General features: G+C 58.1%; 42 protein-coding genes and 12 pseudogenes (2 of these 54 running past the window's edge). 22 read left to right on the top strand and 32 right to left on the bottom strand.

What is annotated here, in order from left to right:
- A protein-coding gene (locus tag X742_RS145230) for a hypothetical protein (protein ID WP_023774354.1) crosses the window boundary here: on the top strand, positions 1-541 show its 3' portion. The gene continues 83 nt to the left of window position 1, outside the view; only the last 541 of its 624 coding nucleotides appear in the window; its start codon lies beyond the left edge, outside the window; its stop codon occupies positions 539-541.
- A gap of 97 nt (positions 542-638) precedes the next feature.
- On the opposite strand, the gene X742_RS145235 is transcribed toward X742_RS145230, so the two are convergent.
- A complete protein-coding gene (locus tag X742_RS145235) occupies positions 639-3,950 on the bottom strand; it encodes a UvrD-helicase domain-containing protein (RefSeq protein WP_023774353.1) in 3,312 nt (1,103 codons plus the stop codon).
- Entirely contained in the window at positions 3,947-5,920 is a 1,974-nt protein-coding gene (locus X742_RS145240; RefSeq protein WP_198019243.1) for a PD-(D/E)XK nuclease family protein, read from the bottom strand. The genes X742_RS145235 and X742_RS145240 overlap by 4 nt, the downstream gene beginning before the upstream one ends.
- Positions 5,921-6,103: 183 nt before the next feature.
- Here X742_RS145240 and X742_RS1000000174940 point away from each other — a divergent pair, with 183 nt between their 5' ends.
- Entirely contained in the window at positions 6,104-6,427 is a 324-nt protein-coding gene (locus X742_RS1000000174940; RefSeq protein WP_198019242.1) for a hypothetical protein, read from the top strand.
- A 522-nt stretch (positions 6,428-6,949) separates the two neighbouring features.
- Here the strand turns inward: X742_RS1000000174940 and X742_RS145250 are convergent.
- From X742_RS145250 to X742_RS1000000174215, 4 genes are all read right to left on the bottom strand, one after another.
- On the bottom strand, positions 6,950-8,341 hold the full coding sequence (locus X742_RS145250; protein WP_023774350.1) for a hypothetical protein: 1,392 nt from the start codon (positions 8,339-8,341) through the stop codon (positions 6,950-6,952).
- Positions 8,334-8,678 (bottom strand): hypothetical protein, encoded by a 345-nt coding sequence (locus X742_RS0138080; RefSeq protein WP_128243880.1) that lies wholly within the window; start codon positions 8,676-8,678, stop codon positions 8,334-8,336. Before X742_RS0138080 ends, X742_RS145250 begins: the two co-directional genes overlap by 8 nt.
- A gap of 127 nt (positions 8,679-8,805) precedes the next feature.
- Positions 8,806-9,282, bottom strand: coding sequence for a hypothetical protein (locus tag X742_RS145255; RefSeq protein WP_023774348.1), 477 nt, complete (start codon positions 9,280-9,282; stop codon positions 8,806-8,808).
- Positions 9,282-9,557 (bottom strand): hypothetical protein, encoded by a 276-nt coding sequence (locus X742_RS1000000174215; protein ID WP_156939432.1) that lies wholly within the window; start codon positions 9,555-9,557, stop codon positions 9,282-9,284. The genes X742_RS145255 and X742_RS1000000174215 overlap by 1 nt, the downstream gene beginning before the upstream one ends.
- On the opposite strand from X742_RS1000000174215, the gene X742_RS1000000174210 reads away from it, so the two are divergent.
- Positions 9,549-9,812, top strand: a complete 264-nt coding sequence (locus X742_RS1000000174210) for a hypothetical protein (RefSeq protein WP_198019241.1) — start codon at positions 9,549-9,551, stop codon at positions 9,810-9,812. The two genes, X742_RS1000000174215 and X742_RS1000000174210, sit on opposite strands and share 9 nt — an antisense overlap.
- 100 nt (positions 9,813-9,912) lie before the next feature.
- On the opposite strand, the gene X742_RS145260 is transcribed toward X742_RS1000000174210, so the two are convergent.
- The 4 genes from X742_RS145260 to X742_RS1000000174205 form a co-directional block, all read right to left on the bottom strand.
- Positions 9,913-13,254 carry a UvrD-helicase domain-containing protein gene (locus X742_RS145260; RefSeq protein ID WP_156939430.1) on the bottom strand — a complete coding sequence of 1,114 codons (3,342 nt, stop codon included), beginning with the start codon at positions 13,252-13,254 and terminating at the stop codon, positions 9,913-9,915.
- The gene (locus X742_RS145265; RefSeq protein WP_024504251.1) at positions 13,255-13,854 is read right to left on the bottom strand and encodes a hypothetical protein; all 600 of its coding nucleotides are present in this window, start codon (positions 13,852-13,854) and stop codon (positions 13,255-13,257) included.
- 4 nt (positions 13,855-13,858) lie between these two features.
- Positions 13,859-14,596, bottom strand: a complete 738-nt coding sequence (locus X742_RS145270; RefSeq protein ID WP_023774344.1) for a hypothetical protein — start codon at positions 14,594-14,596, stop codon at positions 13,859-13,861.
- 238 nt (positions 14,597-14,834) lie between these two features.
- Positions 14,835-15,146 carry a hypothetical protein gene (locus X742_RS1000000174205; RefSeq protein WP_156939429.1) on the bottom strand — a complete coding sequence of 104 codons (312 nt, stop codon included), beginning with the start codon at positions 15,144-15,146 and terminating at the stop codon, positions 14,835-14,837.
- Positions 15,147-15,736: 590 nt separating this feature from the next.
- Between X742_RS1000000174205 and X742_RS145275 the strand changes: the two genes are divergently transcribed.
- On the top strand, positions 15,737-16,123 hold the full coding sequence (locus X742_RS145275) for a type II toxin-antitoxin system RelE/ParE family toxin (protein WP_023774343.1): 387 nt from the start codon (positions 15,737-15,739) through the stop codon (positions 16,121-16,123).
- A gap of 22 nt (positions 16,124-16,145) precedes the next feature.
- On the opposite strand, the gene X742_RS0138070 is transcribed toward X742_RS145275, so the two are convergent.
- Both X742_RS0138070 and pmtA read right to left on the bottom strand, forming a co-directional pair.
- A complete protein-coding gene (locus tag X742_RS0138070; protein WP_031248317.1) occupies positions 16,146-16,469 on the bottom strand; it encodes an XRE family transcriptional regulator in 324 nt (107 codons plus the stop codon).
- Between the two features lie 363 nt (positions 16,470-16,832).
- Positions 16,833-17,427 (bottom strand): annotated as a pseudogene (pmtA, locus tag X742_RS1000000172985) (phospholipid N-methyltransferase PmtA).
- A 158-nt stretch (positions 17,428-17,585) separates the two neighbouring features.
- On the opposite strand from pmtA, the gene X742_RS1000000171590 reads away from it, so the two are divergent.
- Positions 17,586-18,125, top strand: coding sequence for a DUF309 domain-containing protein (locus X742_RS1000000171590; protein WP_084569638.1), 540 nt, complete (start codon positions 17,586-17,588; stop codon positions 18,123-18,125).
- A 209-nt stretch (positions 18,126-18,334) separates the two neighbouring features.
- Here X742_RS1000000171590 and X742_RS01000000170565 read toward each other — a convergent pair.
- The 19 genes and pseudogenes from X742_RS01000000170565 to X742_RS1000000172960 form a co-directional block, all read right to left on the bottom strand.
- A pseudogene (locus X742_RS01000000170565) lies at positions 18,335-20,280 on the bottom strand (MFS transporter).
- Between the two features lie 27 nt (positions 20,281-20,307).
- Positions 20,308-20,711, bottom strand: a pseudogene (locus tag X742_RS145280) (MFS transporter); the annotation flags it as partial.
- A 675-nt stretch (positions 20,712-21,386) separates the two neighbouring features.
- A pseudogene (locus X742_RS1000000172980) lies at positions 21,387-21,629 on the bottom strand (aldehyde dehydrogenase family protein); the annotation flags it as partial.
- A 5-nt stretch (positions 21,630-21,634) separates the two neighbouring features.
- Positions 21,635-23,074: pseudogene (locus X742_RS01000000170560) on the bottom strand (NAD-dependent succinate-semialdehyde dehydrogenase); the annotation flags it as partial.
- A gap of 448 nt (positions 23,075-23,522) precedes the next feature.
- A complete protein-coding gene (locus X742_RS145285; RefSeq protein WP_023693535.1) occupies positions 23,523-23,723 on the bottom strand; it encodes a hypothetical protein in 201 nt (66 codons plus the stop codon).
- Positions 23,724-23,771: 48 nt separating this feature from the next.
- A pseudogene (locus X742_RS1000000175950) lies at positions 23,772-24,023 on the bottom strand (nicotinate-nucleotide diphosphorylase (carboxylating)); the annotation flags it as partial.
- Between the two features lie 28 nt (positions 24,024-24,051).
- A pseudogene (locus X742_RS0138050) lies at positions 24,052-24,750 on the bottom strand (nicotinate-nucleotide diphosphorylase (carboxylating)); the annotation flags it as partial.
- Positions 24,750-26,373: pseudogene (locus X742_RS01000000170555) on the bottom strand (L-aspartate oxidase). The pseudogenes X742_RS0138050 and X742_RS01000000170555, both read right to left, overlap by 1 nt.
- A gap of 138 nt (positions 26,374-26,511) precedes the next feature.
- Positions 26,512-27,090: pseudogene (gene nadA / locus X742_RS1000000176615) on the bottom strand (quinolinate synthase NadA); the annotation flags it as partial.
- Between the two features lie 23 nt (positions 27,091-27,113).
- Positions 27,114-27,752, bottom strand: a pseudogene (locus tag X742_RS0138035) (quinolinate synthase); the annotation flags it as partial.
- 65 nt (positions 27,753-27,817) lie between these two features.
- Positions 27,818-28,783: a membrane protein gene (locus X742_RS145290; RefSeq protein WP_023693539.1), complete on the bottom strand. Its 966-nt coding sequence runs from the start codon at positions 28,781-28,783 to the stop codon at positions 27,818-27,820.
- Positions 28,784-28,900: 117 nt separating this feature from the next.
- On the bottom strand, positions 28,901-29,497 hold the full coding sequence (locus tag X742_RS1000000172965; RefSeq protein WP_084569622.1) for a helix-turn-helix domain-containing protein: 597 nt from the start codon (positions 29,495-29,497) through the stop codon (positions 28,901-28,903).
- 1,064 nt (positions 29,498-30,561) lie between these two features.
- Positions 30,562-32,185 (bottom strand): annotated as a pseudogene (locus tag X742_RS01000000170550) (Na/Pi cotransporter family protein).
- A 427-nt stretch (positions 32,186-32,612) separates the two neighbouring features.
- Positions 32,613-34,490: an HAD-IA family hydrolase gene (locus X742_RS145305; RefSeq protein WP_245275608.1), complete on the bottom strand. Its 1,878-nt coding sequence runs from the start codon at positions 34,488-34,490 to the stop codon at positions 32,613-32,615.
- 258 nt (positions 34,491-34,748) lie between these two features.
- Positions 34,749-35,993 (bottom strand): ABC transporter substrate-binding protein, encoded by a 1,245-nt coding sequence (locus X742_RS145310; RefSeq protein ID WP_023774318.1) that lies wholly within the window; start codon positions 35,991-35,993, stop codon positions 34,749-34,751.
- Positions 35,994-36,017: 24 nt separating this feature from the next.
- Positions 36,018-36,821: a carbohydrate ABC transporter permease gene (locus tag X742_RS145315; protein WP_348524186.1), complete on the bottom strand. Its 804-nt coding sequence runs from the start codon at positions 36,819-36,821 to the stop codon at positions 36,018-36,020.
- A 32-nt stretch (positions 36,822-36,853) separates the two neighbouring features.
- A complete protein-coding gene (locus X742_RS145320; protein WP_023774316.1) occupies positions 36,854-37,759 on the bottom strand; it encodes a sugar ABC transporter permease in 906 nt (301 codons plus the stop codon).
- Positions 37,756-38,916 carry an ABC transporter ATP-binding protein gene (locus tag X742_RS145325; RefSeq protein WP_023774315.1) on the bottom strand — a complete coding sequence of 387 codons (1,161 nt, stop codon included), beginning with the start codon at positions 38,914-38,916 and terminating at the stop codon, positions 37,756-37,758. The genes X742_RS145320 and X742_RS145325 overlap by 4 nt, the downstream gene beginning before the upstream one ends.
- 50 nt (positions 38,917-38,966) lie before the next feature.
- Entirely contained in the window at positions 38,967-39,257 is a 291-nt protein-coding gene (locus X742_RS1000000172960; RefSeq protein ID WP_348524187.1) for a GNAT family N-acetyltransferase, read from the bottom strand.
- Between the two features lie 808 nt (positions 39,258-40,065).
- Between X742_RS1000000172960 and X742_RS145335 the strand changes: the two genes are divergently transcribed.
- The 11 genes from X742_RS145335 to X742_RS145375 all read left to right on the top strand — a co-directional run bounded on the left by X742_RS145335 (position 40,066) and on the right by X742_RS145375 (position 50,080).
- Positions 40,066-41,094 carry a Gfo/Idh/MocA family oxidoreductase gene (locus tag X742_RS145335; RefSeq protein WP_023774313.1) on the top strand — a complete coding sequence of 343 codons (1,029 nt, stop codon included), beginning with the start codon at positions 40,066-40,068 and terminating at the stop codon, positions 41,092-41,094.
- A gap of 31 nt (positions 41,095-41,125) precedes the next feature.
- Positions 41,126-41,908, top strand: coding sequence for an SDR family NAD(P)-dependent oxidoreductase (locus tag X742_RS145340; protein WP_031248306.1), 783 nt, complete (start codon positions 41,126-41,128; stop codon positions 41,906-41,908).
- A gap of 211 nt (positions 41,909-42,119) precedes the next feature.
- Positions 42,120-43,004: an N-acetylglucosamine kinase gene (locus X742_RS145345; protein WP_023774311.1), complete on the top strand. Its 885-nt coding sequence runs from the start codon at positions 42,120-42,122 to the stop codon at positions 43,002-43,004.
- Positions 43,001-43,765: a GntR family transcriptional regulator gene (locus tag X742_RS0138025; protein WP_031248305.1), complete on the top strand. Its 765-nt coding sequence runs from the start codon at positions 43,001-43,003 to the stop codon at positions 43,763-43,765. The genes X742_RS145345 and X742_RS0138025 overlap by 4 nt, the downstream gene beginning before the upstream one ends.
- Positions 43,766-43,790: 25 nt before the next feature.
- Entirely contained in the window at positions 43,791-44,825 is a 1,035-nt protein-coding gene (locus tag X742_RS145350; protein WP_031248303.1) for an SIS domain-containing protein, read from the top strand.
- Between the two features lie 85 nt (positions 44,826-44,910).
- Positions 44,911-45,114, top strand: coding sequence for a hypothetical protein (locus X742_RS1000000174935; RefSeq protein WP_198019237.1), 204 nt, complete (start codon positions 44,911-44,913; stop codon positions 45,112-45,114).
- The gene (locus X742_RS1000000176765) at positions 45,111-45,221 is read left to right on the top strand and encodes a hypothetical protein (RefSeq protein ID WP_348524185.1); all 111 of its coding nucleotides are present in this window, start codon (positions 45,111-45,113) and stop codon (positions 45,219-45,221) included. The genes X742_RS1000000174935 and X742_RS1000000176765 overlap by 4 nt, the downstream gene beginning before the upstream one ends.
- Before the next feature lie 292 nt (positions 45,222-45,513).
- Positions 45,514-46,683: an N-acetylglucosamine-6-phosphate deacetylase gene (gene nagA / locus X742_RS145360; protein WP_031248301.1), complete on the top strand. Its 1,170-nt coding sequence runs from the start codon at positions 45,514-45,516 to the stop codon at positions 46,681-46,683.
- A 287-nt stretch (positions 46,684-46,970) separates the two neighbouring features.
- Positions 46,971-47,732, top strand: a complete 762-nt coding sequence (locus X742_RS145365) for a MurR/RpiR family transcriptional regulator (protein WP_245275606.1) — start codon at positions 46,971-46,973, stop codon at positions 47,730-47,732.
- 422 nt (positions 47,733-48,154) lie between these two features.
- Positions 48,155-49,201: an NAD(P)-dependent alcohol dehydrogenase gene (locus X742_RS145370; RefSeq protein ID WP_023774306.1), complete on the top strand. Its 1,047-nt coding sequence runs from the start codon at positions 48,155-48,157 to the stop codon at positions 49,199-49,201.
- Positions 49,202-49,291: 90 nt separating this feature from the next.
- Positions 49,292-50,080, top strand: a complete 789-nt coding sequence (locus tag X742_RS145375) for a phosphodiesterase (protein ID WP_023774305.1) — start codon at positions 49,292-49,294, stop codon at positions 50,078-50,080.
- Positions 50,081-50,273: 193 nt separating this feature from the next.
- Here the strand turns inward: X742_RS145375 and X742_RS1000000175940 are convergent.
- A pseudogene (locus X742_RS1000000175940) lies at positions 50,274-50,615 on the bottom strand (transposase); the annotation flags it as partial.
- Between the two features lie 193 nt (positions 50,616-50,808).
- On the opposite strand from X742_RS1000000175940, the gene X742_RS145380 reads away from it, so the two are divergent.
- The 6 genes from X742_RS145380 to ugpC form a co-directional block, all read left to right on the top strand.
- Positions 50,809-52,032 carry an ROK family transcriptional regulator gene (locus X742_RS145380; protein ID WP_031248300.1) on the top strand — a complete coding sequence of 408 codons (1,224 nt, stop codon included), beginning with the start codon at positions 50,809-50,811 and terminating at the stop codon, positions 52,030-52,032.
- A gap of 325 nt (positions 52,033-52,357) precedes the next feature.
- Positions 52,358-53,734, top strand: a complete 1,377-nt coding sequence (locus X742_RS145385; protein ID WP_023774302.1) for an aminotransferase — start codon at positions 52,358-52,360, stop codon at positions 53,732-53,734.
- 190 nt (positions 53,735-53,924) lie between these two features.
- The gene (locus X742_RS145390) at positions 53,925-55,214 is read left to right on the top strand and encodes a sugar ABC transporter substrate-binding protein (protein ID WP_023774301.1); all 1,290 of its coding nucleotides are present in this window, start codon (positions 53,925-53,927) and stop codon (positions 55,212-55,214) included.
- A gap of 20 nt (positions 55,215-55,234) precedes the next feature.
- On the top strand, positions 55,235-56,137 hold the full coding sequence (locus X742_RS145395; RefSeq protein ID WP_023774300.1) for a sugar ABC transporter permease: 903 nt from the start codon (positions 55,235-55,237) through the stop codon (positions 56,135-56,137).
- Positions 56,134-56,982, top strand: a complete 849-nt coding sequence (locus X742_RS145400) for a carbohydrate ABC transporter permease (protein ID WP_023774299.1) — start codon at positions 56,134-56,136, stop codon at positions 56,980-56,982. The genes X742_RS145395 and X742_RS145400 overlap by 4 nt, the downstream gene beginning before the upstream one ends.
- 3 nt (positions 56,983-56,985) lie before the next feature.
- Positions 56,986-57,671 carry the 5' portion of a sn-glycerol-3-phosphate ABC transporter ATP-binding protein UgpC gene (ugpC, locus tag X742_RS145405; protein WP_031248299.1) on the top strand. It continues 379 nt past the right edge of the window, so 686 of the gene's 1,065 nt are visible here — the first part of the coding sequence; it begins with the start codon at positions 56,986-56,988; the stop codon falls past the right edge of the window.

Genomic DNA, 57,671 nt, shown 5'->3' with positions numbered 1-57,671 from the left:
TGATCCCGCGACGATTTTCAAGTTTGCGACCTATGACATCGACTACATCGCGAGCGGGCTGGAAAGCCCGATCCGGGCGTTGAACAGAATGCTCTTTGTTCAATATTTCTCCGCAATGGAGGCTTATCTCAGCGATCGGTTGATCAAAGTCGTCATGGATGAAACGGCGGCAATGTCGGCATTGGTGAAGAACAACAAGGAATGGAGCGGCGAAAAGATCCCGGTCACCGAACTGGCGGCCAATCCTGCCGCATACCGCGACTGGGTGCTCACACGCCTGCGTGAGCTGCCCTACCATAACTTTGTGAAAATAGATAATTACTACCGGGGCGCTTTGGGCTTCACTATCTTCCCCAACAAACTAGTCAAGGCGACGCTGATGGCCTTTTTGCCGGTTCGTCATGACTGCGTCCATCGCTACGGCTACGACCATGAAGGCCAGGAGCGTTCGATAAGCAAGGATGACCTGGCCGAACTCGAGAAGGCCGCTGAAGCCATGGTCGAGCATATCGAAGCCGCCTTCGCTCAACGCCCGATTTGAGAAAAGACAGGGCGCCATCAAGTACGCAGCGCCGTGCATCTCCTGGCGAAGTGCCGGCGTCCTTAGGGGAGGCGCCTCTGGCCGCGATGCCAGTTGCCTATTCGCTGCCGCTGGTTGTGCGTTTGCGGTTGACCCACTGGATTTCACCTGAAGTCATGAAGACAATTGCACCCCGATCAAGCGCCAGAAGCTCGAGATATTCCAGCAACTGGCCCGCATAGGCCTGGCGGTCGGCCGGCGATGGCGCAATGTCGCTCTTCCAGTCGAATGCAGCGACAGCGACGCCAGCGTCGAAGGCTATCGCATCGGCACGGGCAGATACGAGCAATGTTTCAGATCGGACGCCGTATAGGGGGATTTCGGGCACCATGTTGGCTATATAGGGCTTCAAGCCAGGGAGCGTGAAAGTGCGCATCGCGGTCGCGGCCATTTCGGCCGGAGCTGGTCTTCCTGCATCTGCGGTAATCAGCTGGCCCGCGAGGACTTGGGCACGGCCTTCCAAATGGTTGGGATCTGGCTCAACGACTTGCGTGAGGAGCTCTTCTATCAATTTGTGTAAGATAATGCCGCGGAGCGCCCCTGCACCTTCAACAAGGGCGTCTGGTGTGGATTGAATGCCACTTTCTGACGTGTCGATTCCTGCCCGATCGATAAGCTCGCGGTCGACATCGTCGATACTCGGTCGGTGCCATCTGATGCGCGGATTGGAGACCTCGATATGCTCGCTTTCCTCGGCAAACAGCTGCGAGGTCTGACTGTTGGTGGTCAGTGGTGACCGCATGTTGCGGGGCTTTGAGGTAGGATGTCTTATCTCGGCAAGCGATGCCTGGCCCAGATCGAGGAATTTTGCCCAGCCGCCAAGAGGTGACCAGCCGGGCGCGGGAAGAACGAGCAGGTCGAGGGCGCGGGTGCATGCGACATACAACAGCCTCTCATGTTCCTGCGCCGCCTCCGCTCGATCGGCCGCAACTGTCTCATCAAGCGTGCTCGAAATGATATCGCCCAGCGTCCAGTGTACGCTGTTGTCGGCTGAGCGGTGAAAGAAGTCGTTTGCATCGTCCGGCATGGTGACGAAATTGATCGGGATGACGACGGGCCATTCCAGTCCTTTCGCCTTGTGCACCGTGACGATATCAATGCTGTTGCGCTGGGCGTCGGATGGGGCCTCATCCGTCGGCGCGCCGGCGTCCCAGTCGCCGGCCAGATCGATCGCCAGCTGTTTGAAGCCGCGCACATGATAGCTGCGTGTTTGCTCCAGCAAGGCGCCGATATTGCCAAGGGAGCGTGCCCGCTCCTCATCGCTTCGGCTTGCAATGCTGGGCATTGCGCGCAGCCGCTCGATCGCTTCTGAAAGGATTGCGTGGGGCGTCGTTGAGCGGCGCTTTCGCCACAGATCCTGCAGGATCGTAAGAACCTCTCTGGCCACCGGGTGATGGACAAGCGACAGATCGGTGTTGAGGTCAAGGAAGGCCTTTTCGTCGTGCTGTTTGAGAGCGGTGGCGATATCGAGAAGGTCCTTTTCTGTCAGTCCAACAAGAGGGCCTCGCAAAACCGCTCCCAGCGCCAACGTGTCTCGGCTGTCGGCCAGCGCCCTGACCAGGGCAACGAAGTCCTGCGTCTCCTGACGCCGGTAAAGGTTCTTGCCCGCTTGGGAAGCGACCGGGATCGCCAGTTCCTCCAAGGCGCGCTCATATCGCCAGAGCCCCGTGCGGCGAGGTGCCAGAAGCGCAATGTCGCCGGGCTCGGCCAAGGCAATTTTGCCGCTCGATCGTCGCACCATCACATTTCCAATCAGCCTGCCGCAAAGCTCGGCGACGGCTTTTGCCTCGACATCGCGGATGGTGTCGGCATAGGCGTTGGGGGCAACGTCGTAGCTCAATCGCGCGACACTCTGGATTCGGTCCAGGTCTTCCGCGACTGTCGCCGCCAGCGTGACGTAGCCGCCCTGTTGTATGGTCAAGCGTTCCGCAAAAACCTGGTCGACATGCTCGAGGATGCTCTTTCCCGATCGGAAGTTTGCCTTGATCTGAAGGACATTGCCTTGAAACTGGGTCTCTACCGCCGCGCGTGCGCGCAGATAAGTCTTGAGGTCCGCACCACGGAAGCGATAGATCGCCTGTTTCGGATCGCCCACCATGAACAATGCGCCCGGCCGCATGATGCGCTCTTCCCATGCGACCGCGCTGCCTGTCTCGCTCGTGATCAGGAACAAGATTTCTGTCTGGACCGGGTCTGTGTCCTGGTATTCATCGACCAGGATGTGCCGGTAACGCTTGGCGACATCTTCACGCACTTTTTCGTTCGAACGCAAAAGATCGCGCGTGCGCATCAAGATGTCGTCAAAATCCAAAACCGCCGCATCGCGCTTGAACGTCTCGAAGGCCTTGAGAAGCCCGTCTGTCTCACCGAAGAAACCTGCAAGCAGCGTATCGGCAATCGTTGCCATGCAATCGCCGAACAATCGCGCGCAACGCTCGTAGTGCTGCCTTCCTTCTTCCGCCAGCAAGGGGCCCTCGCTCTTGCCGGCTGAACGGTCCCAATGGTTTTGCCGAAGCTTGTAGCGCGCGAGCTTGTGGCCATCGCGTCGCGAAAGGGTCGGACTCTTGACCTGAACCAGTGACCACAGTTGCGAGAACGGCAGCCCATCCGAGCGCGCATCCGAGATTGCGTTGGCAAGCGCCTCGAAAGCCGTGACATCCTCAAATGCCTCATCCGGGGCCGGCACCCGGCTGATCCAGCGCCGGAATTCAGCGATGGCGTCGAACAGCTCATGCACCAAGCCGCCATAGGCAGCGGGCGTGAGTGGCCTTGCTTCAGGATAAGAGCGGCGAAACCTAGCAAGCGCCGTCAGTGTCTTGACCGCCAGCTTCGGATCGTCCGCGGCCATCACGACGATTGGGTCGTCAGGCCGTGATGCCAGCCCGAGCCTTGTGCCAAGCCAGTTGTCGAAAATGCTTTTGAAGGCAAGATCGGTCTGCTCGGCATCCATGACGACGGCGCCCGGGTCGACGCGTGCCTCCACGGCGTAGCTCTGCAATATCTCGAGGCAAAAGCTATGGATCGTTGAGGCTGTCAGATCGCCAAGCTGTGGTCTTGCATTGCGCAGGGCTTCGATTGGATCGTCACGTAGCGGCTGCTCGCTAAATGCCGGTGCAAGGTCCTTCGGCACCATGCCGTTGATCAGCATGCTGGCGAATTTATCCACTCGCGCCCGCAATTCGCCCGCAGCTCGCTCGGTAAAGGTAATGGCTGCGATGCTTGAAGGCAGGCGCCCGGCTGCCAGCAACATCACGACGCGCCCTGCCAATAACGACGTCTTGCCCGTTCCGGCAGATGCCTCGACAAGGAGCGTGGCGTCCAAGTCTGTCAGCGCGCGCCAGCGCTCCCGGTCGTCCGGCCTGCTTGTCATTTCGACCCCCAGAATGCGGCAAGGTCGCGACCGGCAGCCTCTCTTATGGCGCTCGACTTCCGGTCGACGTAACTGGCCGACGCCGGCAAAGCGATCTTGCCGAAGCGTTCGGGCATCACCGCAACGCCTGGATAGATAACGCCATTTTCAAGGACGATGCGCGCCTGCCTTACCCAGTTCGCGACAAGATCCCCAAGCTGCTGTCCGTTCTCAAGCGCATAAGCTTTTACCGGTGGCCGCAAATAGATCAGCCGGGCAGCAACCCTGGTGATGTCTGGAAGCAATTGCCGGCAGGCAAGCGAATAGAGCACCCGCTGCAGTTCGGCGCCGCCGCCAATATTTATTTTGTCCGGCGCCTTGGGCCTCTGGCCCGTCTTGTAGTCGGTAACCCGAACAGCCTGGGCGACGGTACGAAGATCAAGGCGGTCGATCGCACCCTGAATGCGGATGTCGGTACCCGGCAGGACGACCGGCTGCTCGGGATCCCAGGGCAGAGGTGTGCTTAATGCAGCCTCGCGGGCGCCGCCTCCGAAGGGGACTTCCGTCCAGGAGCGGGTGTCGGCCTCCGTCAACGTTTCAAAGGTAAGGCCGGTGAGGCTGAGTTTGACCGCTTGCCGGACTGTGCTTTCCCACAAAACCGGCGGCGGAACATTGGTCTCAAGCGGCCAGGTCGCAAGCACATGAGCGGCCGCGGTTGCCAATGCGTCCTCGACTTCGTGGCGCGCGGCCGCCTTGAAGCCAGGCTCCGGCTCAAGGTGGTCGACTGTCCTTCGCAACAGCTCGTGGACGAGCCGCCCCATGTCGTCGGCTGGAAGGATAAGCCCACGTTCCTTGTGAACCAGGTCGCGCCAGCCAAGCGCGTAGTACCAGACATAAGCCAGCGGGTCGCGCAACAGCCGCGACAGGGATGTCGGGGACTGGGGCTTTTCAAGCAGCGACGACAGAGCAGGGTGTGAGCCGCCGACTATACCATCATGGGGCGTCAGCCTTGCGGACCGCCAGTCGTTCCAGGCCGCTATTGCGGAGCTCACCATGGGATTGTCGGCGCGATCTTGCGGCCGGGCTAGCAGCCGATCGGCCTCAGTAAGCGCGTGAAGCGCCGGCTGCTCGCGCGGCACGATTTCCAAAGTCTCGGTCGATGCTTGCAGCGTGCTTTGCCCGATACGCTTGCCGTCCCCGGAAAGCCTGGCGCTAGACAGCACCGCCAGCTGCGCAGTCGCCACGACGTTTTCAAAGCAGCGCCGGTCAGAAGTTTCCAGCGGATCCGGATCGATCAGCGCCCGCAGCACGATGTAACCTGGAAGCATCGGGTCACGGCCGCTGTCGCGCGGCCATGACTTGGTATTGAGCCCCATCAGCCAGGCAAAGCGGCGTGGCGCGGCGGCCAGCTGGTCAACCGAGCACCACGCTATTGAATCGGCTGGATCGCGGTCGTCGGCCACACGCAGCGCCTGAAGTGAAAACATCAGCGCTGACGCCGGCGCGGCGCGTAGCGCATCGTCCCAAAGATTGCGGGCCCGTCCCCGAAGCAGCAGCTTGCCGGCTGCTTCGGCCTGGCTTGTCCCCATTTCCAGCAGCCTGATGACAGGCATCAGAATCGATGAAACTGACGCGTTGGCGGTCAGCGCCCGCTCCCACTCTGCGGCGCTCGACAGCGACGCTTCGCTTGAGACCGGCAAACGGCCATCGGGCAGGCCATCGAGGACGGTTCCCTGGTTGACGGCGAGCGCCAGCATCCTGCGAATGCGCGCCTGGCCAAGGCCACCTTGCAGAGCGTCGGCAAGTGCCGCGCATCGCTGCCCGTCCTTGGTTGCAAGCGCGGGCCGGCCATGCACGAAACAGAGCGGTAGGCTGGAGCCGCTCGCCAGCGCCAGCAAATAGTCATCACATGCGAAGGGAGCCGTCGTTGCGATCGCGATTTCGCCTGCTTTGGCCTTGCCGGAGGAAAGCAGCGCGCGAGCCCAGCGCATGGCTTGCAAGGCCTCGTGATAGGGATCGGCGCAACTGATGTCGCGTCGAGTTCCCTGGCCCCTAGAAGCCTGCCGGAGCCTGCCTTTAAACCAAGCCGCATCGCAACAGGGCGGCGCCATCCACTCGACATCGATCGTGTCGCACAAATCGTTGATCAGCGGGCGCCAGATTGGATCGACAGCATGGACCCCTTCAAGACGAAGCGATCCGATCACGCGCGGGCCAAACCGCACGGCTTCGCGCGCCAACCGGCAAAGATCGGGCAAGAGCAACTCTCCCGGCTGCAGATGAAGACGCATTTCATCTTCGATCCGCGCCAAATCCCGCAGACGTGGTTTAGACGCTGCGTCTGCGCTTCGGAGGTCATAACCGGCGCGCCAGACATCCCCAAGTGTGCGCAGGATAGCTCTTGCCGCGCCTGGAAGATCGCGTATTGGAAAAATCTCGTCGAGCAGATCCGCACGAGCCAGTGCCGTGCGCACGCCGACCTCGATACTTTCGCGTGAAGCAGGCCGCAGCAGGCCACCTGCAAGGCGCGCCGCCAGAGACGCGGCCGTCATGATCTGCAACCCATGCTCGCTATCGCGTGCTGCCGAAGCGCGGCGCATCGCATAGGCCAGCCATCCTTGCACGAGCACGCTCTTAAGAGACGGGCTTTCGGTCATGTCTTCTCCGGATCCTCAGCTTTAGTCTTCGCTTGACCCTGCCGCCGGGTCCTAATCAAGATGCAGAAAGACGATGGGTTCAGTTTGCAAACAATGCCCTTGCCATGATCACCAGACTCTGACGCCGTGCCAAGCTCCAAAATCATTCCAACGAGGCGCGTCATGAGCATCCCCGAGAAATCTACAATCGCGTACGCCAATGGATGATTTCGGTCAGGGATTTCGAGATCGCCAGGAGCGCGGCAACGTTCTTGCTCGAGGAGATCGACGAGACAGCCAGATATCGCCTGGCTGATCTTCGAAAATTCAAAGGTTTTCAGAAAAGGCGGGGGAACTCGTATCTCGACTGGGCGGACATCCTGTTCAGGCCGATCCGGCGGTGCCAAACAGAACGATGTCATGAGCTTCGCGCAGCACGAGGCTGCGATGCTTTAGTGCCCTGAGATCCAAATTGGCAACGGTGGGGCGAACACCATCGGCGACCATACGGATCGTTTGCGAAATCAGGACGGCAGCAGCAATCATGCCGACAAAGGGAGCGCCTACCGCCACTTGTCCCAACCGCGTCAGGCCGCATTCGTCGAGGCCGCCGCGATCATGGAGATCCTTATAAGCAGGCGGGCGCCCAGCTAGGGCAACAGGCGCATTTCCTTGAGGCCCCGCCTCTTCCACTTCCGGGCCGTCGGCCCAGATGCCGAGCGCCTTGTTTGGCGCTGGGAAACTATGAGTCCTGATCAGGCGGAAATCTTCCACGCCGCTACCGAGGCCGGCCTCGAAAACCGTTGCAAAGCCCGCGCCTTCGAGGATGGCTCGCGCCTGGGGGTTGTCCACGCCGCAAAGCGCCAGCAGGGGTTCGTCGTGGCCAACACGCAGATCGGAAGCGAACCTCCGCTCGACCATCCTGGACTGGAAACCGCGGGCCTCAGCCCAGCCAGCGCAGATGCGGGTCTTCAGCCGCCCGACGTCTGTAGCGAAAGTGAGAACGGATGTGCTCTCGGTCGACGGCCCGACCCGGTCGACGTCCTGAAGGAACAGGCGGACATTTGACGGATCGGCAAAAGGCAGGAGCCCGATCGTCCATAGGAATGCCTGGCCGAGATGGCCAAGCCCAATCACCCAGAAATCCGATGGGAACTGTACCGCGACAGGCCCATCAGACGCCGGCGATCTCCAATCGGCGGACCCCTTGAGATCCCATAGCGACATTCCGATCGATCTGTAGCCTGCCATCGGCTCGCCATCGAAATGGGCGAAGACTTCCGACACGGCCAGCGCTCCGGCAAGCACGCCAGCGGGAGCAAACTCGGCAGAGTCGGGAAGGGCGGGGGCGTCGAACGGCACCAGGCCGGCTCGCCAGCCTTCGAAGGTCGTTCTGATAGCAAAACCCGCGCGATCGATCGCCGGCGGAGTTCCGATGCTGACAAGCGGAACGCCTTGCGGAATGTCCTCGACGACGATGCCCTGAAGGTGTCCTACCGCGTCAGCCAGGGTCGCACCGGCAACGACCGGCAACGTCAAAGGCGCGCCCAGGACGCCCGACACCGTAACGCCGCCTAGGAAGGTGCGGCGAGCGCAATTGAGAGCGGTGAGCAGCGCCGCCTGATGGGTCGGACTCGAGGCTGCGCTCTCGCCGATGAAAAGATGCATCCGGAAAGAATGCAACCGCTGCTCGGCTTCCTCCGCGGTAGCGGCCGTGCCGCGGTCCATGAACAGCTTGGCGGACCTGTTCAGGGTGTCAATGATATCTTCAGCCATGGATTGTTCCTTCAATGCGCAGTGTGGGCCGCAGAAGCGACCGTTTGAGTGCGGTCCAGCGAAAACGGCCCAGGTAGCGATAGAGCCCGATCTCCTCGAACCTGATCGGCTCGGCGGCAAAGCGAGGCAGGATCATCGCGATGTGACCCGGCTCGGCGATCATTGGGTGCAGCCGATCAGATTCGCTTTGCCCAGCACTGCCGGGGTGGGTGTGAACGTCGGCCGCGACAACCTCGCCACGTTCACGGCAGATGTTCCACAAATCCGCCATCGAGCCGCCGTCGATCTCGATGATGCCGGTATCGAACGCGTGAGGATCGATCTCGTCGTAGAACACGATAGAGGTGATCCTGCGGTGCGCAGTATTCGGTCCCAGAAGGAAAGCGCCGCTTTCCCGGTGGTTGCCGCCACGCGCTCGCAGTCCGTGAAGAAGTTCGAGCCACAACTCGACCGGGATCGAGAGATCAGGCGGCTGGCCGAACAGGCGCGAAATAAGCGAACGAAGCCAAAATGTCATGAATGATCTCCACATAATGAACAATTCCGCGGGCGGGCTTCCAGATCAGTTCTGGATGCTCCACGATCCATTGCTCGTGCCCGGGCAACGCCATTCGGTCACACGGCAAATAAAGGGCCGCAGCGTTCCAGTTTGGATTGAACGCCGCCGCCACCCGGCCCGAACCCTTCGGCCAATATTCTGCGGCAAGCGGCACGCCGGTCTCCATGTCGCAAGGCCTGGCGTTCGGCAGTTGCGCTGGATAGCCGTCCAGAAGAAAACGGAACCCCCACTCAGTGCCGTCGCGCGCTCTTATCGCGAAGTCGGCAGTCGGCCACGCCACGCGCAGCAAGCGCCATTGTTGTTTGATCGTGCCGAGCTGGAAATCAGGGCGCTCCAGGTGTTCCTGGAACGCCCTTTCCTCGGCTGTCGGCAAGGCCGCCATCAGCCCTGCACCAGCTTCTTGCGGACCAGGTCGAACACAACGGCGCAGGTTTCGCCGGTGAAGCTGCCCAGATGTGCATTCTGCGGCGGCTGGACACGGCTACCATGGATCTGGAGGACGTGCTCCTCGGCCTCCTCCTTGCCAAGGCCAGCCTTTTCCACGGCCCAGCGCGTCACCTTGGCGATCGTCGCCGAGGGCGCAAACTTGTGCTTGAAGGCTTCCATCTTATAGTGGACCGTGACGTCGACCTTGCGGCAGCGGTGGGCATGGAACACCGGGTGGTCATGGCCATGGAGCGGGTGGTGGTGCTCCAGGGGTTCGTCGTCGTCCTCTTTGAAAATCAGGAGCTCGGCGACATCGATACCGCGCTCTTTCGCCAAGGCAAGGAGATCCCCGACGACGGCAGCCCCTTCCAGTTCGAGGCGATCGGGAGGCTCGGCTCCGGCCGTGAAAAAGATTACAGTCTTCATCTATCAGTTTCCTCTGTTCCGGCACGGCAACAGGCCGCCCTTGAACATTGGATCGGCTGAGCTCAATGAAAGCGGAAAGGCCGCTGCCAAGATTTTTTGAGGATTGATTTCGCCGCCGGTGCTTCGGCCGCCAAACGGTGCTGGCGAGGAAAGGTCCCGGTCAGGCTTCGGCGTTCGGCGCGGCGCAAATGAAGAGGTAAGGACAGCGCGGGCAGCGGAAATCGTCCTTCCTTGGCTCGTAGAGCCCGTCCCGAATATCTGCGATCGCCGCCTCGCAGTCGTCCAGACGCTTGTCGAACTTCGCCTTTGTCTGGCCAATCTCAACGACGGAGCCCAGGAGCAGGTAATGGTTCTCGACACGCGTCTGTGGGCCGAGCGTCTCTTCGACGGCTTTGAGAAGAAGGGTCGCTGACAGCCGATCCGCATCACCGGTCGATTGCCGCCCCGAACGGATTGTCTTGACAACGTGGTTGTCGCCGTCGCGAACGACGCGGTCCACCTCCAGGCCGACGATCTCGCCACCAATGGCCGTGGAGAGGCGGCCATTGGTGGCGGCCGCTCCAGCCGCCGAAGCGTGCAACCGATCAAGCATCGACATGGTCAGCTTGCGATATGCAGCGCCAAACATATGCTCTTCGAGCTCGCTTTCACGCCACGCCTGGTCAAAAATCGCAGCGGCTTCGGCGCGATCATATTCGACGCCTTCGCCGAGTTGGCGAACGAAGGCGATCACCTTTTGCACGCAGCCATGCGCGGCAAGATATGCGCCCGCCTTGGATCGCTGTGACAAGCCCAGGACGCGGGCGTAGAAGAAGCGGCGCGGACATTGGGCGTAGCGCTCCACATCATCTGCTGTCAGCTCATCAGGGGCAGCCGGAAGACGAATAGGGTGGTAGCTCGGCGGGGGCAATTTGCGGATCACACCGGCGAGAGAATGACCCGGGCCGACGGGAACCCGCTCGAGAAATTTTGATGGATTGGCCTTCCGCCCGTTTCGCATGGTCGGCCGATAGAGTCTGAGGTGCCTCTTTGCCCTCGACATGGCAACAAAGAGGACGCATTCCTCCTCCGCCTCGTGAGCGTCCTCCTCCTCGGGGCCTAGCATTCCGACCGGCGCGGGGCAGGCCGGCGGTCGGTTTGGTGCGGGAACCGCTCCAGCGTAAAGCCCCGGCAGGTGGACGGCCTCGAACTCCAGGCCCTTGGATGCGTGAACGGTCATAAGGCGCACCCCGTCCAGCCCGCTCAGTTCAAGTGGAAGCTGTCTGAGGTCGCGCTCGTCGGCAAGCATGATCATGTGGCGGATGCGATCAAGGGCGCGGCGGATCGGTGTTCCCTTACCGTGAAGGGGCATGGCGCGCAGCGCATCGAGGAGTTGGCGCACAGCGACCCGACGCAGGTCATCGGACGGCGACTGACCCGACAGAACCGTCCTTACATAGTCGCTTGTGTCAAAAAGAAACCGGCTAAGCGCTAGCCAGGGTGTCGTGCCTTGGGTGGTCCCTTGCAGATGGCGGGCCAACATCATCAGTCCGGCAAGCGCGGCCGGTGAAATTTCCTTCAAGCTCTCTATTTTTCTGAGAAGATCGAGAACCCGCTGCTCGGTAGTGCGTGCGGTCCCGATGACCTTCAGCACGTCCTCCAGCGGGATGCGATATTCGGGAAGACCAGCGATACGCACCAGGCCGGTGCCCGCGCTGTCGGAAATGATCGAAAGCAGGGAAAGCAGATCGCGAACCTCTGCGCGCTCAAAAAGCGGCCCGAGATAAAGAACGGGTATTCCCCGTGCCTGGAGCTCCTCCGCAACAGTGGCAAGCAAGCCGTTGCTTCTGGCAAGTACGGTCTGGGAGCGAAGCGAAACGCCTCTTGCCTCGAGCTCGCGGATTGACCCGGCAAGGACGTCCATCTCGGCCTGGGTGTCGGCGCATGGAAAAATGGATGGGCTCTCACCGATCGAACCGATCGCGGCGTGCAGCGTGCTGGTGCCTGCGAAGGCGCTGACTTTCATGGTCGCGCCAAAGGCCGTGTAGGCCTCGACGATCTCTTCGCTTGAGCGGTAGTTCTCTTCCAGGCCGTCCCGTGTTCCCACGGAGTAGTCAGCTTCAAACCTTGCTATGTTTGCCGCGGATGCGCCACGGAACCGGTAGATGGACTGACGGGCGTCGCCTACGACCCACAGATTGCTGCCTTCTGCAACGATTTCCTTGACAAGCATCGCGCTGGCGCGGTTCACGTCCTGGTATTCGTCTATATGGACGTGGGTGAAGCGCTTGCGCATTCCCTCCCGAAAATCCTGGTCCGAGCGCATCAACAGTGTCGGTCGCATGATCAGATCACCGTAGTCGACCGCCCGGTCCTTGATGAGCTGGTTTTGATAGTGCTCGTAGACCAGCGCTACTTCGCGCGCCTTCTCGGCAGCCACCATCGCGTCATCCGTTTGTGCCCTCACGCGCATCTGTTCGGCAGCCCGAGCATAGTCTTTCCAGGTCCACAATTCGTCCTTGGCGCGCGCGATCGCTCGCAATATGTCGCTAAGCACCAGCGCTGGCTCGAAGAGATTGAGGTAGTGCTTCAGATCAAGCGCGGGCAGGACCTCCTCAAGCATTGCCACGCCTTCACTGGCGTCGACGATCTTTGGATCGTCCGAGATACCGAAAAGCGCGTGGTGCTTGCGGATCGTGTCCAATCCGAAAGCATGAAATGTTCCGGCCCAGACATTGACGGCGCTTGAGCCTGCCACGCGCTGGACGCGTTCCGCCAGTTCCAGTGCTGCCCTGTTTGAGAACGTAAGAGCCAGGATCTTCTCGGGTGGGACCTTGTCCGCGATCAGAGAGACGATCCTCGCGGTGAGGGTCTTGGTCTTCCCGGTTCCAGGTCCGGCCCCAAGCAGGAACGGCGACCCGCGATGATCGACCGCACGGGCCTGCGATTCATTGCAATTGTCGTTTGCGGGACTGAACGTCTCGGCAGTGGGCTGTACGTCAGGCAGGAGCAGGCCGTCGGCAAGCTGCTGCAACGTAGTGTCATAGCGCACCTTGAGGTCTTCAGAGATGCGGCTTGCATTCATTCCTTGCAGAAATAGTCGTTTGGCGAGCGGCCGCGGCAAAATCAGCTCTCGTCCAAAACTGTTGGCCTGGGCCTCTCGGCGCTCCTTGATGCCATAAGTCTCAATGCGCTGGCTGGGATCCCCACCATTCGCTTCTGAGCGGGGATAATAGCCCTTCTCAACACCATCATGGACTTTGAAGTGACCAATCTCATGGGCAATCACCTCGGCCAGCTCGTCATCGGCCAAGTCATTGCGCACGAATATGAATTTGAACTGACGATCGAGCGCGCCATGCGCACCGTCCAGCTCGTGGTAGTCCGGTTCATGTGGTCGGATGGTGAGCCCGAGGTGTTTTGCCGCCCCGCGAGCAACTTCCATCGTTGTCAGAGAATCCGACAGTGAGGCGTCTTTCCTGAGCGCCCGAGCAAGTGCGCGAATTGCTGCAAACTGGTCCAATCAAGCTTCCAGGTGCGCGAGCCAAAACTGTTTGTCATCTGGACTGAGGTCCGAACGTAGGATCGCTTCGGCGAAGCTTACCTTCGCACCCGTGCGCCTGCCGGAAGGCGCGAAATAATCGGCCGCGGCGTTGATCTGACCCGATGCCAGATGTGACCAGACGTCCGCCATACTCGCGCCGGTGGCGTCTGCGAGCCAGGCAATCAACTTTCCCGGAATGGTGGTCTCGTCAATGCGGCCCCTGACAAGCTGACGCAGGATAATCAGGTCGACGCGGCATCGTTCAGCCAATGCTAGTAGGTCATCAGTTGACAGTTTCTCGAACGGGTCGATGGCAGCAGGCATCGTCAGCTGCCAAAACCGCTCCAACAATATTGTATGCTCCGAAACTGTCTGCTGAACGGTAAGGATGTCGTCCGACAAATCACTTCCATCCGAAGCGAACCATTCGGCGGCAAAGGCCAAAATCTCGGCGCGCAGTTGCGGGTTCTCGTTTGCGATCTGATTGATGCGGTCAGCGGTGGCGCCGTCCTCGAGCTCGAGGTGCACGCCGGCCAGTATGTCGTCAAGCTGATCCATAGGGATTGGGTTGCTGTTCATGGCCTCACTCTTTCCCGCGCCTTTGGCGTGGCGCGCTCTCCTCGCTCGCCCGGGCCTTCCGGCTCGCGCTCTTGATCAAGTGTCGGACATTGCGGTCCGTGCAGCCCATCTGCTCGCCTGCTTCCTTCTCGGTCAGGCCAGCCTGATGAACGTAGAATATGGCCAGGCGCTCCTTTTCGGTGAGCAACTCGTAGATCTGGTTCAACATAGCCTTGGCTTCAGCCAAAGGCATCGACCCACCTTTGGCCAGGCTCAGCGAATCCGCAGCCTCCTCGCCGGTCAGGTCGGAGCCCGGTTCGATCAGATCCTCGCGCGAGACCTCGGTATTCGTGCGAAGCCGAACGGCGGCCTTTGCAGTCAGATAAAGCCGCTCCGCACCGAGCTTGAAACTCATCTCGAAGATGTCGAGGCGATCGGTTTCTATCAACTGCAATGCCTTGTCCTTGACCAGATCGTCCACGCGCTCCCTGTCCAGGTTCGACATATCCCTTGTCATTGGAGCGCCGGCCCGCTGCAGCCTTGAGAAGAACGCAACGATCAGGGCATCATATTGCGCAGTTGGTCGGTTCGGCGTGCAGTTTCGCATCAGGTAGACAAGCGTCTGAGGCCGCAGCTTGCCCGCCGCAGCCAGAGCAAACGCCTTTGGCAGCGGCCATTCAAGGACCGCCTCTATCTCAGCCGCTACCGCGTCCGGCCGGACGTAGCGCTCGCCTTGTTTGTTCGATCCCGCCAGTGGCTTCACCGGGCTCTCCCTTGGCAATCCAGTTATCTGGTACTCTTTGATCTGACGAAGAATGAAAAAGCGGAAAGAGGAATTTTCACTTTTTTCAAACCCACGTTTCCGCCCCGGCCAACTTGAGTTCCGCCAAGGCCTGCCATCTTCGGTGATGCAGGCCCAGAAACAGGCTGTCTGAAACGATTCGACCTTGCAGCCAATTTTCACGAAATGAAGTTATTGAAAATGCACTCGTTTCGCCGGATCAATATTTTCCACGGAATATTTCAAAACCATAGCGCCGAATAACGGGCGGAGATTGTTTTTGAATCAAAAATAGGATCACGGTCCGGTCAGCTGCTTGCTTTGGGTCAAGATGAGCACCACGAATTCTGATGGCGGCAGACCGGACCTGCGCTCTGTGAGGATATACGCCGACGAGGCTGCCAGGAGATGCGTCGATGTCGACGGGCGTCCTCACACTGGCCGGTGAAATCTTGGCGCTATTTTTCGACTGGCGCGGCCCGCTGAACGACACGGCTACCCCGCGATCCGCTGCCAGTGTATCAAGGCCCAATTTTGGCGCCCCAAGAGTCTGTATGCCCCCCCCCGCTTGTCGTCTTCGATACTTGCACAAGATCGCAATATTATGCGGACATGCATCAACTCCTAGCGATGCCGTCGGCCACTATCCTGTTACGACTATCAGGAGAAGTGTTCTATCCCCGAGGCATTCGCATGATGGTTACTTCGGCCTGGTGGCCTCGGCGGAGGTAACTCGCACGCTGCTCAGCAGCTGGCGCATGTCGGCATCCAAAATTTCGTTCTGTTTGGACGAGGACGGGTTCGCTGACCAATCTCAACCGACCGACCGATGGGCGGCACTTGGTGGTACGTGCCGAAGCCGACAGTCACCGGAGTCTGCAAACAAGCCTTAAGCGGATTTTCGGCGAGCCGAATTATTTTTAAATTTTTGCTTGACACCTTTTTTCGTGGCGTGTATCGTCCAATAATAGGAAATCCCTCTATTTTTGTATTGACTCTCAGCGAGCAATAATATACATTATTGCTCGTAGCTCTGTTTGCGTTTTGCGACAGGCTGTGACCCAGCCCCACCGGTGAGTGGGAGAAAGAGAGAGATACAAGCAATGAGGAATCCGAAATTAGATGTCCAAGAAATTTAGGTTTGTAAACGAAGGCGCCAAGCGCGCTTTCATGGACCTTCCAAAAGATATTAGAATCAATTTTTCAGGCGAAATCCGGAGAGTTCAAGAGGGCGACGACCCACTCGACGACTTCAAGGTTCTCAAGGGTGAATGGAAGGGCGTTATCGAACTACGAGAAAACGGCTCGCCGGCGTACCGAGCCCTCTACTGCGCAAAGCACCTCGACACGGTTTACATCCTCCATTCCTTTACGAAGACCAGCGAAAAGGCTGATCGAAAGGAAATGGATACCGCACTCTTCCGCTATAAGGAGATGATGGCCCAGGTTCGGGATATAATCCAAGCCGAAGCCAAGGCGGCGAAAGACAAAACGTCTACCAAGAAATAGGAGACGAGAGCAAGAGAGGCCGTTACGCGGCCTCTCTTTGTCTTTCTTCGACGCGGCAGACCACATGATGGCTACCGTCCAGCGCCGGCCTGAAGCGATACCCGAGCACTGCCAGATATCCAAAAAGCTTCTGGACCGAGAGCACGGCGATCTTACCACGCACAAGTTCGCTAACTCGTGACTGGGGGACGTTAAGCGCTGCGCCGATATGGGAGTTCTTCCATCCGCGCTCCTTGAAGATAGCGACGAGCGTGTTGACGAGATCCGACCGCAACGTCAAATCCGCAGCTTCCATCGGATCGTCCGCGATAGCGTCGAAAATGTTGTCGTATTCGAGCTGTGTCATAGCGATGGTTCCAAATTTTAAAATTACAGAATTCTGTAAATAGGTCAAAATGGGGAAGCCGTCAAGTTCCACCCCCAGGCCGCCGGGCCTGGTGAAGGATGCGGGAAGCTCCCCGTCTACCATCAACTGGCGTGACGCCGGCGTCTCCGCCCTGTCAGGGCCAAGTCGTCGCCCGATCTGATGGTTCGAATCTGGGCACTACCTTTGGCTGCATAATCATAAATATCAAAGGCGAGCGGCGCATTGCGCTTGGTATGAGATAGAAACGGTTCATCTTCAGACGCGACTCGGGGGGAAGTGCAGACGAAAAGTCGAGCGGTTCTATCCTCGTTACGGCTTCGATCTTTGCGCCTTCCAAGCTACCTAGACTGCTCGACGATAAGTCCAGAGCTGTGCCGGCGGTATGTTGCGGACGACGAAGTCATAGTGGGAAACCCCGTAACGGTCTGGCATCTTGATCACCGGCGACAGAGGTCCATACGTGATCTGAATTAGGGGCCGGCCCGCAGGAATACGGGCAAGCAGATCCTCAACCAGCGCGACACGCTGTTGCATTGGAAAGCTCAACAGCGGGACTGCACTTATAACACAATCGAACTGTTCACCTTTGCGCTCACCCAGAGCTTCTCCAGCGCAAATGCGTCGCCCAATCTGAAGTCCACATTCGGGAAGCGTTGCACCAAGCCGTCGTAGAAAATCCTAGAATATTCAATTGAAACCAGCTGGCGCGGCTTGATTCCCTTAGCCAGGATCGCCTTTGTGATGACACGGTTCCCGCGCCAAGCTCCAGAATCGGCAATCCTGACCGTGGGTTCACCACGCTTGCCATCCGGCGTGCCGCATAAACCGAAGTGGGAATAAGGGCTCCCACGCCCTTCTTGTCCTTCTGCCAGCCTTTGAAGAATTGGACTTCTTCCTCAAACCTTTTGCCGAGCCGCTCCTTCAGTCGCAAAATCATATCTTCTCCTTGCGTCAGCCGCTTACCCAACGTCATCATTTGGCAAAGCGCGTTTTGGCCAATCTCGGCACCTTTTACAAGCCGGTTACGACTGCTTCCCTGTCACGACGCGGTCAGCATGAATTGCCCATTAACGCACTTTCATGTTTGCTGGGCCTATGTTTCGCCCTCGCCTGCTGCCCGAAAAAAGTTTCCCGAGCTATGCGTATCTGCCCGGCAAATATCCGCATCCGGTGCGTGATCCCTTGGGCCACAGTTACCGATCAGATCCGGTGACCGTCGCCGTTGGCGAAGCGCTCGGCTCAGATGTGTTTCTATGGGGAATAGACCTTTTCAATCACGGCTACTACTGGGAAGCCCATGAAGCCTGGGAGCCTCTCTGGCAGGCTGCGAAACAAAGTGCTCAGCACCGCCTGTTCTTCAAGGGACTAATCCTGTTGGCGGCGGCCGGCGTGAAGATCCGTGAGGGAAAGCGGGTGGCTGCGGCGCGCCATGCGACAAGAGCTGCAGGGCTTTTTCGTCAGGTGGTGAGAGTGCCGGGCGGCCTGTGGGAGAAAGCGCTGGGAATGACACCTGCCGCGCTCGCTGAACATGCCCAAGCGATCGTAGCTTACCCGGTTGTTCTGCGGGAGCCAAAGCCTGCCCAGCCTGAACCTGTCTTTGATTTCATACTCGCACCAGTATCCGAGAGCGTTTGATCGGCAATTCAGTGATCCAAGCTAAATTTGTCAGCAGGAAACGGGACCTTTGAAAACCGCTCACCACCCGCATGCGCCACAAACAATAAGAGTGCAGTAATGCTTTATAGGCAACTCGCGGCCGCTTCGATGTCGATGGTCTTGAAGGTCGGGGGCTGACCGGTCGCGCTCGTAGCCGATCGATTGATGGCAGAGCTGCCGGCCAGGCTTCAATGACGGGGATGGCGAAAAGCTGAGTGCTCAAGCTTGCGGGCCGAGCTTGTCGGCCGCTCGATGGAAAGTGTCATTTGAGGTGGGGTCTCAGCCGCGTGCAGCTGAAAGACACGCTCGTCCAGTTCCTTGTCCACTTCCGTCAGACGATGATTGAGGCGAAGGTAGTCCGTCCAGGTCGGCGTGCGAAACGTTTCTATCCAATGCATAGGCTTCTGCAGGTTCCGCTGGAGCGTCCAGTTCCGAGCACCGACGCGGCTGTGTACATGGCGCCGCTGCCGCATGAGGTCGAGGAAGGCCTCGAGATTTCTCTCGGCTATCAGNCGACGCGGCTGTGTACATGGCGCCGCTGCCGCATGAGGTCGAGGAAGGCCTCGAGATTTCTCTCGGCTATCAGATATTCGACCTTGACCACGATCGGGCCGCTCCTCGGCTTCAGATTGAGAGAGACAGCTGGGGCATCGAATTCCTCCAGAGGATCGGGCTCGGAGTCGCGGCGCTCGCGAAGCGGAAAGAGAACGCCGGCTGCAGCGACGAACAGCAGGGAGGCAGCGGAACCCTCCAGCGCCCAGGTCAGCGAATGGTTTTCGGCCACCGTGCCCCACACCCAGCTGCCGAGCGCGATGCCGCCGTCTATCAAAGCATAGTAGATCGAGATGGTNGTGCCCCACACCCAGCTACCGAGCGCGATGCCGCCGTCTATCAAAGCATAGTAGATCGAGATGGTGCGCCCCACGACCCAGCGCGGGCTCGCCAGCTGCACGCTCACACCAACCCCGGACCAGGCGGTCACCCAGCCCGCGCCGCCCAAGGCGAGTGCAATTGCCGCCANTGCACGCTCACACCAACCCCGGACCAGGCGGTCACCCAGCCCGCGCCGCCCAAGGCGAGTGCAATTGCCGCCACGGCAATCGAAGATGTCAGTGCCAGGGAGAGAGAACACGCCGCACAGGCGACGCAGGAGAGCCTCATCAGCCGCTCTTGCGACAAGCTCCGTCTGAACAGGCTGTTGGAGAGGCCAGCCAAGACGGCACCGGTCCCGAAGCCGGCCATGAGCGCGCCATAGGCAAGCGGGCCTCCTCCCAGCTGGTCGCGGACAACCACCGGCAGCAGCGCGAGTATGGCGATGCTCGCCAGGCCAAAGAGGGTTCCTCGCGCGATCGCTGCCTTGATTTCCGATGACATCGCGGTGAAGCGCAGCCCGTCATAAATTGCCGTCCTCATCGACTCGCGGGGAAGAGGGGAAGAACGAACCTTCCACTTGCAGCGCCAAATAGTAGCCAAGGGTACGAAATAGGTGAGCGTGGTTACGGCGAATGCCGCCATAAGGCCAAATGAGGCAACCACAATGCCGCCGAGCGCCGGGCCAACAGTCCGGACGGTGTTGAAGCCAACAGAAAGCAGGGTGACGGCAGCGGGAACATCGCGTCGATCCACGATATCGCCAACCGACGCTTGCCAGGCGGGATCATTGAGAGCACCGCCGCTTGCGATCAAGAAGCTGAAGCCGAGGATCATCCACGGACTGACAAAGCCCAGCGCCACGNTTGAGAGCACCGCCGCTTGCGATCAAGAAGCTGAAGCCGAGGATCATCCACGGACTGACAAAGCCCAGCGCCACGGACGCGGTCAGCATCGCAGAGGCTATCACCATAAGGCAGCGGCCGGCGAACATGACCCGGCGCCGACTGAAATTGTCAGCGAGAGCTCCGGCGAAGACAGATAGAATGAATGCTGGCAGGTTCGCTGAAGCCTGGACCAGCGCAACCATCAGATCGGAAGTCGAGATCGTTGCCATTAGCCAGCTTATGGCGACAGTCTGCATCAACCAGCCGAGGCTTGAAACCTGCGTCGCAAGCCAGATCGAACGAAAGGTGGGCTGCAAAAGTGGCCCAAATGTCGTTGGTGCAGCCAAATCTTCGTTTGATCCAGCCACCCTACTCATTTTGCGAACCTTTGCTTTCCGTTATTNGGATCATTGAGAGCACCGCCGCTTGCGATCAAGAAGCTGAAGCCGAGGATCATCCACGGACTGACAAAGCCCAGCGCCACCGATGCGGTCAGCATCGCGGAGGCAGTCACCATAAGGCACCGACCGGCGAACATGACCCTGCGCCGGCTGAAATTGTCGGCGAGAGCTCCGGCGAAAACGGACAAGACGAAAGCGGGCAGGTTCGATGAAGCCTGAACCAACGCAACCATCAGATCGGAAGTCGAGATCGTTGCCATCAGCCAGCTGATGGCGACAGTCTGCATCAACCAGCCGAGGCTCGAAACCTGGGTGGCGAGCCAGATCGAACGAAAGGTGGGCTGCAGAAGTGGCCCAAAGGTCGTTGGTGCAGCCAAATCTTCGTTTGATCCAGCCACCCTACTCATTTTGCGAACCTTTGCTTTCCGTTATTGTCGCTTCCCATGTAATCTAGGCTGAACCGTGGCGGCTAGAAGAATAGATGGAACCCATTTGCCCGACAAATGTGGCCACAGTTCCTCCTGACCAATGGTTAGGCGGCCGAGACGCAGACCGGGGGCCGGCTCACTTGCCTTCGACCACATCTTGGTGAGCCGGGATTCACATGTCATTTGAGGCACCATGCTTGATCGACGCGCTGCCGAGCGNCCTGACTAGTGGTTTGGCGGCCGAGACGCAGAAATGGGCCGGCTCACTCGCCTTCGACCACATCTTGGTGAGCCGGGATTCACATGTCATTTGAGGCACCATGCTTGATCGACGCGCTGCCGAGCGGTTTTTTCGCGAAAGGCGACCCTTTCTTTTGTTGAAAACTCACTCATCAGCGGCGTTCGATGCTGAGTGTGGCTTTCGAAAAGTGAGGACGCTTGCCAGATCTTTGACAGGATCGATTCCCTGGTAGACGCAGACGATTGCCGGGCCGCGATCGAAGAGGCGCGCGCCTTGCTATTTCGATTCGTACAAAGGTCGGATGCGCTCACGCATGCGATCGACGACTTTCTGCTCGACCTGATAACGCTGGCTTTCATTGTTGAATGTTACGGACGCGGCTTTGAACTTTTGGCGCAAACGCTGGCTCGNTATTCCAGCGCCTCGGCCACACGCCAGACACGCTTCAGGTTCGAAGCATAGAAGTAGGCGGCGAGGCCGTATATCGTATCGTTGGCCTCACGCACGGCCTGATCAGCATCCTCAAAGCGAATGATCGGCGCCAAGGGTCCAAAGGTCTCTTCTTGCGCCACGATCATTTCCCTTGAGACGTTGCTGAGGATCGTCGGCTGGAAAAAGTTGCCATCGCTGCCGATCCGGCCGCCGCCACATCGGATCGNGAAGCATAGAAGTAGGCGGCGAGGCCGTATATCGTATCGTTGGCCTCACGCACGGCCTGATCAGCATCCTCGAAGCGGATAATCGGCGCCAAGGGTCCAAAGGTCTCTTCTTGCGCCACGATCATTTCCCTTGCGACGTTGCTGAGGATCGTCGGCTGGAAAAAGTTGCCATCGCTGCCGATCCGGCCGCCGCCACATCGGATCGCGCCACCTTTGGCCAAGGCATCGGCAATGTGAAGTTCGATCTTGGCCAGTGCATGCCCGTCGATCAGCGGACCGATAGCGGCACCTGGATCGAAGCCGTCGCCGACCTGAAGCTCACGGACACGCTCCACGAATTTGGCGACGAATTCGTCATGAACGCCCGACTGGACGTAAAGCCGGTTGGCGGAAACGCAGGTCTGGCCGGCATTGCGGAACTTGGCCTGGATCGCNCCGTCGACGGCAGCATCGACGTCGGCATCATCAAAGACGATGAAAGGCGCATTGCCACCCAACTCTAGACCGACTTTCTTTATCTGGTCCGAGCACTGGCGCATGAGCAATCGGCCGANATGAAAGGCGCATTGCCACCCAACTCTAGACCGACTTTCTTTATCTGGTCCGAGCACTGGCGCATGAGCAATCGGCCGACCTCGGTCGAACCGGTGAAACTGATCTTGCGGACCTTGGGGTTGGAGCAGAGTTCGCGGCCGACCGTATTGCCTTCGGAGGCGTAGATGAGGTTGACGACGCCTTCGGGAAAGCCGGCAAGATGGGCCAGAGCAAACATTGCACCTGCCACGAGGGGCGTCTGTTCAGCAGGTTTGAGCACGATGGTGCAGCCGGCGGCGAGAGCCGGCGAGATCTTGCGCGCAACCATTGAGGCGGGGAAGTTCCAGGGCGTGATCGTTCCAACGACGCCGATCGGCTGTTTGATCACCAGCATGCGATGGTCTGTAGAGGGCGGCGAGATCGTCTCACCATAGATGCGATTAGCCTCTTCGGCGTACCATTGCAGATATGCGGCCGCATGCGCCACCTCAGACTTCGCTTCGGCCAGCGGCTTGCCCATCTCCGCAGTGAGGATCGCTGCAAGATCGTCGGTGTGGTCGACGATCAGTTGGTGCCAACGCCAGAGGATGTCGCTGCGCTCGCGCGCGGTCAGTGCGGCCCATNTCGGTGTGGTCGACGATCAGTTGGTGCCAACGCCAGAGGATGTCGCTGCGCTCGCGCGCGGTCAGTGCGGCCCATTCAGGTTGCGCCACATGAGCTTTGTCGATCGCCGCGCGCGTCTCCTCAACACCCATGTCGGGCAGTTCCCCGAGCACCTCGCCGGTCGAAGGGTTTGATACCTCGAAGGTCCGCTCGCTTACTGGCATGCCAAGAGCCGGCACCCGGTCAATGGCTCCGAACAGCTCGCGCGATTTCAGGTGGCGAAGCATTGGCTCGTACAAGGGCAACGCGAATCCTCCTCGATGCAATTGGCGTGTCACACGACTTTTTGGTTTTTCCGCTGGCCTAGGATTTCGCATAGGGCCTCAGTGAGGGGCCACTAGACCCACTCGAATCCACTCAACCGAAACTGATGTCAGTTGTGCGAAACAGTCCGACCATTTCTCGAAACAAGGAGATCGAATCCATGTCGTTGCTCGCGCACTGGAGGGCAAATCGTGTCCTGCCGCGCTGTCAAATATTCCAACTGGTTTGCAGTCCAACCGCCCGTGAACGCGCTGGAGCACTGCGCGTCTTTTTTGCGGAAATAGAAGTGCCGAGGTCAGATTTGAAGCTGCCGCAGCGCTCAGTTCAGCAGGGCTATCCCTGATCTATGGCCTTGCTTTGATGGTGGGAGCGCTCTTTGCGGACCATGTCGTACGACTCGATATACGCCATCTCCAGNGTTCAGCAGGGCTATCCCTGATCTATGGCCTTGCTTTGATGGTGGGAGCGCTCTTTGCGGACCATGTCGTACGACTCGATATACGCCATCTCCAGGAGGTATCCTAGGAACTGCAGCCTGTGAGACCCCGCGATCTGATTCAGTTCGCTGAGCATTGCGCTGATGAAGGCAAGCGCCTTGGCCCGGTCGGATCTCAATCCCTTGTCGATCATCGTACGTCCCCACTTCCGCAGATTGCTCCTATATGGAGCGCGCTCTATTCAGTTCAGATGCTTCTGGATGCATGCTTCGATAGGCACGTCCATGCCGATGTCGAGGATTGGCGCGCTGTGCGTAAGCCACCCAATAGAAATGAGGTCGACCCCGGTTGCCGCTACGGCTGGGGCCGTTGCCGGCGTTATGCGACCCGAGGCCTCGGTGGTCGCGCGGCCGTCGACCATTGCCACCGCTCGGGTCAGTTGCTTGACCGACATATTGTCCAGCAGGATGGCGTCGACCCCGGCGCCTAGCGCGNAGATGCTTCTGGATGCATGCTTCGATAGGCACGTCCATGCCGATGTCGAGGATTGGCGCGCTGTGCGTAAGCCACCCAATAGAAATGAGGTCGACCCCGGTTGCCGCTACGGCTGGTGCCGTTGCCGGCGTTATGCGACCCGAGGCCTCGGTGGTCGCGCGGCCGTCGACCATTGCCACCGCTCGGGTCAGTTGCTTGACGGACATATTGTCCAGCAGGATGGCGTCGACCCCGGCGCCTAGCGCGATNTTGGCGCCGCCGCCGGCGCGCACGGCGTATTTTTCCAGCGCGCGTAGGCCGGGCGTCGTCTTTCGCGTGCAGACGATCCGTGCTTTCTGACCGCGCACCGCCTCGACGATCTCGGCCGTTGCCGTCGCAATGCCGCTGAGATGGCTGAGAAAATTGAGCGCTGTACGCTCGGCCGCAAGCATTCCCCGCGCCGGTCCACTCACCCTTGCAATGGTTTCACCCGCCGCGATCCTGCTGCCGTCCAGACGTCCAAAACGTATGTCGATCGACGGATCAACAAGCATGAAAGCGTAGGCTACCAGATCAAGACCGGCAACAACGCCAGACTGCCTGGCTCTGAACGCAAAGGCGGCCTTGCAGTCAAAGGGTATAATCGCATCGCTGGTAAGGTCACCGGCTTTGCCCAGATCCTCAAGTAGAGCGCTACGCACGATCAGCTCGATCACGATCCCGGGAAGGGGTGGAGGTGACGTCATCAGGCACTCCGTTCCGCGGGCCGCAGAATAAGTTCGGCCGCAACCGTCATTGCTGAGGCGAAGGTCAAGCGCGAAGACCGGGCCTGCGCCCTGCGTGTGGGGAAGTCCGACCTACAATGCGAGCCGCGGCTTTCCTCGCGCCGAAGCGCTGCAATGGCGATCATCAGCGCGATCAAAGCAGGGTCGGAAGCGCCAGTGTTGCGAACCGCGATCGGCAGCAGCGTTTCCACGGTGTCGGATAGTGCTTGCCCGTCCCGTATAACACCGAGCCCATTGGAGACCGCGTGGCGGACGGAGGAGGGGTCGGGCTGCGGGGGTGACGTTTCGACAAGCCTTGGCCACTGCCAGCCTGCAGGAGCGGCAGCTACGCTTTGCGCGACCCACAACGAGGTCGTCACGGCCTCGGTCAGCGAGTTGCTGGCAAGCCGGTTCGCCCCGTGCAGACCGGTGCAGGCAACCTCACCGCAAGCCCACAAGCCCGACACCGTGCTGCGGCCCGCGGCATCCACGGCCACGCCGCCCATGTGATAATGTGCCGCCGGGCGAACCGGAATCGGCTCAACGGCAGGATCGATTCCGGCGTCCCGGCAATGCCGGGTCACAACTGGGAAGCGCTTGGCGAACTTCTGGCCGAGGGACTGCCGGGCATCAAGGTAAACACGATGTCCGGTGCCAAGCTGCTGCCATACGGCCCGTGCCACGACGTCGCGCGATGCCAGCTCGCCGCCAGGCGTGTCGCACAGAAAGCGGTGCCCGCACTCGTCGATCAGCACTGCGCCTTCGCCGCGAACCGCTTCGCTCACCAACGGCATCGGCCGCTGCGAAACGTCGAGCGCNGATCAGCACTGCGCCTTCGCCGCGAACCGCTTCGCTCACCAACGGCATCGGCCGCTGCGAAACGTCGAGCGCCGTCGGGTGGAACTGGATGAATTCCAGATCGGCGAGTTCCGCACCGGCGCATGCGGCGAGCGCCAGGCCGTGCCCGAATGAGCCGGCCGGATTGGTCGTGTCTCTGAACAGGGCGCCGATACCGCCGCTCGCAAGAACCACGCGGCGCGTCGGAAATATAATCGCCTGTCCACCTTTTGCCGCCACAACGCCGCTGACCGCACCATTTTCCACAATTAACCGGCGGGCTTCCATGCCTTCCAGAATTGTGATCGAAGGCGTTCGCCTCACAGCGATGATGAGCGCGCGTACAAGCTCGCGGCCCGTAGAGTCACCCCCGGCATGGACGATCCGGCGACGGGAATGCGCTGCCTCGAGCCCGAGCCGCAGTGTCCCGTCCCACGAGCAGTCGAAGGCGACGCCCANCCGGCGACGGGAATGCGCTGCCTCGAGCCCGAGCCGCAGTGTCCCGTCCCACGAGCAGTCGAAGGCGACGCCCAGGTCCATCAAATTCTCGATGGCTCGGTCCGCCTCATTCAAAACGCGTCTGACCACACTTTCGTCGCAGAGGCCGTCACCTGCAGCAAGCGTGTCTGCAAGATGAAGGTCTGGACTGTCGTCAGCGCCGAGGCTTGCCGCCAGCCCGCCTTGCGCCAGCGTGCTGGCGGCCTCGGTCCCGAGCCGCGTCGGGGACAGAAGGTAAACGGGATGCGGCGCCAGATGAAGCGCGGTCATCAGCCCGGCAACGCCAGCGCCGATGATCACGGGCGCTCCCCTGATGTCNATGCGGCGCCAGATGAAGCGCGGTCATCAGCCCGGCAACGCCAGCGCCGATGATCACGGGCGCTCCCCTGATGTCGCCGACCTCTGGCGTCATACGGCAAGCATCCGCTCGACCGCACGCCGGGCCCGATCAACCACTCGAGCATCGATGGTCACGATGTGGCGGGTTTCTTCCAGCGCCGTGCGAATGTTGGCGAGCGTGATACGCTTCATATGCGGACAGAGATTGCAGGGGCGCACGAACTCGACGTCGGGGTGGTCGATGGCCACGTTGTCGCTCATTGAGCATTCGGTCATCAACACGACGCGCGCAGNCAGCGCCGTGCGAATGTTGGCGAGCGTGATACGCTTCATATGCGGACAGAGATTGCAGGGGCGCACGAACTCGACGTCGGGGTGCTCGATGGCGACGTTGTCGCTCATTGAGCATTCGGTCATCAACACGACGCGCGCAGGCTTGTGCCGTTCGACATAGTCCGACATCGCCGCCGTCGAGCCGGCGAAATCGGCAACCCCGACAACTTCCGGCGGGCATTCGGGATGGGCAAGCACGGTAACGCCAGGATAGGCATCCCGCAGCTCGCGAATGTCGGCTGGCGTGAAGCGCTCATGCACTTCGCAATGACCGTTCCAGGCGATGATCTCGACCGAAGTCTGTGCCGCGATAGATCGGAAGAGCACACGTCTGANTAGGCATCCCGCAGCTCGCGAATGTCGGCTGGCGTGAAGCGCTCATGCACTTCGCAATGACCGTTCCAGGCGATGATCTCGACCGAAGTCTGTGCCGCGATGTTCCTGGCCAGGTATTCATCGGGCAGCATGATCACCCGCTCAACGCCAAGCGACTCCACCACAGCCAAAGCGTTGCCGGAGGTGCAGCAGATGTCCGACTGGGCCTTCACGGCAGCGGACGTGTTGACGTAGGTCACGACCGGCACAGCAGGGTAGCGTTGCCGCATCAGCCGCACGTCGTCCGCCGTGATCGAGTCCGCCAGCGAGCAGCCGGCGCCAAGATCCGGAATGAGCACCGTCTTGTCCGGATTGAGGAGCTTCGCCGTCTCAGCCATGAAATGCACGCCGGCGAGCACGATGATGTCCGCATCGACGGTCATTGCCTTGCGGGCCAGCGCCAGGCTGTTGCCGACGATGTCGGCCACGCAGTGGAAGATCTCGGGGGTTTGATAGTTGTGCGCCAGGATAACGGCGTTGCGCTCGCGCTTTAGCGCCAGAATGGCCTCGACGTCGTCGCTGAAAGCTGCCCATTCCACTCGGGGGATGACGCGATGGACGCGCTGATACACGGACGCGGCCGAAGGTATCGTCCCGCTCACCGGCGCCTCCCGTTTATAATCCATTCGACTATAAGGGGTATATATCTAGGTTGACTATAAGCGTGTCAACCCCGGGCCAGAGGCAATTTTGTCCCCGCAACGGCAGTTTCATCCAGCACGACATGGCGAAACTGATAGAGCTTGGCCGGGCGCCCGCCCGTATCCAGAGAAGTCTCGCCAGTCTCCTCGACCAGTTCTTGCTGCTCGATGAGCCGGCGAAAGTTAGGCTTGTTGATCAGCCGGCCTGCCAGGGCTTCCACGGTCCGTTGCAGCTGCAGCAGCGTAAACACCGGCGGCATCAGCTCGAAGACGACTGGCCGGTATTTGATCTTCGAGCGCAAGCGCGCAAGGCCCGTGGCCAGGATGCGGCGATGGTCGGCAACCATCGTTGTCCCGGCTGTTGAGTCGGATGCGATCGACCGTTCGTCGCGGGTGGCCTCTGCCACCAGACCCGCCTCGTAAAGCAGCTCATAGCGCTGAAGCGCCAGCTCTTCATTCCAGGGGCGCTCGTCGAGCCCGAAAGCAATGGCAGCCCGCCGCCGCCGCTCACTGCGCGTCGCAGTTTGCTTGGCATCGGCCGCCCAGGCAAGCAGACGCGGCTTCAGAACATCCGCAATCAGTTTCGGTGTTCCGAGGCGGTGGTCCTCCCACGGAAAATAATCGTACCAGCTCCGCCAGGCACAGGTGGATGCGCCGGTGGCATGTTCCTTCCGGGTCAAAGCGAGATAGCTGATGGAAATGACGCGCTGCTGGCGCCCGTCGGCGCGGTCGGCATCAGCGAACGTATAGAGCTGCTCAATATAGCCGAGGGGATGACCAGTCTGCTTCTCGACCCACGCCCTTAGACCTGACTGCAGCGATCGATGCTCCAGCGCGAACGGCCCCGAGGGCAGGCAATCCCCCTGCCCGATGGTGAGGACCGCTGGTTCACCGTCATTGACGGACACGACAACGGCAATCAGCTCCGCTTCGACTTGCTTGGCCTTGGCGGCGGCCCTACCGTTGCGTGTTGCTTTTGGGCGATCTTCCATGGTTGCCTGGGTTGGGCAGAGTTTTCCCTGCGAAACATCCTAATCGATTTAACCAGCGTGTAACAGGCCATTTCGCCTGTCAACTCGGCTGCTCTATGAAAGGCTTAGACCTTCGGTCTACACCCGGCCATGTTTCAGAAGCGACGTTCGCGGCACCTGACCCTGGGGCAGCGCAAGTAAGCCGCGCTCGTGCGGGATCGGAGATCGGCACCGCATGCCCCGCTTTGCCCGTCCACGCAGGCGAGCCATCTTCGTCGATGCGCCGGTCTCGTCGATAAAGACCAACCGTTCGGGATCGAGATCAGGCTGGGCCTTGAACCAGGCGCGTCGCCGCGCGAGCACGTCGGGCCGATCCTGCTCGCTGNTTTTTTTGAAGGTCATCGAGTGACGGTCGAGAAAGCGCCAGATCGTGCTCGGCGCGAACACGACCGCATGCTCCGCCCTGAGAAATTCAGCCAACTCGACCAGTGTGATGTCGTCCTGACCTTCGATCACCGCCAGGATCGTATCCCGGTAGGCTTCGATCCGATGGGAGCGCTTGTCTCCGCCTTGGGGCTTTGCCCGCGTCGCGCCGCTCTCTCGCCATTCGCGGACCCAGCGGACCGCGCTTGCCGCGGCAACACCGAAACGATCCGCCGCAGCCCGCCGCGACAGGCCACTCTCAACCGCTGCGATCACTCGCGAACGCAAATCCTCCGATATGGCTCTAACCATGCCTGCTGGCCTCCATACCCAGCCGACATGATGAATCAGATATTCTCCCCGATGGGAATCCCTNCCGATATGGCTCTAACCATGCCTGCTGGCCTCCATACCCAGCCGACATGATGAATCAGATATTCTCCCCGATGGGAATCCCTAGCGATTCCATCAGGTCAGATTATGCTCTAGCCAAATCCACTGGATTTAATGTCTGCTATCCTTTTTCGGATGCCAGAAGTTGCCGGCCCGCTTCCGGCCCCGTTGCGGTCATTTCTGAACTCCCACACTTTGGCTTTTCCAGCGCTAAACTGGCCTTGGGTGATGAATGGAAACGGTCAGATGTTCCCGGTCTGTGCTCGAAAAGTCGCATAAATGGCACTGTGGAATTGGTGTGATCGCAAAGTCAACCGCTCGCTGATCCGCCGTTAAACTCCAGGATTCCCGGTCCGGTCCGAATGGACAACCTCCCGAAGGCTCACAGCTAGGTGTGCCTCAGGGCGACCAAGCGCCGACCGAGTCGCAGGAACAACGCGATGTCGACGACAACGCCGAGTCGAGGTTCCGCCGAACGGAGCGCTGGTTGAATTGAAACGTTGTCGAACAAAGTGATTGTCGATTGCGGCGCGTTGATCAGCGATGAGCGATAGCAAGGCAAATTGGAGAGGAAAGGATCGTCCCGGCGCAACCCGATTCCCGCAGCGCTATCCCTCGTTCCGTCGACCATCCTGAAGAAGCTCTCGGCATCGCCAAAGGGAGGTCGCTCGCCAAGGCGTTCGCCAGAGCTGGGAGCACATTAATCTGACCGGCATCTACACCTGGGACAGCGAGCAGCATTTGCCGGAAGGCTATAGGACACTGTGCCTTCCGGTGGCGCTAAAGCGTGTCGCATGATGTTCATGATCGGTTCGACCTTAGCGTACGATTTCGAGTAGTTCTTGTTCCGACCCCTAAAGTGGCTTCTCCGACCATGTCGTGCCAGGTAGCCACGGGAAGCTGAGTCATCATCAGGGTCGATTCCGGCGATGCCGCTCCTCGAAGATTTCCAGTAGATCGAGGCGCTGCCTATCGTTTGCGATCTACTTTCCCGCCATGATCCGGCTTTCACGCAGTGCGCCCTGGCGCTTGAGGATTGGATAGGCGATCGCTGCTATATGGGCGTTGATGCACTTAAGATCGCGCAGGATATCGAGATGCAACGAACTGGTCTGCATGCTGTCGATCATACCGTCGCGAAGTCGCGCTCTATGGTTAGCGGCTGACCGCTCCTCGAGATTGCGGATATCGATTTTGGACTCGACCAGTTGGCGGGCTAGTTGCTCATCGCCAGATACCAGGATGCTTTGGGCTAGCCGCAGGTTTTCCAACGTCACGCGATAGAGTTCTTCGATCTCGGAAGCACCCTCGGCCGAAAAGCTCAGCTGATTGCGTATTTTCTTGTCCACGAGATCGCGCAGATTTCTGTCGACGATATCACCAACATGCTCGAGATTGGTGGCATAGCTGATGATCTCGTTCGAACGGTGCTCCTCCCTCTGGTTGAGAGCAGTGCTGTTAAGCTTGGAGAGGTAAAGCTTGACCGCACTATTTAGCCCATCGACCTCGTCATCCATGGCGGCGATCCCCGAAGACCGACCGGTGTCATTTTTTCTCAGCGCCTCAAGATTTGTTTTCAGCATCTCGGTGACGCAATCGCCGATACGTCTCGCGGGCTGCGCCGGCAAGCGCAATTGCCGGCTTGTCGAGACTAACGAGATCAAGATGGCGCGGTCCCCCCTCATTCTCGATTGCTTCCGGTAGGACGTGGCCCATCAGGGAGGACAGCGGGCGAAGGGCCGGTAGCATGATAAGCGCAAGCAGAATATTGAAAGCAATATGCGCATCGACGATGAGCGCGGTGGGTCCATGACTTACGTCCAACAGCAAAAGAGCTGCCGTTTCGATAAACGGTAGGACAACAACGCATCCGATCAGCCGTACCAGCATATTGCCTATTGTCACGCGGCGCGCCAACGCGCCTTGGTTCAAGGTGCCTAGAACGGGAGGGATTGCGCCGCCCAGGTTGGCGCCGAGCACCAGAGCGACCCCGAGCGTGGGTGTAACTGTTCCGCTCGATGTCAGGGACATTGCCAGCAACACGATTGCAAGGCTGGACGATGCCGCGAACGCAAGTACCGCAGCGACAAGCACGGCAAGCACTGGTACGGCGTCCAGTGATGCCATGAGGGCTGCCAGCACGCGAGAATGCTGCATGGGTTCGGTGGCCTGACCGAGAAGCCGCAATGACAACAGCATCAACCCTAGTCCGAGGATGGCGCGTGACAGCCCCTTGGCGGCCTTGGAATGGCTGAAGCTAAAGGCAAACACGCCGACCGCGATCATCAGCGGCGCCAGGAAGTGAAGGTCAAAGGCGAGAAGGCGCGTGACAAAGCTCGTGCCCACATTCGCGCCGAGCATGATGGCCTGAGCCATCATCGGACTCATAAACCCGCTTCCGGCGAATGTGGCCGTCATGAGCGCGGTCGCCGTGCTGCTTTGCAAGGCGAGCGTCGCGAGAAGGCCAACGCCGAAGGCCAACAGCCGGTTACGCGTGCCGGATCCGATCCATCGGCGCAGCTTTACGCCAAACGAGCGGATCACGCCGGTCTTCACCAACCGAAGACCCCAGAGCAGAAGTGCGACTGCGCCAATGAGATCAAGCATTGCCCATCCTGGGAACGGGTCGCAGCACCGTGGGTCCCTCAGAGCCGCCATGCTTTCGCGACCCGGGATATGGAATCAGAACCCACCGGACGTTTGCGTGAATCGGTAGTGTGAAAGGCGAACCAACCGTGTGCACTTCCAAAAGCTCCATTCAAAAATGCGTACGACAACGTTCAGTGACCTTTTGGACGCTTGCGTGTTGCCGAAGTCGAATGGCCAGCTGCGGCAACACTTCATGTTCGGTGCGAAGATCTTTTAACCGCCAATCGCTCCCATCGAAACTCGATGCTCGGAACAGCACATCTGCGCAGTTTTCCAGTCGCATTACACATTTAACCCGGACTTAGATGGCCCCGCCCACGATACGTAACAAATGGAATGCTGCCCAATACGCTTCATCGCTCCAATTGTTTGGAATATAACTCCATTAGCAGACAAATTTCTTGCGGAGGCCTAATCGACTGATATCCCCTAAAACTTCGTCCATCATAACAGGTCGACTCTCGGCAATGCTCTTCAGAGTCGCTTCGATCATCGCGGTGACAACAAGCCCGTCAAATCCAGTTGCCTCCGGACGTGTACCGGCAGCGACGCAGTCGACAAAGTACCTAATTGGCTCGTACTGAAAGCCCCATGCCTTACCGTAGCGAGTCAGTGTTTCCGATGAGAAGGGAGTGTGGAACTTGTCCGTGTAAACCCAGAGATTTGGCTCATTTCTCAGGTCGAGACCACCTTCAGTTCCATAGAGTGTCAGGCGCTGGTCGACCACATTCGAATAGCTCTCGGGAAGAATCCACGAACTCTCAAGTGTGAATACAGCGTCGTTTTCGAAGGTGATCATGGACTGGATGGTATCAAAGCAATCGATGCCACGACCTTTTAGCACTCCTCTTGACCCTTTTGCGTAGACTTCCCGCGGCTCCTCTTGGATTAGCCAGCGTACAACGTCCATCATATGGGGCATAAGAAACCACTCCGGACCAGAACGCGCGCCCCAGCCTAGCATCTTAGTCGGCACCCAAATCGTATCGCTCAAACGCGCGTAGCCCATAACCGATTTTCCAAGCTTTCCGCTCTCGGCATAGCTCTTTGCCCCCATAAACAGAGGATGCCACCTGGCATGAAAATCGACCATCAGCATACCGCCACCTTTCTGCTCAGCGTCGAGAATAGCCTTGGCGTCCGAAACTGTTGTCGCAATAGGCTTCTCGATCAAAACATGCTTTCCGGCATGCAACGCCGCCACGGCCGGATCACGATGAAGATGATCAGGCGTCGCAATCGTCACGACCTCCACATCGGAGGCCAGAACCTCGTCAAGATTAGTCGACCATCCGCAGCCGAAACGCTCAGCGGCGGCCTTCGCACGTGACTCATCGATGTCGCATATGACGGAAAGTTCCGCTGGCGCGTAAGATGTCAGGGCGAGCGCATGATTGGCGCCCCATATGCCCGCCCCAACCACAGCAACTTTGACCGGTTTCAGCGTTTTTGACATCGATGTCGGCTCCGGTTTCGATTTTTGAATATTTGTCACTCGTGGCGTGAGATCGAGCAAGGAGAACATTTCCGCGAGATCTGAGACGACCAACTGTGCGCCTGCCTGTTCCAACATTGCAGCATGATCCGGCCCGCAATGAGAACCGCCGACAAAACCTATTACGCGCATGCCGGCACGCACCCCGGCCGTCACCCCAGCCACACTGTCCTCGACAACGACTGCATCACAGGGTGCAACGCCCATCTCTTTAGCGGCATGTAAGAAGATATCAGGTGCGGGCTTCCCCTGAGGGACCATCGCAGCGCTAAAAATATTCGGCTCGAACGCCTCCAGAAGGCCCGTGATCGCAAGGCCAAGGCGAAGTTTTGCGGGGGCACTGCTTGAGGCCACACAAAATGGGATGCCAAGGCCGGATACGAAGTTGGCCGCACCCTTGATGATCTTCAGTTCGGTATGAAATGCCGCTTCGACATCGTTCTTGATTATATTTTCCAACTCGGCCGGTGGATTCACACCATAGTCAGCGCCAAGGATACGGCACATTTCAACGAAACTTATCCCTGTAAATCGGCGGACCACTTCCTCAACCGGAATGTGGCATCCGATGGTTGCAAGCGCTTCTGACACCACCCTGCAACCCAGGAATTCACTGTCGATCAACACGCCGTCACAGTCAAAAATGATGAGTTTAGCGGGAGGAAAATGAGGCAATGACATTGTTTGTGGCTTTTCTTTTCTTGGCTTGGAAGACCCCTGAGCCAACGCTTCTTTTCGATCTCCGACCTCGTGCAGCATCAGCGACACGACGAGCAAGTGCTTGGCTCTTGGAAATGTTAGAAGATTTGGATTATCGAGGTTGGCGGGCGTGTCTTTGCCAATGCTCCGACCTGACACTCGGCTGATCGTACATAGAACACGGTGAGTCTTCCGCTGGTCGGCATTGCTCGATATCAAACAGAATGCTTTGACTTCAAAGCACGATACGAACCGCCTCATGAAAACTGCGTTGGCTGTTCAGTTGTCGTGAAGCATGCGGACCAGCGGTAGATCCTTCAGTTTATGTCACTTCGGCAGCAATGCACGTGTTTCCGCGGCCATGCTGTCGAGTGTTTGAAGTGCGTCAGCGCCACCGGCGATGCGTGTCATGCTGTCGAGTATGTTACTTGCAATCTTTACACCGTTCTGGCCAGGCCATGCTGCCCACTGGCGGGCGATCGGGATCTGCCGCGAGCTGGTCTCCCAGTTTGGATGAGCCTTCAGGAATTCGCCAAGATATCCTGGTTCAAGAGCTTTGGTGTTTGCAGGCATGTATCCGGTTGCTTTGGTCACGATAGTCTGGCCCGCAGGCCCAGTCGCAAACTTGATGTATTCCCAAGCGGCCTTTTGCTTTTCAGAATCCTGTGTGGTGATAACGGCAGCCATGCCGCCTGTAGGTAGTCCTGCCTTTTTGGGGTTCGCGAGAGGCATAGTAGAAGTCTTCATCACGAATTTATCCCCGATCTGTTTCTCGAAGGTGCTGATGATCGAAGGCGAAGTAAAATAGATCCCTAGAGTTCCGGCCACGAATTGTTGACGAGCAGCGCGTGACTCGATCGCCTTTTGTTTTCCTTCCGTGAAGAAGCGCTTAAAAAGCGTGATCGCTGCCTTCCCTTCGGGACCGTCAAAAGCAACGTCCTTGCCATCCGGCGTCAAGAGTTCTCCGCCTTGATTGAAGATGAGGTTTTGAAACATCCAGTCATCATCGCCGACATCGTAATACATCCCATCCACGCCACCGAGTGAGGAGATTGCACCAGCCAGCTTTATCAAACCATCCCAATCGGTTGGAAGCTTGTCAGGGTCCCCTCCGGCTTTCTTTACGAGGTCTGTATTGAAGAACACGATTGGGGTCGAGGTTGCATAGGCAATCCCGTATTGTGTGCCATCGACCTTCGCAAGGGCCAGCAGACGATCGGAATAACCGAGGTCGGCGAAGTTGGGCTCAGCTTTAATGAACGGTTCCATGGAAACAGCGATATTGCGTGCTGATAGTTCGGAGATCTTTTGCAGTCCCGATATAAAGATATCTGGGAGGTCTTTAGTTATTGATTGCCGAAGCACGGTTTGAAGCGCTTCCTCGTAGTCGGATGCCGGAGCTCGAAAGGTAATTTTGATATCCGGGTGCTTGGCCATGAATTCATCAGCGATTGCTTGGTGAAAGGGCTGATGTGAGGGATAGGCAAACTGAACCTTGAGCTCTGTTTGCGCAAGTGCTGGAGAGGCGGCAAGAGATGCAAGGGCGAGCGAAATCAAGCTAAAAAGTTTCATGAGTTCCACCTTTATGTTGAGGGTTTATTTCAGGCCAGTGACTGTAAGCCCGCGAATGAACTGTGCTTGGGCAAACAGGAATGCTAGAACTAGAGGCGCGATGACGATGGTGCCTGCGGCCATGAGTGCACCGATATTTCCGCCCGCCTGGCTCGATTGACGAAACATCATCAGTCCAAGAGGTGGCGTTGCGAGATTTGGGTCAGTTATGACGATCAACGGCCAGTAGAGATCGTTCCAATGACCCACCACAGAAAAGATGGAGAAGGCGGCGATCGCGGGCCAGGATGAAGGAACAACAATCAGCCAGACGATCCCCCATTCGGAGTAACCATCCAAACGAGCTGCTTCTATGATCTCATGAGGAAAAGTCTTGAAGAACTGCCGAAGCAGAAAGATGCAAAAAACAGAGATCGAGAAGGGTATAATCAACGCTGTATAGGTGTCTAGAAGACCTACGTAAGCGAACGCGATGTAAATCGGCAGTGCGGGCACCTGGATAGGGATCATCAGTCCAAGCAGCACCAAGGACATTAGGATGCCGCTTCCACGAAAGGGAATTTTGGCAAGGGCGTAGGCACAAGGTGCCGCAATGACGACCTGGATGACCAAGATGGAGAGCGAAACAAACGCGCCATTGAGCATCAATCTTAGTAGCGGCGCGTCAGTGAAGGCTGAAATGTAATTAGCTGTTGCACCCCACTTCGACGGGAGCAGATGAAAATCTGCCGTAAATACTTCGTCCGGCGTTTTAAGTGATGTGATTACCATCCACACGAAAGGCATCAGCATGAAAGCGGCGCCGGCGAGCAAAATCGAATGTGCCACTGCACTAGCAAGGAGGGATCGGTTCTGTACCATCAGTAGTGAACCTTTCTGTCAGAGACCCGCATCTGAAGGAGGATCAACGTTACCGTAACGGCGAGAAAAGCGACGGTAAGAGCCGACGCGTAGCCTGTTCGAAAGTAGCGGAATGCTTCGAGATAAATTGAGTAGAGGATAACCCCTGTGGATTTATCTGGCCCGCCTTGAGTAATTACGGCTACGGACTCGAAGATGCGAAGTGAGTTTACCGCAGTCGTAAGCGTTACGAACAACGTGGTCGGTCCAAGTAGCGGCCAAGTGACGGTAAGAAAGCGATCAAGTCCACCATCGGCCCCGTCGAGGGCCGCCGCCTCGTCGATCTCACGTGGGATCGAGCCAAGTCCTGCGAGAAAAAGAATTACATTGAAGCCAACAGATTGCCAGATGCCGATGATCGCCAGCGAAACCATCGCCCAGTTCGGATCAGCGAGGAAACGTACCGGCTCTAATCCTAGGGATGTCAACAAGTGGTTCGCTAGTCCGAACGTGGGATGTAGGATGAATTCCCACACGGTGGCCATCGCGACCAATGTTGCTGTAACAGGAAGAAAGTATGCGACTTTATAGAAGCGCGTCATGAAACGCCTGCGCTCTAGAAGCAGCGCGACTAAAAGCGCCATGAAGATCGAGCCAGGAACAACGATCGCGACGTATAGAGCCGTATTTCGAACCGACTGCCAGAAGATACGGTCCGACACCATGTCCAAATAGTTTCCCAGCCCTACAAAGTGCAGTCCCGGCATTCCGAGTTCGTAATCTGTGAATGAAAGCAGGATTACAACGGCGGACGGCACGAGGGAAAAGGCGAGGAGAAGGATTGTCGCTGGCATCACCAGCGTTGGAACGGAAAGGAACCCATGCCGAGCGCCGGCAAGGTTGTTGCTTGTGATATTTGCGCTCATGCCGCAGCCCGCCTTTGAACGCGGACGCGCATCCCGTCCTTTCCGAAAACGAAAAGTTTTGCAGGATCGATCTGGATATGAATTACATCGTCCGGAAGAAGAGCCGATGCTTGGCTTGGTTCAACGCGAACGATGACGGGCGCCGGCGCCCCGTGCAATAAGACGTGGATAAAGGCTTCCGCGCCAAAACGCTCGCACAGCAGCACACGGCCAGACAAGTCCGATACCGCTGCAGACGCCGCAGGCGCGCAGGCTTCCGGGCGGAAACCGACTGTGAGCTCGGAGCCGCTTGCGGCAATCGTCCCGAGACCATCATCAATCAGCCGGCCCCGTGGTCCGCCGAGGATTAACGCAAGCGGTAGAGTGTTTAGACCTGGATTGGAAATGAACTGCGCGACCTTTAGATGATCCGGATTGTCATATACGGCATCCGGAGTTCCGACCTGAAGAATCTGGCCAGCAAACATGACAGCGATCCGGCTCGACATGGTCATAGCTTCGGCCTGATCATGCGTTACATAAATCAGGGTCACGCCGAGGCGCCGGTGCAACTGCACCAACTCACTGCGCATGTGGACCCGCAGTTGCGCGTCCAGATTGGAAAGGGGCTCGTCCAGGAGGAAAACCTGCGGCTTGCGGACGATCGCGCGGCCAAGGGCGACACGCTGGCGCTGTCCACCAGATAGTTGAGCAGGTTTCCTTGCGAGGAGATGGTCGATTGCAAGTGATCGGGCGGCGGCTTCCACTTCGGCTTTGATGTCAGCCAGTTTTTCGGATGCCTGCGGCATCAGTGAGCCGATCAACGGAAGTCTTTGCAGGCGCCCGAGTCTCCTCATCCGCAGAGGCACGGACATGTTCTGTGCTACAGTCAAATGAGGGTAAAGCGCATAGTTTTGGAAAACCATCGCCACGTCGCGTTGCTTGGGCGGGGCTTTGGTTACGTCATGACCAGCGATTGAAATGTCGCCTTCGGACGCTGTTTCCAGGCCGGCGATTAGTCTCAATAAAGTGGATTTACCGCAGCCGGATGGTCCCACCAATGTAAGAAATTCGCCGCGCCTGACCTTCAGGTCGATCTTGCCGAGCACCTTTTGCGCTCCGAATGACTTGACGAGCCCTTTAACGTCTATCGCGGTATTATCCACTTCGCAGATCAATCTCGTATCCCTTTTATTTTGGCCGATGGACAGACGCGCACGTTCGACTCTCAGAGCTGCCTCATCATGTGATGTTCTGCGACATAGTAATTATCGATCTTCAGCGAGCGCCTCTCGAAGCCAAAATCGCTGAAACCAGCTCTCAAATAAAGGCGGCGAGCCGCTTCATTCGTCTCAGCCACCGTAAGGCGAAGCTCTTCAATCATGCCTTCGCATTGCGCGAAAAGCATGTTCATCAACATGTCACCTAGGCCGCATCCTCGAAATTGCGGCCGTATGAATACACCCCAGACTACGCCCTTATGGCGCTGCTTGGTCGATTGCACTCGTTCGACCGCTATGATGCCGCTCAGCTCAAGGCTTGGCGTGTTAGCGCCAATGACAATGTTGTCGCTTAGCTTAGCTTAGCTTCAAACCATTCGAGAGGCCGCTCCGCTTCCTCGTGATAGGATGAGCCGAAAGATTCGGGGTGCAGTTGAAGCCCAAGCAAACGTGCGTCCCGAAACGGGTTAGCGTCTGACGCGTGAAGGCGCCTAAGCGTCTGACCGTGTTTCATCACACTGTCACTCCGGAAAGTTATTGGTGAACCACTGATCTAATCCGTTACCAGTTCATGGAATATAACTCCACAGGATATTATGTCAATGGAGTTTTATTCCATGTGTTCCATTTTGGGCGCGCTGCCATCGAGATCCTTGTCCGCGCAATAAGCGAGGCTGGGGAGGAGCCGAGGGCCGGCATGCACGTTCGGGTCCGAAGATCGATCGGTCGCTTGATATCTAAACCGGAGCGGCGAGCGGCCCGGCCCTCATCACCATGGGCTTGACTTAACAATGTCCATCTGAAGGCCCTTAGGACGTGCCCCGCATCGTCGATTGTCCCCGTCACGCGCCTACACGAGTGGTCGCCTCGGGAGTGTCAAGCGACAACCCTGAGTCGTCGGCCAGGCAGGGGAAGTATGCCACAACTTCTAGATATATGTCAAACATACATACATACCCGCCGTCTGAGAAGGCTCAGCTGCACCAGCCAAGGGGCGGAATCTCAGGTGTTGTGCGCGATTTCCGGAAAAAACGATGTGTGCTTGACCTTTCGTGAGGTATGTGTGAGATACGTACATACAGCTCGGCCGTTTTTACCGGAGGCGTCATGCGGGAACTAAAAGTAGGCATCATTGGCGCTGGCATCTGGGGAGCGAACCATGCCAGGGTCTTCAACACTCTGCTCCAAACACGCTTGGTTGCGGTCTGCGACATTGCGCCTGAACGGGCAAACGCATTCAAGGAGCAAAGTGGCTGCGCGGCGGCCTATTCCGACTTCAATGAGTTGATCGCGGATCCCGAAGTCGAGGCCATCTCCGTGGCAACACCCGACTTTACGCATGCCCCGATCATTCTTGCGGCACTGAAAGCCAACAAACATGTGCTTTGCGAAAAACCGCTGGCAATGACGCTGGAAGAAACCGAGGAAGTTGCCAAGGCGGCGGCACAGTCCTCCGGCAAACTGATGGTCGATTTCCACAATCGGGTGAATCCGGCCATCGTGCAGTTGCGCGACGCCGTCGCCGCCGGCGAGATTGGCAATGCTGTTCATGGCTATGCGCGCCTCAGCAACACCACGTACGTTCCGCTTGAAATGCTGTCCTGGGCGGCAAAGTCGTCTGCGCTTTGGTTCTTGGGTAGCCATGTCGTTGACGCGCTGCGATTTGTTCTAAATGACGAGGTGGTCAGGGTTTACTCGGTCGCTCGCAGTGGCGTGTTGAAAGCACGGGGCGTCGATACACAGGACGTGCATATTTCGACTCTGGAATTTTCTAAGGGTGCCGTCATCACGCTGGAAAACAGCTGGATCCTCTCGACCGCCAACCCGATCGCATATGACTTCAAGATCGAACTGGTTGGCGACAAGGGCCAGATCAATGCCAACCCCTCCCACAACGGTGCTGTGACGAAGCTTACGTCGCAAGGCGCCAAGTTTGCCGATTTGCTTGGGATCACACCGACGGGGCCGTCCCGCATTGGAGGCTTCGTCCTGGAGGCGATCGCGCAGTTTGTTGATGCCGTTCTGGACGAAGCTCCCCTTCTTGCAGATGCAAAAGACGGCTTGGCTGTTACCCGAGTTCTGGCGGCGATTGAACAGTCAGCCGCTCAGGGAACCCCGGTTAGGCTCTGTTTTTGAGACCGGACCTTCAAACATAAGGAGCGAAACTATGAGCTTTGAAAAGTGGTTTGGACTAAACGGCAAGCGCGCGATCGTCACCGGCGGTAGCCGGGGACTCGGGCGGTCAATGGCCATGGCCTTGGCGGAAGCTGGAGCTGATATCGCCATAACCGGGCGCACGCAAGACACCCTGGATAAGACAGCCGCTGAAATCAGTGCGTTCGGAAGAAAGGTGTGGACATTCAAGGCCGACATGGCCGTGCCTGCGGTGTGCGAAACAACGTTCGAGCGCATCGTCAAGGAACTCGGTGCACCGGACATCCTGATCAACAACCTCGGCAATCGGGAGGTCAATGTTTCAATTGAGGCGGAGTCGCTAGAAACCTGGCAAAGGATGATTGATCTGAACCTCACCACCTGCTTCCTGGGCACTAAGATCGCCGGCGCGGCAATGCTGGCGGCCAAGAAAAAAGGACGTATCATCAATATTGCCTCGATCAGCGCCCTGATCGCCAACCGTGGGATCGGGGGGCGCGACTACGAAACGGGCAAGGCAGCGGTTCTGCACTTCACGCGATGCGCCGGTGCAGACTGGGCGCCGCACGGGATCACTGTCAATGCGATCTGCCCGGGCCTGTTCATGACCGATATCAACAAGGAATGGAATGAGAAGAACCCCGAGGTGATCGAGGCTTTTCTTGAGAATGTTCCGATGGGCAGGGCCGGCGTCCCGGATGAAATTGGGCCGCTGGCTGTTTTCCTGGCAAGCGACGCATCGGCCTACGTCACCGGCGCCTCCTACTTGATTGATGGCGGATATACGCTTTGGTAGCCATCACGCTTGGCAGGAGTTCGATCTGATTGGGCGGCCGACAATAGCGATGGAGCTTAAAAGCTCCGCCGCTCATGCAAGGACACTGTTGGTGCGGTGATGTTCCCCATCACCACCCGCCGCTGTAGCGGCAATAGGCGGCACCTGACGCCAATTCCATCCGTCGGCCGTGTTCCCCAAGCAACATTGCGTAGGCACAAGTTTAGGCTCCATGACCTCATATTTGATCGGAATCGACGGCGGGGGAACGAGTTGCCGGGCGGCGGTGGCGGACCGGGATGGACGCATTCTCGGTCGCGCAAAATCGGGCCCGGCAAATATTCTGACAGATCCGGAGACGGCTCTCAGGAACATTGCAGAAGCGGCACGCGCCGCCTTCGAAGACGGAGGTCTCAATCCGGAAGGCATCGCGGCGGCATATGCGATCGTGGGAGTTGCGGGGCACAACGTCGGCGATACCGTTCAAAATGTTGGCCGGCGGCTTCCGTTTGCCACCGCCGATATCGAATCCGACGGCCTCATCGCATTGGAAGGCGCGGTTGGGGATATGGACGGCGCCATTGCGATACTCGGAACAGGTGCGATCTACATCGCCCGACGTGGCGCCACAGTATGCTCCCTCGGCGGCTGGGGCTTCACCATCGGCGACCACGGCAGCGGAGCGCGCATCGGCCACGCCCTCCTGCAGGAAAGCCTTCTCGCCTACGACGGCATCCACGCGCCCTCGGCGATCACGGATTCGGTGCTCACAGAATTCAACGACGATCCCCGCCATCTGGTCGACTTCGCGCGGCTGGCGAAACCTGGTGAATTCGGCCGCTATGCACCACGCGTCTTCGAATTCGCCGCAGGCGGCGATCCAGTTTCAACTCGCCTCCTGAAGTCGTCAGCAGCCATGGTTGACGAGGCGCTCGATGCGCTTGTTTCAAAAGAGGCACGGACGATTTGTTTGCTCGGAGGTTTGGCGCCGCTCTACCGGCCTTGGCTTGCCGGTCGACATCAGCCGCTGTTCGTCGAGGCCAAAGCCGACGCGCTCAGCGGCGCCGTTGCACTGGCGGCCCGGCGTTTCGGCAGTCGGCGGAGAGCAATGATATGACCCACCCGTTGGCCGGTATCCTGCCGCCAGAAGGGTTTAAATCAAGAGGTACCGGGCCGCTTTATCGCCGGCTTCGGCTGTGCCTAGAAAAGGCGATCCTGTCAGGCAAATTCAATCATGGCGACGCACTGATTCCTGAACGTGTCCTGGCGAGTCATGCTGGTGTTAGTCGCGTCACAGTTCGCAAAGCCATCGAGAGTCTTGTGAACGAGGGGCTACTTGTGCGGCGCCGCGGCGCCGGCACCTTCGTCGAATGTGTGCGATCGAACGTCGGAGACTTGCTGTGCCGATCAGCCCAGTTGGTTGACGCCTCGCCACGGCAGTGCGCCAATTCACGGGTGCAGTGGCTGGAGCGCGGGCTATTCCAGCCCACATCCGACGAGATCATCACCCTAGGCTTGTCTGCCCACTCCCGCGTGGCACGTCTCACCTGTCTTCATTTCTCGAACGATGAGCCCCTCGCCGTGGAGCGGAGCTCCGTTTCTGCGGACATTATTCCAGAGCCGTTGCGCGTCAACTCATCGGTACATGACTGGCTGAGGGGAACGAACGCAAGGCCGGTTCGCGCAATACAGCGGTTGACGATCGGGAGCATCAAGGAGCCTGACGCCCGTTGGCTGGGTCTCATCCCACCGGCAGCCGGACTTTCTGTCGAACGCGTCGCATACCTATCTTCAGGCCGCGCCATCGAGTTCACACGCTCCGTTTTTCGAGGCGATGGCCATGGCTTTGTTTCTGAATTCGAATTCTCAAAAAGCTGAGCAAATTTCCAGGAAGGGACCTCTCATGCAGTCTCTCGAACAGACAAATATGCGCCGCGAGATCGACGAGATCCCGGATGCGACCGCACGATTGCTTGATCGCTCGGCAAACGCGCTTGCAGCGGCGGGCGCGGCTCTACGGGCAAAAGACCCGGCCTTTCTTGTCACCATTGCACGCGGCTCCTCAGACCATGCCGCTCTCTTCTTGAAGTACGCCATTGAACTGACAACCGGTATCCCAGTGGCCTCACTCGGGCCATCGCTTGCCTCTATCTACGGGGCCAAGCTGAAACTCGGCGGCGGTGCGGGGCTCGCAATTTCGCAGTCCGGCAAAAGCCCGGACATCGTGGAGATGGCCCGGGCCGCAACCCGCGCAGGGGCCACAACGATTGCTTTGACAAATACGATGCCTTCGCCGATTGCTGAAGCTTGCAGCCATCCATTGGATATTCTCGCCGGTCCGGAAAACGCGGTGGCGGCAACGAAATCCTTTGTGAACTCCATCGTCGCGGGGCTTGCTGTTCTGGGCGAATGGACGGGTGATCGGGCGTTGCAGCATGCGGTGGCTGACCTCCCGAAGCATTTCGCTCAAGCAGCAAGACTTGAGTGGCTGGACCTCACAGCCTGCGTCGACGAGGCGGATTCACTGTATGTATTAGGTCGCGGCCCGGTCCTCGCGATTGCCAACGAAGCCGCCCTGAAATTCAAGGAGACGACTGGCATCCATGCCGAGGCGTTTTCCGCTGCAGAGGTGTTGCACGGCCCGGTCGCGATTGTGGGTCCCCGCTTTCCGGTGCTCGCGCTTGCGGCCCGTGACGCCGCAGAGGACTCGGTGGTTAAGGCCGCGGAAAGCTTGAGTACCAAGGGTGCCGTCGTGCGGGTCACGTCAGGAAAGACGGCAAAGGCAAGGCGCTTGCCCTTCGTCGAAACCGGCCACCCTCTAACCGACGCTTTGACGCTAGTCCTGCCGTTCTACGGTCTGGTGGAAGCGCTCTCACGCTCGCGAGGCCTCAATCCCGACGCGCCTGCACATCTGAGGAAGGTCACGGAAACGATATAATTGCTTAACGGCGCTAGCCATTGGGATGACACCTTACGTGGTCTCAGCGATCCGCCACCCAGGATGATAAACCGAGGCTTTCAACATGACGGCGAAGATTGAAATTGAACCTCTGAACGCCTGCCCAGAAATGATCCCGGTCTGCGCGAGTTGGACTTTCGGGCATTGGGATTGCCAGGCAGGAACGACCTTCGAAGAAACCAATCGTCTCTTCTGCGACGCGGCGAATGAAACATATTCTCTGCCTCTTACCTTTGTCGCCATCGCGGATGCAAGCCTGCCGGCATGATCAGCCTTCGTCAAGGCGACTTCAAGGAACGGGCCGATCTCTCGCCGTGGCTCGCATCTCTTTACGTCCATCCATCTCATCGCAAAACAGGCATAGGTTGTTGCTGATGGCGAAGCTGGAAGTTGAAGCCGAAGGCCTGGGTTACAAGCGCCTCTATCTCACCACAGAGGACTCCAAGGGCCTTTACGGCTGGCAGGAGATAGATCGCGTACGCACACCGTTTGGCCACGCATCTCTGATGGCGAAGGACTTGCGGCGAGACACACGACCAACCCGCAAGCTCAATGAATGGCGAGACTGCCGGCTCTTGCGCATCGCGGGAAGTTTCGGGTCGGCGAGACGAACGTTATCGACGCCGAGCTTCGAACGAACAAGACGAACAACGGATTGACTGTCCCTATGGCCATGACGCGGATAATTACTGGTGCGCGGATCTTCGACGGCGAAGATTTTTGCGACGGCGCTGATCTCATCGTTGAAGCAGGTAGGGTGAAAGAAATCAGCCCGAGAAGCGCTGAATTCCACGATGCAGAGATAGTCGACGCGGCTGGCCTGCTTCTCATACCGGGTTTCGTCGACCTGCAGGTCAACGGCGGCGGCGGAACGCTCTTCAATGAGGAGCCAACGCTTGGCGGCATTCGGCAAATCTGTTCGGCACATGCGCGGTTCGGTACCACGGCATTGCTGCCCACGCTGATCAGCGACACCCGCGAGGTGAAGACTGCGGCCATAAACGCAGCCTTGGAGGCGAAGGCTGCGGAAGTTCCAGGATTTCTAGGTCTTCATCTCGAGGGCCCGCACATCTCGTTGGCTCGGAAAGGGGCTCACGATCCAGCGCTGATCCGGCCTATGGACAAGGCAGACCTGGACGAGCTGCTGGCCTGCATGGAGGCACTCGGCTGCCTCATGGTTACGCTCGCTCCGGAGAATGCAACCAAAGAGCAGGTACTCGCACTCGCCAATGCGGGTGTCGTCGTCAGCCTCGGCCATACGGACGCCAGTTTTGACACGGCCTGCGGCTATGCAAAGGCCGGCGCTCGCGTCGTCACCCATCTTTTCAATGCCATGAGTGGCCTCGGGCATCGTGAACCCGGCCTCGTCGGTGCGGCGCTGGCGACGGGAACACTTGATGTGGGGTTGATTGCCGACGGTTTCCATGTGGATCCGGCGGCAATGGGCGTTGCCATTCGCGCCAAGCAAGGGCCGGGCCAGATTTTCCTGGTGACCGATGCAATGTCGACGATTGGGACCGACATGACACACCTTCTTCTCAACGGTCGAGAGATCCTACGCGAGGGCGGAAGGCTGACGCTCGCAGATGGCACGCTTGCCGGCGCCGACATCGACATGCTTTCCTCCGTGCGCTTCGTGCATAAGAAGCTCGGCATGCCCGTTGAGGAAGCGATCCGCATGGCCACCGCTCATCCCGCGGACGCCATGCGGATTGGTTCCCATAAGGGCCGGCTTATTACCGGTGCCGACGCCGACTTTCTGCTACTGACTCCCGAGCTTCAACTGCGGTCCACATGGATCGGGGGCCGGAAGGCCTTTGATGCAACGATCATTTAAGGTCGAGCCAGTTGGCGGATTCACTGTAAGTCCGTTTGTCCTTCTTTGTGGTTGAGGTAGCTAACCCTACATTGGTCTTCCGAGGGCTGCTCGGATAGGCGGAGCCGATCCTCACGACGGGAGGACATACGAACTTATTTACAGCGCTGATTATGATTCTTTATCGCTACTGGCACATGTTGCGGCTCACTCGAAGGTCCTTTATAGACGTTCACAATCTGCAGTTTTTATATTTGTTTTTTTGAGCGTGAGAAATCGATATGAGTCAGGCAAGAGTCGTGCTGCCGATGATTCGGGCCCATATGCCCCAACTTCCAATCGCACTGATGCGCATTGCGAAATACGCGGTCGCAAACCCCGAATTGATCGTGCATCAGTCGGCGGCACAAGTTGCCTCGTCCTCAAAAAGTGGACAGGCGAGCGTAATTAGGTTTTGCCGAACGGTTGGCTTCAACGGATTTCAAGATTTCAAGCTTGCGCTAGCGGGTGAGTTAGCGACACGCCCAATAAGGTCGGCGGAGCCCGATGCCAGTCGCAAGCTGTCGGATCAACTAGGTGACAATCTCATTGCTGCTATCCAAGAAAACAGATCGCTTCTGAATTTTGGCGACGTTGAGATTTTGGCGATGCGGCTGTTGAAAGCGAAACGAGTCGATGTCTATGGTGCGGGGTTCTCTGGCATCCTTGCTTCTCTGCTTGCTGCCCGACTTTTACGACTCAATGTACACGCCTTCGCGATCAGTGACCCAACCTTTGGCGCCGAGGTCGCTCACGGTCTCGATGGGGATTGTGTGGCAATCGCCATATCAGAAACTGGCCTGACGAGAGACACGGTTACTGCACTTCGTCGAGCCCATAGTGCTGGTGCCTTCACCGCCGCAATAACCAGCCGCCCAGAAAGCCCCCTGGTTGGTGCCGCAGATTTGATGCTGTTAGCTGCTTCAATTGAATCTCCGCTCACCGGCGGTGCGTTGACGCCCGCTTTCACCCAGCTCTTTGTTATCGAGGTCCTTGTGTCTGCAGCGACCATCGCGCGGAACGATCACTAATCGGTTCAGCCTAAGCGATCGAGCGCGAACCAGCGATGACATTTTCTCCTACTGGAACAAAAGTCCATTGACATAATATATGATGGAGTTATATTCCATATAATGACACGTGGTGGACTGGCCATCCGGCGTAATCGGATAGCGGTTACAGGATGATGCCCCAAAACAGATGGCTAAAGACGATGTCGTAAGCGCTGCTTGTGTTCTTAATCGTCGTTCTGCTCAGATCACGGATCTAAGAGCCGGCAAAACGATTTGTCGAGTTATCATGACATGTCACTGTTACCCAGCATCTCTTTACATCTGCACACTAACGATAAGTAAGAGCGGGCCGGACGAACTGTCACTTCGTTCAGACAGTAATTGGAAGCAGCCCTGATTGATACAGCTCAACCGTCCATGCCGACAGAAAGTACAACGCCATGAAGGCGCTGATTGTAGAGCGACAGGGTGAGTTATCCCTCCGAGAGATTGACCTGCCTTTGAATCTGGGACCGAGCGATGTGAAAGTCGCAGTGCACACCGTCGGGATTTGTGGAAGTGACGTTCATTACTATACTCATGGCGGCATTGGCAGCTTTCGATTGAATGCGCCAATGGTACTGGGACACGAGGCATCTGGCACTGTCGTCGAAGTTGGATCGCAGGTTGAAAACTTTGTCGCCGGTGATCGCGTATGTATGGAGCCGGGCGTTCCCGATCTGTCTTCGCGTGCATCAAAACTCGGCCGTTACAATGTTGATCCATCCGTTGTGTTCTGGGCCACGCCTCCTATACATGGAGTTCTGACGCCCCTTATCGTCCACCCGGCGGCCTTCACCTACAAGCTTCCCAGCTCTGTCTCCTTTGCCGAGGGCGCAATGGTCGAACCATTCGCCATAGGCCTTCAGGCAGCTGCGCGAGCCCGGATAGTGCCTGGTGATGTGGCAGCGGTTATTGGTTGTGGTCCTATCGGGATCATGACCGCGATCGCAGCATTGGTCGGAGGCTGTAGCCGAGTTTACGTTTCTGACTTTAGTTCCGAGAAACTTGCAATTGCGGGTAAGTATCAAGGTATCTATCCTGTCAATGCTGCGGATGGGCCTTTTCAGTCTTTTATCCTGAGTGAGACAGAGGGCTGGGGTGCCGACATCGTTTTTGAGGCAAGCGGCAGTCAAAATGCTTTCGATGCCATTTTTGACACCGTTCGTCCCGGGGGCGCCGTAGTGTTGGTGGGGTTGCCTGTGCAGCCCGTCACGTTCAACACACATGCCGCCATTTGCAAAGAAGTCCGAATCGAGACTGTGATGCGGTATGCTAATGTTTTCGACCGCGCGCTTTCTCTTATCTCGACCGGCAAAGTCGATCTGAAGCCTCTGATATCCGATACCTATGGCTTCGACGACGCAGTTCAAGCCTTTGAACGAGCGGCTTCCGCTCGGGCATCAGATGTAAAGATACAGATCCGCGTGTCCGAAAACGCGATTTAAGACGTGTTAACGAAAATAGCCGATCACGAACAGCTTCAGCTCGAGGTGATCCGCTTCTCGCTTGCTTCATATATCTGGGGAATCTAGCTAATGCGCATTATTCATGTAACGGATACACATCTCGTAGCGCCGGGCAACTTGCTCTTCGGCATTGATCCGGTTGAACGGCTAGAGGCTGTGCTGCGTAAAATCGAGGCTGACTTTAGTGATGCGGACCTGTGCATCATCAGCGGGGATCTTGCCGATGCTGGCGAACCGGATGCCTACCAAATGTTGCGTGGCCGGCTCGAGACATTTCCCGTTGCGACGCGGCTACTGATTGGCAACCACGATGACCGTGAAAACTTCCGCAGCGCCTTTCCCGAAGCCATGACCGACAACAATGGTTTCATCCAGGGCTTCGATGATTTGGAAGGAACCCGCCTAATCTATCTCGACACACTCGAGCCGGGGGCAATTCAGGGCCGCCTATGTGATAAACGGCTGTCCTGGCTCAAGCGCACCCTTGATGGGGCGGCCGATAAGCGCGTTGTAATTTTTAGTCACTATCCGTTCCTTTCGGTCGGCTTACCGCATTGTGAAAAGATTCTTCTCAGCAATCCGATAGAAGTAATGTCTCTACTCCACGCTCACGATGGCGTCCGGCATATCTTTTGCGGGCATGTTCACGTCGCAACGGCGGGGCAATGGGAAGGAATTCCGTTCACTATCTCAGCCGGAACTTGCCACCATATCGTTCCGGATTTCGTCAACGATGACGCTCGCTTCGTAGCAATGACGCCACAATTCGACGTGGCGACGATAACCGACGAAAAGTTCCTTATTCACCGAATAGAGGCACAGGACCCACCGGTCCTGGCAATAATGCCCGGTGTTTGACCAGCTACACGGTGGTGCAATTCAGAACTTACCGGATAACGCAATCGGGGTCTGGCGGACTGAGATTCCCCTTACAGGGCGGGAGTAGTACCGAACCTCGGTAACAGCTGTTCTCAGGCCAAGGCCTGGAGTGGGGTGTGGGCGTGGGCCAGGGCAGCAGGTCATCGAGGTGGTTTTGAGGGTGGCCGGCCAGATTGACCAAGGCGAGCTTTTGGCGCAGCGACGGGTCCAGAGCGTCGATGATGGGTCGGCTCCTCTGCTGGCGAGCGGCGCCGGCGCTCCTCAACTGGGCGACCCCGCAGATCGCTCTTGATCTTGTAGAGTTCGGCGATGTGCTGGAGAGCCTCGGTTGCGATCGGCGCGGATCCGGACTGCGCTAGTTCATACAAGGCGACGGACATGCGCCCAACAGAACGCCAGGCCCACGGCGTTGCGCTCGGCCACCGCCCAGTATCCGGCGTAGCCGTCGACTTGCAGACTCCCGACCAAGCCCCAAAAGGTGCCGCAGCGGCTGTTCGGCCTTTCGATCGGGCGCACATCACTCAGCACTCTCGATGAAAAATGGTTTGTACGACGCTCACGCATACATTATGTAACGTCAATCAGTATGCGTTTGCTGCAAAATGTAGGCGAAAAGGTAAGGCACTGTGGTACTTAGATCGCCAACCTCAAGGAAACAAGGAATTGGGGCAGGTATGGGTGCTTCTAACGGTGACTGGCTGTATGTCATGGGGCGAGTTGAAGAAGATTCAGCCAGGCACCGGCCGTCTAGGCCGACAACGAATCTCATCTCGACTAGCACTCTTGGTCCAGCCAATCGTGGCCGTCTTCTTCAGGCGTTGTATGACATGGGACCGTCCAGCCGGGCAGACTTGGCGCGGTATACCGGCGTAAGTCGCGGAACGGTTGGTGGAATCGTGCAGCCACTCCTTGATAAGCGGATTCTTGTCGAAGGCGAAGTCGTTCCACCCAATCAGGCTGGCGGCAAGCCAGCGACGAAGTTGTGGTTCTCGAAAGATGCTAAGCCGATATGTGCTGTTCTGCTAATGCATGATCACGTTCGGACCTGCCTGGTCTCTCTAGATGGCGCAGTCTATGCGCAGAGCACCGAGAAGTTTCCGAAAGATCTCAACGACCCTCATGAGGCATTTCAAATTATTTCGCGCTCGGTGCAGAAAACGGCCACATCAGTCGACATGCCGATTCTCGGCATTGGCGTAGCTGTCGCGGGAATGATTAACACGGAAGCCGGCTCAATAATGTCCATGAGCCTTGCGCCATTTTTCAACAATTTTCCCATAGAGACCGAGTTGGCGAAGGAGTTTGAAGTCCCTGTATGCGTCGACAAAGACGATCGGGCATTGCTTGTTGGCGATCGTTGGTTTGGCAAGGGCCGCGGGCGCGGAAATTTCGCTGTGGTTTATACTGGTGAGGTGCTGGGAGCGGCACTTTATATTGATGGACATCTTCATAGAGGGCCATCGGGCGCTGGCGGCGAAATTGGTCACACTATTGTCCAATTGAATGGGAGCCGCTGCAAATGTGGCCGAAGCGGCTGTTGGGAGACTATCGCGACGCTTAGATGGTTGAGAGACGAGGCACTGGCACGAGGGCTCCCGCAGCCCGCTTCACTGGACACGCGCCGTTTGATAATTCTCGCTGACCAGGGTGTAGAAGGCGCAGCCGAGCTACTGCAAGAATACGCCTTCAATCTTTCCGTCGGTTTGGCAAATCTTCAACAATTGATGGCACCCAATTACATCATACTTCATGGGGATGTCGCTCAGGGCGGAGAGCGAATGCTTCAGCTAATAGAAGCGAGATTTCGTGAGTTGATTCTCAGCCGGCCGGGGGATGATGTATCGCTCGTCCTCGGTGACAGCGAGGATGTCGCTGCCCTGCGCGGCGCTGCCGGACTGGTGCTTTCGGAACTCCTGAATTTCCCCCTCTGACGAGCCGGTCATCTAGCCACTTCCAGCGTCTACTGGTTTGATCGCCGCTTACGGTTTAGCGAGCGTTTGCTACCTCGCTGCCAACAAGCGAGCGACTGCCGCTCGGGCGAGTGTCAGGTTTTGCATATTCAGGAAATTCCTGCGACAGGCTTTTCCAGATATAGGTATGTATGTATCCTTGACATATATACCTACGGATGGCAACTTTAGCAGGAAGGAAGCTGTGAGTTGGTCCTGCGGGCGCTGAAAAAATGGCTTCGGCGACGGCACATGGAGCCAAACCAGTTGGGCGCATGCCTCACACCCGTAAGCAGGAGAACTTGGGATGATCGAACTATCGCGCGACAGAACGGCTAGCCTCGATGTGGCTTTCCATCTCCACTCGCAGACAAATCCTCAGCAGCTTAAGGCTCAGGGTCCCGCGGTTATCGAGCGAGGGGAGGGCCCCCGGGTCTTCGACAGCAATGGAAAGGAATACATCGACGGCATGTCGGGGCTTTGGTGTGCATCGCTAGGCTTCGGAAACCAGCGGCTTGCAAAAGTCATCTATGAGCACTCCAAGCGCATCGGATACTACCATACCTTCTTTTCGCGAACCTCTCACGAGGTGAGCCTGCTAGCGGAGGAACTGTCCAAACGGTCGCTGATCGAGAATGCGCACGTCTACTTTGCGACGTCCGGATCTGAAGCAAACGAAACCATGGTCAAACTGGCGTGGGTTTACCACACCGTGCGTGGCAATCCGGGCAAACGCAAAGTGATTTCGCGAAGAAAGTCCTTCCACGGTTCGACGATTGCAGCGGCTTCGATGTGCGGCTTGCAAACGATGCATCGCGAGTTTGCTCTGCCGATATCCGGGTTTCTGCATGTTTCCTTCCCCGACATGTACCGGGGCATGAATGACGGCGAGACCCCCGAGCAATATTCGGACCGGCTTGCTGCAGAGCTTGAACAAATGATCCTGAGAGAAGGCGCCGATACGGTAGCCGCGTTCATCGCCGAGCCGGTCATGGCCGGCGCCGGGGTGGTTGTGCCGCCCCAGGATTACTTCCGCAAGATCAAGGCGGTGCTCGACAAGTACGATGTGCTGTTGCTGGACGACGAAATCGTGACAGGTTTCGGGAGGACCGGCAATTGGTTTGGTCGCCAGACGACCGATATGCAGCCGCATATGATGGCCCTGGCGAAGGGCCTGACATCCTCCTATTTCCCGATGTCGGCCGTTGTCATGGCGCCTGAGATCTACGAAGCGGTCGCAGAATTCAACAAGAGCGGCAGCTTCTTCGGGCATGGCTTTACAAACTCCGGCCACCCGGTTGGTGCCGCCGTTGCGCTGGAATGCCTCAAAATCTATGAGGAAATGGATCTCGTACCGCATGTACGGGCCATGGGCGATCGGTTGAAATCGCACCTCCGCGAAATCGCCGCAGGCTCATCGATCGTCGGCGATGTCCGGGGCGTTGGATTGATGTTTGGCATTGAACTTGTCGAGGACAAGGAGACCAAAGTTCCATTTGCGCCCAGCTTTGGGGCCGGCTTCAAGTACGACACGTTTTCGGTCGAAAACGGCCTCGTCGTGAGAGCCACCGGGGATTGCCTAATCTTGGCCCCGCCGCTTGTCGTCAACGAAGCAGACGTCGACCAAATCGCTGAGCGCTTCGGAAAGGCGCTCAAGCAATTTCACTCCAGCATTGGCCGCTGAAGGCCATCTGTGCATCGAACCCTGAGGGAATGACGCTTCATCCTTCCGATGCCATCAAAGGAGGAGGAGGCTCAAGGGAAACGGACAGTACGCTCCACCGGTATTGATAAGAGCCCGGATCGCTCAGCGGTCCGGGATGCAGAAATGAAGCATATCCATTGGTACACCAGAAAAAAGAGGGGTTCTCCCAATGCAATCGACCATTTCTCGTCGCCTTGTTCTTCAAAATGCAGGCTTGGCGGCAGCCGCGGCCGCAACCGGAAGCCTTTTTGGCCGCCACGCGCAGGCGCAGGAAGCCGCCCTTTCCGTCTTCGGACCGCTTCCGCCTGATCCGGCACCTCCAGGGGCCGCAAAGTTTGCGGAAGCAGCATTTGAAGCCTGGAAGGCGGCAAACGGAGCATCCGTAAACTACGAGCTCTTAGCGTGGCCCCAACTTCATGACCGAATGGCAACGGCTTTCGCTTCCGGATCGGCCCCTTGGGACATTATCTATATGTGCGGATGGGTGCCGGAGTTCGAAAGCTTCCTTCTGCCGTTCGTGAGCAACCTTCCCGCTGATCTAGTCGCCGATCTCCCGGAATCGAGTTTCAAAACCGTAACTTGGAACGGAAAGCGCTACGGCACGGTCTTCACACTCTCACTGCTAACCCTGTTCTTCAACACGGAGCATCTTGAGCAAGCCGGAATTAAGGCTCCGCCGCAAAATTGGGACGAGTTCAAGCGGGTCACGAAGGAACTGACCCGCGACGGTCGGTACGGATATGTCGCGAACTATGCCGAAGCCGCCGGCATCGGCGGCGCCGCAAGCTATTGGATGGCGTTCCTGCAACAGGCAGGCGGAACGATGTACGGCAAAGACGGTCTGCCGGTCTTCAAGAGTGATGCCGGTGTCGATGCTCTGCAGATGATGGTCGATCTCATGGGAGCCGGCACGGAACCCGGCTCGATATCCTACGCTGGGATCAATGACGCGAGTAACGTCTTCATGTCCGGCCGTGCATCGATGATGATGAACTGGCCATATATGTGGAATCCCGCGCAGGATCCGAAACAGTCTCAAATCATCGGCAAGGTGGCAGCTTCGATCCTTCCGGCAGGCCCAGCCGGCACTGCCTCGATCGACGGCACTGACGCGTGGACAATTAGTAAGGCAAGTGCAAGTCCCGAAAAGGCGAGAAAGCTGATCGAGTTCTATCTCGACAAGGATGTCCAAAAACGTCAGGCGCTTGATACCGGCTGGCTGCCATCCCGATTGTCTGTTCTGGGAGATGCAGAGGTCCAGGCCGCACTCCCGATTGCCAAGGTCGTGCTTGAGCAAGCAAAGCATCCCTACGACAGCTTTGTAACGCCGGACTTTACCCAGGTTAGCCAAGCCATCGGCACCGAGGTGCAGAAGGCGCTGCAAGGTCAGAAAACTGCTGCGGAGGCAATTGCGGAGGCACATGATCTGGTTACTGCGATCATCAAGCGTCGCGGGTGAGCCGCGTAGAGGTGATATAGATGGCCACAACATTCGAAAAACGCCGGCAGAACGTCGGCGTTGTCCTCCTCGCGCCAGCATTGATAGTGATAGCCGGGATTCTCGGCTATCCGATCGTCAGATCGGCATTGCTTGCGCTCCAGGACGTCAAACTGCGGGCCGGCAAACTTGACCAGGTCTGGGTGGGGCTGGGGAATTTCAGGCGGATGCTTTCCGATGAAGGCCTCCAGCACGCCGCGCTGAACACACTCTACTTTTCGGCAATGGAGGTCATCCTTGTTGTCAGCATCGGTCTGGGCGTAGCACTGCTCTTGAACCAGCCTCAGGGAAGAAACGGCTTTCTGAAGATTTTGCTGGTCATCCCCTGGGCGATCGCTCCAGTGGCCAATGCCGTGCTTTGGAAATGGATTCTGAACTCCAACTACGGGGTGTTGAACGGGCTGCTGAAATCTCTCGGGCTTATCGACAACTACCAGGTCTGGCTGGGAACGCCGCTCAGCGCGCTGAATTTCCTGCTCCTTGTTGACGTCTGGAAGTCGATACCATTCGTCACCCTCCTGTTGCTCGCGGGGCTTCAACGGGTGCCCGGCGTGCTGCACAGGGCGGCGTACATGGATGGTGCGAGCAGCTTTCAAAGCTTCTGCTACATCACACTGCCGGCCATCAAGGACGCCATCGGGATTGCAGTGATCCTTCAGACGATCTGGTCGCTGCGCGTGTTCGACATCGTGTTCGTTCTGACCCGCGGCGGTCCCGCCGACGGAACCGTGCTCCTGAACTTCCTGGCCTATCGTGTCACGTTCAATTTTCTCGACATAGGCTACGGCGCGGCGATCGCAAACGTCATCTTCATCCTGACGTTCATTCTCGCGATCGGCTACCTGTGGCTTCTCAAACCAAAGTCCACCGCAGGTGCAAAATGAGTTTTCAAACCCATCGCATCGGCGGGCCTGTCAAAAGGATCATGGTCTATCTGGGTTTGACGGTCTTCGTTGTCTGGTCGATTGCACCCATCGTCTGGTTGATTTTATCAAGCCTGCTGGAACAGAGCGCCCTCATTGCCCAGCCCCCGGATCTCTCGCTGTCCAATTTTACGGTCGAGAACTTCGTCGCAGTCATGGCGTCCGCGGCCGCGCTGGGACACGGCGTCCTCAACTCGCTTATCGTCTCACTGTTCTCCACGGCGCTTGCGCTGGCTTTGGGAGCACCGGCTGCATACGCTCTCGCTCGCCTGTCGGTGCCGTACTCGAATGCACTCGGCTTCTTCATTCTGGCAACCCAGATGCTGCCGGGCATTGCAATCGCAATCCCTCTCTTTCTGCTTATCAGCTATCTGGGCCTGATCGACAGCGTCCTGACCTTGGGCGTCGTCTATCTCTCCTTCAACTTGCCGATCGTCATCTGGATCTTGCGCGGATTTTTCCTCAGCATTCCCATTGGAATCGAGAAGGCGGCAGCCGTCGACGGAGCGGGGCCGCTGCGGACGCTTTGGCACGTCATCTTGCCGATTTCTATCCCGCCCATAGGAGCGGCTGCCGTCTTCGCGTTCATCGAGGCGTGGAACGAGTTCTTCTTCGCATTGATCCTGACACGGCAGAGCGCGCAGACGGTACCGCTCGCGATCGCGCAATTCGCCGGACAATATCAAACAGTGTTCGGACAGATGATGGCCGCCGCCGTAATTAGCGTGGCCCCCGTCATCATCATCGCAACGATCTTCCGAGACCAGATCATCCGCGGCTTCGCCGACGGCATGATGAAGGGATAACCAGTGACTAGCGTAACGTTGAAAGAGGTTTCCAAGAAGTTCGGAAGCGTCCAGGTCTGCCACAACATCGACCTTGATATTAAGGCCGGGGAATTCATCACGCTGCTGGGATCGTCCGGCTGCGGCAAGACCACGACGCTGAATATGGTGGCAGGCCTTGAAGACAGCACATCCGGGGACATTCTAATCGGTGGACGACGCGTCAACGACTTGTCCCCTGTCGAGCGCGACGTGGCCATGGTGTTCCAGAATTATGCGCTTTATCCGCATATGACGGTCGCCCAGAACATCGGATTTACACTCAAGATGCGCAGCGTCGCACCGGCGATCATTCGGGAGAAGGTCCAAAAGCTTGCCGCGTCTCTGGAGCTCGATCATTTGCTGGAAAGATTTCCGGCGCAGCTCTCTGGCGGCCAGCAACAGCGCGTGGCGATCGGCCGCGCTCTGGTCCGCGAGCCGCGGATCTTTCTGTTTGACGAGCCATTCTCGAACCTCGATGCGTCGCTCCGCGTGAAGATGCGCACAGAAGTCAAGCAACTGCATGTGCAGCGGAACGTGACGTCGATCTTCGTGACGCACGACCAGGAAGAAGCGATGTCGATCTCGGACAGGATCGCCGTCATGTATCGGGGTCGCGTTGAACAATTCGGAACGCCCGAGGAAATCTACGCGCGCCCCGCCACGCGTTA

It is taken from the genome of Mesorhizobium sp. LNHC229A00, assembly GCF_000502415.1.
Lineage (GTDB): Bacteria > Pseudomonadota > Alphaproteobacteria > Rhizobiales > Rhizobiaceae > Mesorhizobium.
Note: the sequence above shows the minus strand (reverse complement) of the source record. Positions and strands in the feature narration are given on the sequence as shown.

Bases quoted from the DNA above. Each gene is read 5' to 3' on its own strand.
- X742_RS145235 (WP_023774353.1), bottom strand. From the start codon at position 3,950: ATGACAAGCAGGCCGGACGACCGGGAGCGCTGGCGCGCGCTGACAGAC.
- X742_RS145240 (WP_198019243.1), bottom strand. From the start codon at position 5,920: ATGCGCTGGGCTCGCGCGCTGCTTTCCTCCGGCAAGGCCAAAGCAGGC.
- X742_RS1000000174940 (WP_198019242.1), top strand. From the start codon at position 6,104: ATGGACCCCTTCAAGACGAAGCGATCCGATCACGCGCGGGCCAAACCG.
- X742_RS145250 (WP_023774350.1), bottom strand. From the start codon at position 8,341: ATGGCTGAAGATATCATTGACACCCTGAACAGGTCCGCCAAGCTGTTC.
- X742_RS145255 (WP_023774348.1), bottom strand. From the start codon at position 9,282: ATGGCGGCCTTGCCGACAGCCGAGGAAAGGGCGTTCCAGGAACACCTG.
- X742_RS1000000174210 (WP_198019241.1), top strand. From the start codon at position 9,549: ATGGAACACCGGGTGGTCATGGCCATGGAGCGGGTGGTGGTGCTCCAG.
- X742_RS145265 (WP_024504251.1), bottom strand. From the start codon at position 13,854: ATGAACAGCAACCCAATCCCTATGGATCAGCTTGACGACATACTGGCC.
- X742_RS145275 (WP_023774343.1), top strand. From the start codon at position 15,737: ATGTCCAAGAAATTTAGGTTTGTAAACGAAGGCGCCAAGCGCGCTTTC.
- X742_RS0138070 (WP_031248317.1), bottom strand. From the start codon at position 16,469: ATGACACAGCTCGAATACGACAACATTTTCGACGCTATCGCGGACGAT.
- X742_RS1000000171590 (WP_084569638.1), top strand. From the start codon at position 17,586: ATGTTTCGCCCTCGCCTGCTGCCCGAAAAAAGTTTCCCGAGCTATGCG.
- X742_RS145285 (WP_023693535.1), bottom strand. From the start codon at position 23,723: ATGATCGACAAGGGATTGAGATCCGACCGGGCCAAGGCGCTTGCCTTC.
- X742_RS145290 (WP_023693539.1), bottom strand. From the start codon at position 28,783: ATGGAAGATCGCCCAAAAGCAACACGCAACGGTAGGGCCGCCGCCAAG.
- X742_RS145310 (WP_023774318.1), bottom strand. From the start codon at position 35,993: ATGAAACTTTTTAGCTTGATTTCGCTCGCCCTTGCATCTCTTGCCGCC.
- X742_RS145320 (WP_023774316.1), bottom strand. From the start codon at position 37,759: ATGAGCGCAAATATCACAAGCAACAACCTTGCCGGCGCTCGGCATGGG.
- X742_RS145335 (WP_023774313.1), top strand. From the start codon at position 40,066: ATGCGGGAACTAAAAGTAGGCATCATTGGCGCTGGCATCTGGGGAGCG.
- X742_RS145340 (WP_031248306.1), top strand. From the start codon at position 41,126: ATGAGCTTTGAAAAGTGGTTTGGACTAAACGGCAAGCGCGCGATCGTC.
- X742_RS145345 (WP_023774311.1), top strand. From the start codon at position 42,120: ATGACCTCATATTTGATCGGAATCGACGGCGGGGGAACGAGTTGCCGG.
- X742_RS0138025 (WP_031248305.1), top strand. From the start codon at position 43,001: ATGACCCACCCGTTGGCCGGTATCCTGCCGCCAGAAGGGTTTAAATCA.
- X742_RS145350 (WP_031248303.1), top strand. From the start codon at position 43,791: ATGCAGTCTCTCGAACAGACAAATATGCGCCGCGAGATCGACGAGATC.
- X742_RS1000000174935 (WP_198019237.1), top strand. From the start codon at position 44,911: ATGACGGCGAAGATTGAAATTGAACCTCTGAACGCCTGCCCAGAAATG.
- X742_RS1000000176765 (WP_348524185.1), top strand. From the start codon at position 45,111: ATGATCAGCCTTCGTCAAGGCGACTTCAAGGAACGGGCCGATCTCTCG.
- nagA (WP_031248301.1), top strand. From the start codon at position 45,514: ATGGCCATGACGCGGATAATTACTGGTGCGCGGATCTTCGACGGCGAA.
- X742_RS145365 (WP_245275606.1), top strand. From the start codon at position 46,971: ATGATTCGGGCCCATATGCCCCAACTTCCAATCGCACTGATGCGCATT.
- X742_RS145370 (WP_023774306.1), top strand. From the start codon at position 48,155: ATGAAGGCGCTGATTGTAGAGCGACAGGGTGAGTTATCCCTCCGAGAG.
- X742_RS145375 (WP_023774305.1), top strand. From the start codon at position 49,292: ATGCGCATTATTCATGTAACGGATACACATCTCGTAGCGCCGGGCAAC.
- X742_RS145380 (WP_031248300.1), top strand. From the start codon at position 50,809: ATGGGGCGAGTTGAAGAAGATTCAGCCAGGCACCGGCCGTCTAGGCCG.
- X742_RS145385 (WP_023774302.1), top strand. From the start codon at position 52,358: ATGATCGAACTATCGCGCGACAGAACGGCTAGCCTCGATGTGGCTTTC.
- X742_RS145390 (WP_023774301.1), top strand. From the start codon at position 53,925: ATGCAATCGACCATTTCTCGTCGCCTTGTTCTTCAAAATGCAGGCTTG.
- X742_RS145395 (WP_023774300.1), top strand. From the start codon at position 55,235: ATGGCCACAACATTCGAAAAACGCCGGCAGAACGTCGGCGTTGTCCTC.
- X742_RS145400 (WP_023774299.1), top strand. From the start codon at position 56,134: ATGAGTTTTCAAACCCATCGCATCGGCGGGCCTGTCAAAAGGATCATG.